The sequence below is a fragment of the Mycobacterium sp. KBS0706 genome (genome assembly GCF_005938675.2).
Taxonomy (GTDB): Bacteria; Pseudomonadota; Alphaproteobacteria; order DSM-16000; family Inquilinaceae; genus Inquilinus.
The window spans coordinates 54,080-98,928 of the sequence record NZ_VCCH02000024.1 but is presented as its reverse complement, the minus strand read 5'-3'; the positions used below and the strand labels follow the sequence as shown (position 1 = coordinate 98,928).

The following is a 44,849-nucleotide window of genomic DNA, read 5'->3' as shown; positions in this document are numbered from 1 at the left end:
GCGGCTTCGAGCACGAAGGGCTCTTCGTCCGTCTTCTTGCGGCGACCGCCGCGACGGCCACGGCGACGCTTGGCGTCGTCCTCGGCCGGCGGCGCCTCGGGTGCCGCGGCTTCGGCGGGGGCCGGCTCGGCCGGTTCGACGACGGCGGGGGCGGCCTCCTCGACCGGCTCGGCGTGGCTGGCGGCATCGGCAGCCTCGAGCGTGAACGGCTCGGCCGCCTGGTCTGCGCCGTCCTCGGCTTCGTCGCGCGGGTCGTAGCCGAAGCTGCCATCGGCGGCGACCTGCGCGGGCTGGTCCGGATGATGCCCGTCCTCGCCGCGCCGCCGGCCGCGCCGACGCCGGCGGCGACGGCCGCGGCCCTCGCCATCGGCCTGCTGGCCACCGCCGTGATGCTGCGGCTGCTGCGCCGGGCGCTGCTGCTGCGGCTGACGCGCCGGCTCCCGGGCCTCGGCGGCCTCCTCGACCTCTTCCGCCTCGTCCTCGACCTCGTCCGCCTCGTGCTCCAGCGCGGCGTCGGTCTCGGCCATGATCCGGGCGGTGTTGTCGACCGGCGCCGTCGGGGCCGGCAGCTCGGCGCCGCGGGCGCGGGTGCGCTCGATCCGGTGCGCCGGCGGGATCAGGCTGTCATCGGCCTCGATCATCACCCGCACGCCGTAGCGCCGCTCGATATCGGCCAGGGCGTCGCGCTTCTGGTTGAACAGGTACAGCGCCAGGGCGGTGGCGACATGCACGGTGACCTCGGAGGCGCGCTTGCGGATGCCCTCCTCCTCGATCGCGCGCAGCACCGACAGCGCCGCCGAGCCGGTGGTCCGGGTCATGCCCAGCCCGCCGCAATGGGCGCAGGTCTCGAAATGCGTCTCCATCAGGCTCGGGCGCAGCCGCTGGCGCGACAGCTCGAGCAGGCCGAAGGCGCTGATCCGGCCGATCTGGATGCGGGCGCGGTCCTGCCGCATCGCCTCCTTCAGCCGGTGCTCGACCGCCTTGTTGTGGCGGTCGTCCTCCATGTCGATGAAGTCGATGACGATCAGCCCGGCCAGGTCGCGCAGGCGCAGCTGGCGGGCGACCTCGTCGGCGGCCTCCAGATTGGTCTTGTACGCCGTCTCCTCGATGTTCCGCTCGCGGGTCGAGCGGCCGGAGTTGACGTCGATCGAGACCAGCGCCTCGGTCGGGTTGATGACGATGTAGCCGCCGGAGCGCAGCTGCACCACCGGGCTGTGCATCGCATCGATCTGGCCTTCCACGTTGAAGCGGTGGAAGAGCGGGACGTCCTGGTCGAGATACGGCTGGACCTTCTTGGCATGGCTCGGCATGAGCATGCGCATGAAGTCCTTGGCGGTCCGGTAGCCCTCGTCGCCGGCGACCTGGACGTCCTCGATGTCCTTGGAATAGAGGTCGCGGATCGCCCGCTTGATCAGGTCCGCTTCCTCATGGATGGCGCAGGGGGCGGTCGACTGCAGCGTCGTCTGCCGGATCGAATCCCACAGCCGCAGCAGGTAGTCGAGGTCGCGCCGGATCTCCAGCTTGGTCCGCTCCAGACCCGCCGTCCGCAGGATGACCGCCATGCCGTCCGGCACGTCCAGGTCATCCATGATCGCCTTCATCTTCTTGCGATCCTTGGGATTGGCGATCTTCCGGCTGATGCCGCCGCCGCGCGGCGTGTTCGGCATCAAGACGCAGTAGCGGCCGGCCAGCGACAGGTAGGTGGTCAGCGCCGCACCCTTGTTGCCGCGCTCCTCCTTGGTCACCTGCACCAGCATGATCTGCCGGCGCTTGATGACCTCCTGGATCTTGTAGTTGCGGTAGTTCGGCAGCTTCGAGCGGCGGTCGCGGGCCTCCTCGGCTTCGTCGCCGCCCAGAACCTCGGGCTCGTGCTCGCCGCCGTCCTGGCCATTGCCGTTGCCGTTCTCGCCCTCGGCCGTGGCCGGGTCGTCGCCCCGCGGCGATTCGGGCGGGGCCAGCAGCGCGACCGGGCCGCTGTCGCCCTCGGTCGACAGGGTCTCGCCGAAGCTGTCCTCGACGATCGGCTCGCCGGCGATCACCTCGCCCGCCACCGCATCGCCGGCGGCCTCGACCGTCTCGCTCGGGCCGGCCTCGGTTTCGGCGCGGGCCGGGCGGCGGTCACGGCCGCGGCGCCGGCGGGACGCCGGCTCGGCCGGCTTCGCCTCGACGGCCTCGGCCTCGTCGGCCTCCGCGGCCTGGCGGGCCAGCAGCGCCTCGCGGTCGGCGATCGGGATCCGGTAGTAGTCGGGATGGATTTCCGAGAAGGCGAGGAAACCGTGCCGGTTCCCGCCATACTCGACGAAGGCGGCCTGGAGCGAGGGTTCGACCCGCGTCACCTTGGCCAGGTAGATGTTGCCCTTCAGCTGCTTCTTGGCCTCGGTCTCGAAGTCGAATTCCTCGAGCCGATTGCCGTCCAGTACCACCACCCGCGTTTCTTCCGCATGGGTGGCGTCCACCAGCATTCTTTTAGCCATATACAAACCCTGGCGACGCTGCCGTCACCCCGCGCGACCGACGGGGCTGCGGCGCGTCCTTGTCCTGCCGAAACCGCCGGGGGCGCGAACCGTGATCACCCGAGAACGGCGCTTTGCAGCAGGCCAGACGGGAGGGTCCGCGACCACCGGTCCGGCGCGGATGCGCCGGGGCACGGCCTCGAGTTGATCCTCAATGTCGCCCGACATCCGCAGCCGCGCATCGCGTGCCGGCCGTTCGACGTAAGACGTTTCCCGGCGGAAATCGATGTGCCGCCGCGCGATCGACCCGGACACCCGGGGAACCCGGAGATCCGATCGACCGATCGGGCAGACTGTCGCGCCGTCACGATACCGAGGCACCGCAGTCTCGACAATGGGAGATTTCGACAGTCACAGGCGCGCGGGGTCGCAGGGGCCTGACTCGCGGCCGGCGCTATGGTAACAGAGGCTGCCCTGCCCCAAGCGGTCATCAACGGAACACAATCGCGGCCTATCCGCTTTTGCGTCGAGGCCGGCCTCGCGGGCCGCCCATTCATTGCTCCCAAGGTCCGATGCGCCTGATCGGCTGGCTCCTGTCCTCCCTCATCCTCCTGCTCGTCATCGCGGCGGTCGGGGTCTTCGCGGCTGCGAGCTATTTCGGCCGCGACCTGCCGGACACGGCGCAGCTGGCCGAATACGCGCCGCCGATCACCACCCGGCTGCACGCGGCCGACGGCCGGCTGATGGCGGAGTATGCCAGCCAGAACCGGTTGTTCGTACCGTTCGGGGCGATTCCGCCCCTGGTGGCGCAGGCCTTCGTCTCGGCCGAGGACCAGCGCTTCTACGACCATCCGGGCGTCGACCTGCAGGGCATCGCCCGGGCCGGCCTCGCCGCGATCCAGAACTACGCCTCCGGCCGGCGGGTCGAGGGCGCGTCGACCATCACCCAGCAGGTGGCGCGCAACTTCTTCCTGACGCCGGACCGGGCGATCAGCCGCAAGATCCGCGAGGTGCTGCTGGCGCTGCGCATCGAGAGCGCCTTCACCAAGCAGCAGATCCTCGAGCTGTACCTGAACCAGATCTATCTCGGCCGCGGCGCCTATGGCGTGGCGGCGGCGTCGCTGGCCTATTTCAACAAGCCGCTGAAGGACCTGACGGTCTCCGAGGCCGCCTTCCTGGCCGGCCTGCCGAAGGCACCCAGCAGCTACGACCCGAAGACCCGGATGGACGCCGCCGTCAACCGCCGCAACTACGTCCTCGGCCGGTTGCTCGAGGACGGGGCGATCACCAAGGAGCAGGCCGACGCCGCCCGGGCCGAGCCGTTGGTGACCAAGGACCGGCGGCAGATCGAGTTCGTCAGCGCCAACTACTTCGCCGAGGAGGTGCGGCGCGAGCTGCAGCGCCTGTACGGCAACGACGCGCTCTACCAGGGCGGCATGTCGGTGCGCACCTCGCTGGACCCGCATCTGCAGGACCTGGCCGACCAGTCGCTGCGCAACGGCCTGCGCAGCTATGACCAGCGGCATGGCTGGCGCGGTCCGCTGAAGAAAATCGAGGGCTTCGACGACTGGGCCGGGCAGCTCGCCGCGATCGAGCGGCCGGCCGGCGCCGGCGACTGGCAGATGGCGGTCGTTCTCGACGTCGACGCCAAGGCCGCCGACATCGGCTTCTCGGACAAGAGCCGCGGCACCATCCCCTTCGCCGAGATGAAATGGGCCCGGCCGTGGCGGCCGAACCAGACCGTCGGCGCCGATCCCAGGAAGCCGGCCGACGTGCTGGCCAAGGGCGACGTCGTCCTGGTCGAGCCGACCGGCCCGGTGCCGGACGACAAGGCGGTGCCGCAGGAGTTCGGCCTGCGCCAGATCCCGGACGCCCAGGGCGCGCTGGTCGCGCTCGACCCCAACACCGGCCGGGTGCTGGCGATCAGCGGCGGCTACGACTACGCGATGAGCGAATTCGACCGCGGCACCCAGGCGGTGCGGCAGCCGGGGTCGACCTTCAAGCCCTTCGTCTATCTGACGGCGCTGGAGGCCGGCTACACCCCGACGACGATCATCGACGACGCCCCGATCACGATCGATGTCGGCACCACCGACTGGACGCCGGAGAATGACGACCACCGCTTCCTCGGCCCGATGCCGCTGCGTGTCGGCGTCGAGCGGTCGCGCAACCTGATGACGGTGCGGCTGATCCAGGCGGTCGGCCTCGACAAGGTCAAGGCGACGGCGGAGCTGTTCGGCGTCTACAAGGACATGCCGCTCCTGTACTCGATGGCGCTCGGCGCCGGCGCCACCACGCCGCTGCAGATGGCGACCGGCTTCGCCCAGATCGCCAATGGCGGCAAGAAGGTGCTGCCGACCTTCATCGACCGGATCCAGGACCGGACCGGCCGCACCATCTACCGGCACGATGAGCGGCCCTGCGACGGCTGCGGCCAGCCCTGGGCCGACCAGGCGACGCCGGCGATCCCGGACACGCGCGAGCAGATCGCCGACCCGGTCTCGGCCTATCAGATGACCTCGATCCTGCAGGGCGTGGTGCAGCGCGGCACCGCCTCGGCGCTGAACAAGCTGGGCTTCACCCTGGCCGGCAAGACCGGCACCACCAACGACGCCAAGGACGCCTGGTTCGTCGGCTTCTCGCCCGATCTGGTGGTGGCGATCTATGTCGGCTTCGACGACCCGAAGACGCTGGGCGCCCGCGAATGGGGGTCGACCGCGGCGCTGCCGATCTTCCGCGACTTCATGTCCGCGGCGCTGCAGGGCAAGGACGTGCCGCCCTTCCGCATCCCGCCGGGAGTGAATCTGGTGAAGGTCGACCGGCTGAGCGGCCAGCCCGCCTATGGCAGCGGCGACAACACGATCTGGGAGGCGTTCCGCCCCGGCACCGAGCCCGGCACCGGCTATGCCCTCGACCGGCTCGACGGCAGCGGCGGCGCGACCGACCAGGGCGACACCGGCTTCGGCGACAGCGTGCCCGACGCCACGACCGGGACCGGCGGGCTGTACTGAGCGCCGCCGCGGCCTAGATCAAGCGAAGCGATACGCTGAATCCAGGGAGGAACGCATGGCCCTTCGCAAATTCATCATCGAGCGCGACATTCCGGACGTCGGCACGCTGGAGCGCGAGCAGCTGCGCGGCGCCGCGGCCAAGTCGAACGACGCGCTGCGGCAGGTCGGCCCCGACATCCAGTGGGTCGAGAGCTACGTCGCCGACAACAAGACCTTCTGCGTCTACCTCGCCACGGACGAGGCGGCGATCCGCAAGCATGCCGAGATCAGCGGCTTCCCGGCAACCAGGATCACCGAGATCCGCAAGATGATCGACCCGACGACCGAACGGGCCGGCTGACGGGCCACCGGATGGATCTCTCGGGCTTCATCCGGCTGCTCGAAGCCTATCGCGACACCCGCTACCTGTTCGCCGCCGACGGCGCCGGGCATGAGGTGCGGATCGACCGCCGCAACCCGCAGGCCGAGGCCTGGCTGGCCGGCCGTGGTGTGGCCGGTGCCGGCTTCGTCAGCGCCGACAACCCGCGCAGCCGGCTGGCGCCGGCGGCCGAGAACGACGCGGCGAGGCAGCGCTTGGCCGAGGCGGTTCGGCGGCGCGGTTTCGATGCCGTGCCCCACACCGGCGCCGGCCTGGACGGCGCCTGGCCGCCGGAGCAGGGGCTGCTGGTGCTCGGGATGCCGACCGCGGATATCGTGGCCCTGGCCGAGGAGTTCGGCCAGAACGCCATCGTCTGCTTCGCCCCCGGCCGGCCTGCCCGGCTGGTGCCGACGCGGCTACTGGTCGAGGTGCTGAAAGCGGACTGAATCGAGACCGGTGCATTCGGGCCGCGGCGGACGGGATGTCGCGCATCCTCGCGCGATGTGGCCGACGGCAGGGCCCGGCGGGCATCGATGATCCGATCCAGTCGTCCACCTCGAGCAGACGATCGGTGATCTTGACCCGAGGCGGCGCCTCATAGGCGCTGTAAACGAGAGAGGCGGTGAACGAAGGGAAGCGGTCGCCTCCCGTTACGCAAGTCCGCATGCTCTTGCCACCGCCGACGACGGGCCTTTGCGGCGTCGCGATGATCGGGAGCTTTGACAATCCCCGGCGAGGAGTGGTCGATATCAAACGACCGCGGATTCGGGTATCATGAGGACAGTTCAGTTCCGCGATTGATGTCTTGGTCGGCCCTGTGCAAGGGGGCTGCCGTGGAAGAGCGGTTCGTTGCAATTACTGCGCGAGATGGGGTTCCCCGCCCCGCAGACGGCAAGTTTGCCGGCCGATATGGTTGTGCGACGAGGAGGGGACGGCGGCACTGCTTTTATATCGTCTACGCTCTGGCAGTGGCTTGCGCCACTCCGGCCCTCGGCCAATCACCGACAGAGAGCACGCCGCGGATCGGGCTACTGGTCTGGTCGTCCTGTGATGAGCGATCTGTGAAGGCCGAGTTCGGCCCGTTCTTGGACGGGCTTAGCGAGCTCGGATACACACCTGACGAGACTGTCGTTTACGAGTGCCGCAGCGCGCGAGAACACGATCGCGGCTTTGCGACGGCCGCTGCAGCGCTCGTGCAGGTTCCGGTGGATGTGATCGTCACGACCTCGCAGCCGGCAGGGACTGCCGCGCACGCGGTCACCGATACGATGCCGATCGTGACAGTCCTCAGCGGAGACCCGGTGGGTGCAGGTCTGGCACGCAGTCTTGCGAAGCCAGGTGGCAATCTGACCGGGGTCACTTACTACGCCACTGAGCTCTCCGCCAAGCGCCTGGAGTTGCTCAAAGAGACGATCCCGCAGCTCGCCACCGTGGGCGTGCTCGCAAACCCGGAGGTCTCCTACCTGCCGTTTGAGGAGGACACGAAGCGGGCGGCCGACCGGCTCGGCCTCGCAGTTCGGCTTCATCACGTCAGCGAACCCGCCGACATCGCGACCGCATTCGCCAGAATGGAGGCGGAGCATGAGCAAGCCGTTTTCGTGCTGCCGGACGTCATGCTCGCGCACCAAGCGCAGAGAATAGCCGATTTGGCGCTGCAACATCGTTTGCCCACGATGACCTGGGGCAGATGGTACGTCCCAGCCGGCTGCCTGATGGCGTATTCGGCCGATTATGACGCGATGACCCACCGGCTTGCCTACTATGTCGACCGGATCCTGAAAGGGGCGAAGCCTGGCGACCTGCCGATCGAGCAACCGGCGACATTCAAGCTGTTGATCAATCTGCGGACCGCTCAGGCGCTCGGCATCGAGGTGCCTCAGAGCGTACTCCTGTTGGCCGATGAGGTGATTGAATGAGATGGGCTCACGAGCGGCGGGCCCTGATCACCGCGGCATAGTCATGGCCCGCCGCTGGCTCGATCTGCGCCGGTCTCTGTTCCAGAAGTACTTCGCTGTGTCATTCATCGCTGTCGTGGTCCCTATGCTCGCCAGCGGCTTCGGCGATGCATGGTTCGGATATCGCGACCAGCGCGTCATGCTCGATCTTCTGCTGCGGACACAGGCGGCCTCGGCAGCGGCCGCAATCGAGGGCTTCTTTGACCGGATCGAAGACCAATTGGCTTCGACGCTGCAGCAGGACTGGTCGGCCAGCGCCGGGGAGCAGCATCGGCTCGATGCTCTGGGGGTTCTGCGCCGCGTGCCGGCGGTTGTCAGCATCACTCTTGTCGACGGCGACGGCATCGAACGGCTGTTTGTCTCCCGCATCGACCTGAACCGGACAGCAAGTGGCGTCGATCGATCTCGAGATCCCGCCGTCTCCGAAGCCAAGTTGACTGGAGCATCGTACGGTCCCGTCACCTACCGCCGCGACTCCGAGCCATTCATGACCATTGGGCTGGCCGGCAATCGCAAAGTCGCCGGGGTGGCCGTGGCCGAAATCAACCTGAAGCTCGTATGGGATGTCATCTCCGCCATCCGCATCGGAGAGACCGGCCATGCCTTTGCTCTGGATCAACTCGGCCGGATCATCGCCCATCCGGACATCAGCAGGGTGCTTCGCGGGATTGATTACGAGACGTCCTCGGCCATGAACAGGTTGCAGAAGATGATGGACACCGCCGCCGGATCTGCCGTCACCACGAGCAACCTCGAGGGCGAAGCGGTCATGCTCGCCGTGGCGCCCGTCCCGGGCGTGGATTGGACGGTGTTCGTCGAGCAGCCGCTTTCCGAAGCGTTCGCATCGATCCGTTTCGCACTTTGGCGCACGGCCGCGCTACTTCTGGCAGGCGCCATGTTTGCCGCGTCCTTGGCCTATTGGCTTGCCCGGCGGATGACAGGGCCAATCCGGCGGCTGGAAGAGGGTACCGAGCAGATCGGCGCCGGACACCTGGATCACCGGATTGACATCGCCACTGGGGATGAACTCGAGCGCCTGGCGGACCACTTCAACCAGATGGCAGAAGGGCTCAAAGTGTCTCAGGAGCGCTCGGAGAGAATTGCTCGATTGAAGCAGTTCCTCGCGCCCCAGGTCGCCGAACTCGTCGACAAGGCAGGGGACAAGAGCTTGCTTGCCGGCCAACGTGCCGAGGTCGTCGTCGTATTTTGTGATCTGCGCGGGTTTACTGCGTTTTCCGCCCGAGCCGAGCCGCAGGAGATCATGCGAGTATTGGGTGAATATTATGAGGCTCTTGGCTCGGTCATCACCCGATCCGAAGCGACACTGACGACCTTCGCTGGTGACGGGCTGATGGTGCTCATCAACGCGCCGGTACCGTGCGCCGATCCGGCGCTTCGTGCCGTGGACATGGCGGTCGAGATGCAGACCGTTGTTCAGCAGCTTGCAGGCGGCTGGCGGTCACACGGTCACGCCCTCGGCTTCGGTGTCGGTCTGGCCATGGGACCGGCGACGGTCGGTGGGATCGGATATGAGGGCCGCGTGGAGTATACCGCGATCGGCAATGTCGTGAATCTGGCCTCCAGGTTGTGCGCGCTGGCGGAGGACCGGCAGATCCTCGCAGATGCCGTGGTGGCGGAGGCGGTGCGCGGCAGGATTTCTCTGGTCGACCTTGGCGTACGTCAGATCAAAGGTTTTGATGAATCCGTGCCCGTCTATGGTCTCGAACGTCCGCACGGCCAGCGCAACGTCGCATCCTCATTCGATCCCCAGGCCGTCGATGCGATCCGATAGCCGGGCTGCCTCGGCAGACCTCTCGGTTTTCCACGCACCCCGAGGCTGAAGTATCGGAACTCTGAGGATGAGGGCGCAGTGGTGTGATTTGACCAAAAGCGCGGCGCTTTTCTGCCGCGAGGGCCCTGGGTGGTGATCAAACAGGCGTTGCGGCGAAGTCTGCTGCAGTCATCCCGGCCAGGCCGTTCATGGTCGCGTCCGCTTTCGAGAAGCACCGCAACGACTCATCTGCGCTGACGCGTCATGCAACGGGGTCGAACCAAGAGACCGGATTCCGCCCAACCCGGTCTCCCAGGCGGGCTGAGGGATGCCCGAGAGCGGCCATCGCGCCTCGCTCCTGAGAGCGGACATGACCGGATTCGACCCGTTGCGGACCTTCTCCACCAGGCTCATCATCATCCGATGAAGCTAATCTCGATCACTGCGAACCTGCACAGTTTCAAAGGAGAGTTGAACTGGACAGACCCGACCAGGGTTCGCCTCGTGTTTAGCGATGGGAAGTCGCTTCGCGTGCGTGTCGCCTCGGACGGTGAGAGTGTAATCCTCGACGACCTGCCCCTCGACGAACCGTTCGACATGGGAGAATACGGGCGCGTGGAGGTGCATGACTTTCACAACGGGGTTGACCCTCTACTTCTCAGCTCCGAAATCGCGACTTTGAACGCCATCCTTGATGGCGATGGACGAATGATTGGGCTGGCAGTCCAGAGAATTGAAGGCATCGCATTCTGTCTCTGGAATTATGGCGATGAATTGCACTATGGAGAATTCGGTGCATTGCTTGCATACGACTGGGAGCCGCAGGCGAAGCCGATGATTGGGCCGCCTATCATGTTGGAGTAAGTAACGGCCGCTTTCCGCCCCTTCCAGACGGCCGGACCGGCTGCGGGCTACCCGATAGCGGCCATCGCGCTCACCCCGGGTCTGCGGCGCAGCACGCAGTGATGCGCCGCAGACCCGGGATCTCTTCAAGCCTGCATCGAGATCCCATGTCTGCGCAGCAGCGCTTCGCGCCGCAGCGCGCACGGGATGACGGGTCGATGGTCCGCCCCCTCTCAAGCGGTCGCCGGCGCCGGTTCGAACAGCGGCACGAGTTCCATCTCCGGCACCAGCACCAGCCCCTTGTCGGTGATGCGGATCTCCGGGATCACCGACAGCGGGATCAGGTTGAAGCCCATATAGGGGATGGCGCAGCCCGCCTTCTCCCATTCGGCCTTCAGCGCCTTCACCTCCTCCGCCACCTCGGTCACGCGCTTGTCGGACAGCAGCCCCGCGATGGGCAGCGGCACCATCGCCGTCACCCGGCCGTCGCGCACGACGCAGACACCGCCCTGCGCCGCCTCGATCGCCTGCAGCGCCACCTGCATGTCGGCCTCGTTGGTGCCGGCGATGATGTTGTTGTGGCTGTCGTGCCCGACCGAGGAGGCGACGGCGCCCGACTTCAGCGTGAAGCCGGACAGGAGGCCGTGCGCCACGTTGCCGGCCGATTTGCCATGCCGCTCCACCACCGTGACGAAGCACAGGCCGTGCCGGTCGAAATGCGCCTGCCAGTCATTCGCCGGCTCGAGCTCCAGCGTGACATGGCCGAGCGTGATGCCGGGCAGGACCGTCCGGATCGCATGGGCGGTGACGGGGTCGACCGGAAGGTCGGGCGTCAGCTTGACCGCCGCCGGCAGCCGCACGGTGCGGTAGGCCGCCTCCGGATAGCGCCAGCGGGCGGACAGCGCCTGGTCCAGGACCGGGGTGATCCGGCCGCCCTCCACCACCAGCTCGCCGCCGTACCAGGTGTTGACCGGCTTGTGGCCGTCATCCAGCAGCACGAGATCGGCCCGGCGGCCGCCGCCGAAGCCGCCGATCTCGCCATCCTGGCCGAAGCGGGTGGCGCCGTGCAGCGACCCCATCGACCAGGCCTGTGCGGGCGACAGGCCGGCGCGCATCGCCTCGCGCACCACCCAGTCCAGGCCGAAATGCAGCAGGTCCTCGGCGTCGCGATCGTCGGTGCAGACGGCGACGCGCTTGTGCGAGGCGCCGAGCTCGGTGATCGTCTTGATCGCCTCGGGCAGGCTGTGCCAGGGCGTGGTCGGCGGGCCGCCGCGCAGGAACAGCCAGATGCCGGCTTCCAGCATGTCGTCGGCGATGTCGCGGTCGATCGCCTCATGCGTGTCGGTGACGCCGGCGGCGGCATAGGCGGCGACGAACTCCCGGCCATAGACATGGCCGGAGACCGGCCGGCCGCGCTCCAGCGCCGCGGCGAGAATGGCGTGGCTGCGCTCGTCGCCCATCGTCACCGGGACGAAGTCCATCTTCTCGCCCAGCGCCACGGCCTCCGGCCAGCGGTCGAACAGCCCCGCGATCTTCTCGGCCGTCAGGTCGCCGCCGGCGGTCTCGAGGCGCGGCGAGGTGGCCGGCACCGTGCTGGGCACGGTCAGGAAGATCGACAGCGGCGCAGCCCGGGCATCCTCCAGCATCGCCTCGACCCCGGCCACGTCCATGACGTTGCCGATCTCGTGGCTGTCGCAGAAGATCGTGGTGGTGCCGTTCAGCAGCGCCGCCTCGGCATAGGCGCAGGCCGTCACCATGCTGGATTCGATATGGATGTGCGGGTCGACCAGCCCGGGCGCGAGCATGGCGCCTTTCCCGTCATAGACGCGGGCCGATCCGTCGCGGCACGATCCCGCCGGCTTCACCGCGGCGATGCGCCCGCCGGCCACCCAGACCTCGCGGCCCGGCAGGATGCGCTCGGAATAGGTCGACAGCACCCGGACGTCGCGGATCACCAGGTCGGGCGCGGCGCGGCCGGAGGCGGCATCCGCCAGCCGCCGGGTCATGCGGGACAGGGGAGGAACGGAGAAGCGTGTGAGCCCGGACATCTGGTCGGTCTCTCGTTTGCCGCGGGAATCGGGTACCGGCAGCTTATACCAATGGCCTTTGAGATCGACTCTCCAGGCCTTCTTCGTCATGGCGAGGAGCGTAGCGACGTGGCCATCCAGGGGGCCGGTGCCGCTGGATGGCCACGCCCCTTCGGGGCTCGCCATGACGGGTCAATGTTCCGAGCCGCGGGCAGCTTACCAGGAGCGGAGGCCGTTGCAGCGACAGCCAAAGAAAAAGGGCCCCGGAGGGGCCCTTTCCAATTCAGCCTTGTGGCCGCTCGCGGTCAGGCGTGGCCGGCCGGTGCGCCGCGGGTGACGGCGGTCAGCTTGGCCTGGGCCAGCTTCAGCGCCCGCTCGGCCACCGCCTTGTCGCCGGGGGACTTGGCGTCGGCCACGTCCTCCTCGGCGTCGCGCAGCTCCTGCTCGACCTTGCCGCGGTCCAGCGAGGCCACCGGCACCACCTCCTCGGCCAGCACGGTGCAGCGCTCCGGCGTCACCTCGGCGAAGCCGCCGGTGACGAACAGCCGGCTGGAGACGGCGCTGCGCTGCTCATAGACGTCGATCACGCCCGGCTGGACGGTCGACAGCATCGACATGTGCCCCTTCAGCACGCCGAAATAGCCGTCGCCACCGGGGACGACCACCATCTCGACCTGCTGCGCCACGAGCAGCTTCTCGGGCGAGACCAGTTCGAAGGCGAATTTCTCGGCCATGGATGTCCCCGGCAGGATTGGGCGTCAATCGGATCAGGCGGCTTCGGCGAGCTTCTTCGCCTTGGCGATGGCCTGGTCGATCGAGCCGACCATGTAGAACGCCGCCTCCGGCAGGTGGTCGTAGTCGCCGTTGACGATGCCCTTGAAGCCGCGGACCGTCTCCTCGACCGGGACCAGCTCGCCCGGCGTGCCGGTGAACACCTCGGCAACGTGGAAGGGCTGGCTGAAGAAGCGCTGGATCTTCCGGGCGCGGGCCACGGTCAGCTTCTGCTCTTCGGTCAGCTCGTCCATGCCCAGGATGGCGATGATGTCCTGCAGCGCCTTGTATTCCTGCAGCGTGCGCTGCACGGCGCGGGCCACCTCGTAATGCTCCTGGCCGACCACGCGCGGGTCGAGGATGCGCGAGGTCGAGTCGAGCGGGTCCACCGCCGGGTAGATGCCCAGCTCGGAGATCGCGCGGCTCAGCACGGTCGTCGCGTCGAGATGCGAGAACGAGGTCGCCGGCGCCGGGTCGGTCAGGTCGTCGGCGGGCACGTAGATGGCCTGCACCGAGGTGATCGAGCCCTTGTTGGTCGAGGTGATGCGCTCCTGCAGCGCGCCCATGTCGGTCGACAGCGTCGGCTGGTAGCCCACCGCCGACGGGATGCGGCCGAGCAGCGCCGACACCTCGGCGCCCGCCTGGGTGAAGCGGAAGATGTTGTCGACGAAGAACAGCACGTCCTGGCCTTCGACGTCGCGGAAGTACTCGGCCACGGTCAGGCCCGACAGGCCGACGCGGGCGCGCGCACCCGGCGGCTCGTTCATCTGGCCGTAGACCAGCGCCACCTTCGAGTCGCCCTCGAAGTTGATGACCTTGGAGTCGATCATCTCGTGATACAGGTCGTTGCCCTCGCGGGTCCGCTCGCCCACGCCGGCGAAGACCGACACGCCGCCATGCGCCTTGGCGATGTTGTTGATCAGCTCCTGGATGGTCACCGTCTTGCCGACGCCGGCGCCGCCGAACAGGCCGATCTTGCCGCCCTTGGCGTAGGGGCTGATCAGGTCGACGACCTTGATGCCCGTCACCAGCATCTCCGCCTCGGTCGCCTGGTCGACGAAGTCCGGCGCCTGGCGGTGGATCGGCGAGTGCAGCTTGGCGTTGATCGGGCCGCGCTCGTCGATCGGCTCGCCGATCACGTTCATGATGCGGCCGAGCGTCTCCGGGCCGACCGGCACCTGGATGGCGTTGCCGCTGTCCTGGACCTTGTTGCCGCGGACCAGGCCGTCGGTCGAGTCCATGGCGATGCAGCGCACGGTGTTCTCGCCGAGGTGCTGCGCCACCTCGAGCACCAGCTTGCGATCGCCGATCTCGGTGGTCAGGGCGTTCAGAATGGCGGGCAGCTCGCCATCGAACTGGACGTCCACCACGGCGCCCAGAACCTGGCTGATGCGGCCGATGACGTTGCTTGCGGTCTGGGTCTCGACCATGGTGCTCACGCTCCTCGAACTGTCTTCAAGCGATCGGTGGATCAGGGCGCCTTAAACGGCTTCGGCGCCCGAGATGATCTCGATCAGCTCCTTGGTGATGTAGGCCTGGCGGGTCCGGTTGTAGACCAGCGTCAGCCGCTTGATCATGTCGCCGGCGTTGCGCGTCGCATTGTCCATCGCGGTCATCCGCGCGCCCTCCTCGGAGGCCGCGGATTCGAGCAGCGCCTTGTAGATCTGGATCCCCAGGTTGCGCGGCAGCAGCTCCGCCAGGATCTGCTCCTCGCTCGGCTCGAACTCGTAGACGATGTTCGAGGCCGTGTCCTCGGCCACGGCCGGCAGCGCCACGGGCACCAGCTGCTGCACCGTGATGATCTGGGCGATCGCCGACTTGAACTTGTTGTAGACGACCGAGCAGACGTCGAAATCGCCGGCCTCGAACATCGCCAGGATCCGGGTCGCGATCGCATCGGCTTTGGTGAAACCGAGCTTCGGCCGGCTGATGTCGGTCACGCTCTCGACGATCAGGTTGGCGTAATCGCGGCGCAGGCTGTCCCGGGCCTTGCGGCCGATGGTGAACAGCTTCACCGTCCGGCCCTTGCCCTGCAGCTCGCGGATCTGCTTGCGCGTCTCGCGCAGCACCGTGGCGTTGAACGCCCCGGCCAGGCCGCGGTCGGAGGTGATGACCAGCAGCAGGTGCACATCGGTCTTGCCGGTGCCGGCGATCAGCTTCGGGCCCTGGCCCGCGGTCTTGGCGACCGCGGCCAGGCCGGTCAGCATCCGCTCCATCCGGTCGGCATAGGGCCGGCCAGCCTCGGCCTGCTCCTGGGCGCGGCGCAGCTTCGACGCCGCGACCATCTTCATGGCCGCGGTGATCTTCTGCGTCGACTTGACGCTGGCGATCCGGTTCTTGAGGTCCTTCAACGACGGCATGGCGCCCCGCCTTCAATCGATGTGGTGGGAACGACCGCCGCTCAGACGAAGGTCTTGGCGTAGTTCGTGATGAAGCTGGTCAGCTTCTCCTCGTTCGCCGGCGAGATCTGCTTCTCGTTGCGGATGCCTTCGAGGATCGCCTTGCCGTCGTCGCGCAGCGCGTCGAGCAGGCCCTTCTCGAAATCCTGCACCCGGTTGGTCGGGACGGTGTCGAGATGGCCGCGGACGCCGGCGAAGATCGACGCCACCTGCTCCTCGATCGGCAGCGGGCTGAACTGCGGCTGCTTCAGCAGCTCGGTCAGGCGCGCGCCGCGGGCCAGCAGCTTCTGGGTCGAGGCGTCGAGGTCCGACGCGAACTGGGCGAAGGCCTCCATCTCGCGGTACTGCGCGAGCTCGAGCTTGATGCGGCCGGCGACCTGCTTCATCGCCTTGACCTGGGCGGCGGAGCCGACGCGGCTGACCGACAGGCCGACATTGATGGCCGGGCGGACGCCCTTATAGAACAGGCCGGTCTCGAGGAAGATCTGGCCGTCGGTGATCGAGATCACGTTGGTCGGGATGTAGGCCGACACGTCGCCGGCCTGGGTCTCGATGATCGGCAGCGCGGTCAGCGAGCCGTTGCCGTGCTCGTCGTTCATCTTGGCCGCGCGCTCCAGCAGGCGGCTGTGCAGGTAGAACACGTCGCCCGGATAGGCCTCGCGGCCCGGCGGGCGGCGCAGCAGCAGCGACATCTGGCGGTAGGCCACGGCCTGCTTGGACAGATCGTCATAGATGATCAGCCCGTGCATGCCGTTGTCGCGGAAGAACTCGCCCATCGCGGCGCCGGTGTAGGGCGCCAGGAACTGCAGCGGCGCCGGCTCGGACGCGGTGGCGGCGACGACGATGGTGTATTCCAGCGCGCCGTATTCCTCGAGCGTCTTGACGATCTGGGCGACCGTCGAGCGCTTCTGGCCGACCGCGACGTAGATGCAATAGAGCTTCTGGCTCTCGTCGCCGGACTTGTTGATCTCGCGCTGGTTCAGGATGGTGTCGATGGCGACGGCGGTCTTGCCGGTCTGGCGGTCGCCGATGATCAGCTCGCGCTGGCCGCGGCCGACCGGGGTCAGCGCGTCGATCGACTTCAGGCCGGTCTGCATCGGCTCATGCACCGACTTGCGCGGGATGATGCCCGGGGCCTTGACCTCGACGCGGCTCATCTTCGCGTCCTGGATCGGGCCCTTGCCGTCGATCGGGTTGCCCAGGGCGTCGACCACGCGGCCCAGCAGGCCGCGGCCGACCGGAACCTCGACGATGGCGCCGGTGCGCTTGACCGTGTCGCCTTCCTTGATGTCGCGGTCCTCGCCGAAGATCACGATACCGACATTGTCGGTCTCGAGGTTCAGCGCCATGCCCTTGATGCCGCCCGGGAACTCGACCATCTCGCCGGCCTGGACGTTGTCCAGCCCGTAGACGCGGGCGACGCCGTCACCGACCGACAGGACCTGGCCGACCTCGGCAACGTCGGCCTCGGTCCCGAAATTGGCGATCTGGTCCTTGATGATCGCAGAGATTTCGGCGGCACGGATGTCCATCAGACGGTCCCCTTCATCGCGAGCTGCAGCTTGGCCAGTTTCGTGCGCAGGGAGCTGTCGACCATGCGCGAGCCGACTTTGACGATCATCCCGCCGAGCAAAGCGGGATCGATTTTGACATTGACCTGGACCTTGGCGCCCATGGCCTTCTTGAGCTGGTCGACCAGCGCCTCGGTCTGCCGGTCGCTCAGCGCCGTGGCGGCGGTGACCTCGGCGGTGACCTCGCCGCGGCGGCGGGCCAGCTCGGCCAGGAACGCGTCGATCATGGCGTCGAGGGCGAACAGGCGGCGGTTGCGTGCCACCAGGCCGATGAAGCGCCGCACCAGGTCGGACACGCCGGCCTTCTCCAGCACCGCGGCCATCGCCTTGCCCTGCGCGTCGCGCGACAGGAGCGGGCTGCGGACCAGACGACGCAGATCCTCGCTTTCGGCCAGGGCGGTCTTCAGGCCGCGCAGGTCGTCCGCGGTCTGGTCGAGCGCCTTGCCCTCGTCGGCGAGTGCGTAGAGCGCCGTCGCGTAGCTGGATGCGAGGCCGGAAATCCCTGAGCCTGTGGCTGCCACCGATCGTCCCTCGATCGTTTGTTGTCGATCGTGGCAGGAGGCCACGACCGCCGACTGTTCGGGGGGCTCTATCGCACAACAGAGGGCTGTCCGAGGCCCACCCCTTACGCTCGGCGCGCCGTCATCTAACATAGCGGTAGGGGGTGCGCAACCGGCATCCGGGCGGGTTTTTTATGGCGCGGCGCCGGATATAGACTGGCGCGAGCGATTCGCATCCTCCGGAGGCCACAATGCCGCACGACCATCCGCGCGGGCCCGACGCCGGCCACGATCACGCGGCGCATGATCACGGGCCGGGCCATGCTCACCATCACGGTATGCCGGCAGGGGCGGATGGCGAGCGGCGGCTGCTGATCGCGCTGGCCATCACCGCCGGCTTCATGCTGGTCGAGGCGGCGGGCGGCTGGATCGCCAATTCCCTGGCCCTGCTGGCCGATGCCGGGCACATGCTGACCGATGCCGCGGCGCTGGCCCTGGCCTGGCTGGCGGCGCGGATGGCGCGGCGGCCGCGCGACGCTCGGCGCAGCTACGGCTACGGCCGGGTGCAGGTGCTGGCCGCCTTTGCCAACGGCATCGTGCTGCTGGCCGTGGTCGTCGCCATCGTGGTCGAGGCCGCCGGCCGGCTGGCCGCGCCGGCGCCGGTCGAAGGCGGGCTGATGATCGGCGTCGCCGCGGCCGGGCTGGTCGCCAACATCGTCGCCTTCCGGGTGCTGCAGGGCGGCGACCGCGGCAATCTGAACCTGCGCGGCGCCGCGCTGCACGTGATGGGCGACCTGCTCGGCTCGGTCGGCGCGCTGGCCGCCGGCGCCGTGATCCTCTTGACCGGCTGGACGCCGATCGACCCGATCCTGTCGGTCCTGGTGTCGCTGCTGGTGCTGCGCAGCGCCTGGGCGATCCTGCGCGAATCCGGCCATGTGCTGGTGGAAGGGTCGCCCGGCGGGATCGACGAGGCGGCGCTGAGCGCGGCGATCCTGGCCGAGGTGCATGAGGTCATCGACGTCCACCACGTCCACGCCTGGACCCTGACCCCGGACCGGCCGCTGGTGACCTTGCACGCCCGGCTGCGCGAGGGCGCCGATTCCGACCAGGCGATCGGCGCGGTGACCCGCCTGCTGCGCGATCGCTTCGGCGTCGACCATGCCACGGTGCAGGCCGAATTCGAGGTCTGCGCCGACGCCGAAACCGCCCCGCGACATTAAGCGAAACCCGTCGCGACGGAAAAACGCAATCGCCAGTTCACCTTTTTGCCGGGAAGCGGTAATTATTCGACATAATACCTGTGCATTTGATGTCGCCCATGGCCCGGATGTCCCGGGCGGCGGGCCCGGAAAGGTGACGATGGGGCATAATGGAGCTCTCGCCCGCGACGCGGACCCGATGTCGATCTGCCGCAACGTGACGGTTGCCGGACGACGCACCAGCGTCCGCATGGAGGTCGTGTTCTGGGACGGGCTGATGGAGATCTGCGCGCGCGAGCAGATCGGTCTGAACGAGATCTGTACCCGCATCGACGCCGCCCGCAAGGGCAGCGGCCTGACCGGGGCGCTGCGGGTCTTCGTCCTATGCTATTTTCGAGAGCTGACGCGCCGGCCGGCGCCGGTGCAGCCGCCGGTTCATGCCTCGGTCCAGACCCCGCCGGCGCTGCTGGTCGCGGCGCTGGAAGGCGTGATCGGGGCCCGCGCCTAGGAGCGAGCCGGGCGGCCGGGCTCTAGGCGAGGCCGTCCCAGTTCAGCCGCTCCACCGCGGCCACAGGCCGCAGCCGGTGCCGTTCGGCGGCGGCGGCCAGCTTGTGCGCATCCGGCTGGCCGCTGGCGCCGTGGCGCAGCTCGGCGCCATGGATGCCGCCGATCACGAACAGCCCGTCGATCCCGGCCGCCGCCGCGCCGGCCATGTCGGTGTGGAAGCTGTCGCCGACCGCCAGCACACGCGCCGGGTCGGGCCGGCCCAGCAGCTCGAAGCAGCGGCGATAGACCGGCGGGTGCGGCTTGCCGTGGTAGTACACTTGGCCGCCCAACGTCTCGTAGTGCTGGGCCAGGGCGCCGGCGCAGATCTGCATCCGGCCGCCGACGATGACGACGATGTCCGGGTTGGCGCAGATCATCGGCAGCCGGCGCGCCGCCGCGGCCTCCAGCAGCGGCGCATGGTCCTCGACCCGCTCCTCCGGATCGTCGATGCCGGTGTTCAGGACGAACTCGGCATCGGCCACATCGTCGACGCGGACGACGTCGTCGACGCCCTCATAGACGTCGGCGTCGCGGCTGGGGCCGAGATGCAGGAAGCGCTCGCCCAGCGCCTGGTGGAAGTCGTCGTCGCGCGCCGCCAGCGCCAGATGCGCCGCCTCGCCCGAGGACAGGATGGCGTCCCAGCATTCCTCCGGCACGCCGATCTGGGCCAGGCGCTGGGTCACTGACCCGACCCGGCGCGGCGCGTTCGACAGCAGGCACACCTGCTTGCCCTCGCCGCGCAGCCGCTGCAGGCAGTCGATCACGCCGGGATAGGGCGTGACCCCGTCATGCACTACGCCCCACAGGTCGACGATGAAGGCGTCGTAGCGGTCGCGGATCGCGGCGATGCCGTCGAGGATCGGAATGTTCTCGGTCATCCGTGCTGGCCTGTTCGTCCCATTCCGGTCTGGCCCGGGGCGGCGCCATCGGCACCGCCCCGGAAAGGCTTATGCCGTCTGCAGATCTTCGCCCTGACCCTTCAGCTTCGCCGCCAGCGAAGCCTCGAGGAACTGGTCGATGTCGCCGTCCAGCACCGCGGAGGAGGCGCTGGTCTCCACGCCGGTGCGCAGGTCCTTCACCATCTGGTAGGGCTGCAGCACATAGCTGCGGATCTGGTGGCCCCAGCCGATGTCAGTCTTCTCGGCGTTCAGCGCGTCGGCCTGGGCCTCGCGGATCTTCAGCTCGCGCTCGTACAGGCGGGCGCGCAGCATGTCCATCGCCATGGCCCGGTTGCGGTGCTGCGACCGGTCGTTCTGGCAGGCGACGATGACGCCGGTCGGGATGTGGGTGATCCGGATCGCCGAATCCGTCTTGTTCACATGCTGGCCGCCGGCGCCGGAGGCCCGGTAGGTGTCGACCTTCAGATCCTTGTCCAGGATCGTGATCTCGATCGTATCATCGACCACCGGCGACACCGAGGCCGAGGCGAAGCTGGTGTGCCGCCGCGCCGCGCTGTCATAGGGGCTGATCCGGACCAGGCGGTGCACGCCCGATTCGGTCTTCAGCCAGCCATAGGCGTTGTGGCCCTTGATCAGCACCGTCGCCGACTTGATCCCGGCCTCTTCGCCCGGGCTCTCCTCCAGCCATTCGACCTTGAAGCCGTGCTGCTCGGCCCAGCGCACATACATGCGCAGCAGCATCTGGCCCCAATCCTGGGCCTCGGTGCCGCCGGCGCCGGCATTGACCTCGAGATAGCAGTCATTGCCGTCGGCTTCGCCGGCCAGCAGGCTCTCCAGCTGCTTCTTCGCCACCCGCTGGGCCAGCTGGCCCAGCTGGGCCTCGGCGTCGGCCAGCACCTCGGCATCGTCCTCGGCCTCGGCCAGCTCGATCAGGCCGACGGTGTCGTCGAACTCGCCGGCCAGGGCCTTGTAGCCGCCGATGGCGTCATCGAGATGGGTGCGCTCGCGCAGCAGGGTCTGCGCCTTCTCCGGGCTGTCCCAGAGCTTCGGATCCTCGGCGAGGGCGTTCAGCTCGTCCAGTCGTCTGAGTGCGTTATCCCAGTCAAAGAGACCTCCTCAGCAGCGCGAGCGACTGCTTGATCTCTTGGGCCTTGGCTTCCGTCTCGGCGCGCATCGGTGCGCTCCTCTCCAATTCGGTCCGTCCACGGGGTTGCCGGCCGCGCGGCGGCCTGCAATGCGAACCGGGGATGTAGGATGGATCGGCGGTCAGGTAAAGGCCGCGAGCGGGGAAAACTCGCCCGCGGCCTGGGCCTCAAGCCTTGCGAGGCCGCAGCTGACTGACGTCGCGCACCGCGCCGCGGGCGGCGCTGGTGGTCAAGGCCGCGTACGCCTGCAGCGCCTGCGAGACCTTGCGGGCACGCGGCGCCGAGGGCTCCCAGCCGCCATCGGCGCGGGCGTTCATCGCCGCCCGGCGATGCGCCAGCTCCTCATCCGACACGGCGAGGTGGATCTTGCGGTGCGGGATATCGATCTCGATCGTGTCGCCCTCCTGCACCAGGGCGATGGCGCCGCCCTCGGCCGCCTCGGGCGAGACATGGCCGATCGACAGGCCGGAGGAGCCTCCGGAGAAGCGGCCGTCGGTGACCAGGGCGCAGACCTTGCCCAGGCTCTTCGACTTCAGATAGCTGGTCGGGTACAGCATCTCCTGCATGCCGGGGCCGCCCTTCGGGCCCTCGTAGCGGATCAGCACGACGTCGCCGGGCTTGATGGTGTCGCCCAGGATGGCCTCGACCGCCGCGTCCTGGCTCTCGAAGATCCGGGCGGGGCCGGAGAAGGTCAGGATGCTGGCATCGACGCCGGCGGTCTTCACCACGCAGCCATCCTCGGCGATGTTGCCGTACAGCACCGCCAGGCCGCCATCGGGGCTGAAGGCGTGCTCCAGGTCGCGGATGACCCCGCGCTTGCGGTCGGCGTCGACGCTGGGGTAGCGCGCATCCTGGCTGAAGGCGACCTGGGTCGGGATGCCGCCCGGCGCCGCGGCGTAGAATTTGTGCACGGATTCGCTGTCGGTGCGCTTGATGTCCCACTGGTCCAGCGCTGCCGCCAGGCTGTCGGCATGGACCGTGTGGGTCTCGCGGTTCAGCAGGCCGGCACGGTCCAGCTCGCCCAGGATGGCCATGATGCCGCCGGCGCGGTGGACGTCCTCCATATGCACGGTCGACAGCGCCGGCGCGACCTTGCACAGCACCGGCACCCGGCGCGACAGCCGGTCGATGTCGGCCATGGTGAAGTCGACCCCGCCCTCCTGTGCCGCGGCCAGCAGGTGCAGCACGGTGTTGGTCGACCCGCCCATGGCGATGTCGAGGGTCATGGCGTTCTCGAAGGCGGCGAAGCTGGCGATGCTGCGCGGCAGCACCGACGCGTCGTCCTGCTCGTAATGGCGCTTCGCCAGGTCGACGATCAGGTGCCCGGCCTCGACGAACAGGCGCTTGCGGTCGGCATGGGTGGCCAGGGTCGAGCCGTTGCCCGGCAGGGCCAGGCCCAGCGCCTCGGTCAGGCAGTTCATCGAATTGGCGGTAAACATGCCGGAGCAGGAGCCGCAGGTCGGGCAGGCCGACCGCTCGATCACCTTGACGTCCTCGTCGCTGATCCGGCTGTCCGCCGCGGCGACCATGGCGTCGATCAGGTCCAGCGCCTTGGTCTCGCCGCCGACCTTGACCTTGCCGGCCTCCATCGGCCCGCCGGACACGAACACCACCGGGATGTTCAGCCGCATCGCGGCCATCAGCATGCCGGGCGTGATCTTGTCGCAGTTCGAGATGCAGACCATGGCGTCGGCGCAATGCGCGTTGACCATGTACTCGACGCTGTCGGCGATGATCTCGCGCGACGGCAGGCTGTACAGCATGCCGTCATGGCCCATGGCGATGCCGTCATCGACGGCGATGGTGTTGAACTCCTTCGCGACCCCGCCCGCGGCCTCGATCTCCCGCGCCACCAGCTGGCCGAGGTCCTTGAGGTGGACATGGCCGGGCACGAACTGGGTGAAGGAGTTGACGACGGCGATGATCGGCTTGCCGAAATCCGCATCCGTCATGCCGGTCGCCCGCCAGAGCCCGCGGGCTCCGGCCATGTTGCGGCCGTGGGTGGTGGTGCGGGAACGATAGGCTGGCATTGATCGGGGTCCGTGCTGCTCGGGTCACTTTCGGTCGGTCGGATGGCTACGGCGATCAGAAAAGAACCGCGGCACCCGTCGGAAACACCCAGAAAGAACGCCATTCCCGCCCGCGGCGCAAGGGCGACGGACGCAACGCTCCCGCGCGCGGAGTGCCGCTTACCGGCTCGCCGCGGCGTCCCGAGGCTCAGCCGGGTCGTCGGCGGCGTAGGCGGGGGTGGCCAAGCGCAGGCAGCTGACCACCGTGGCGGCGGTTGCCAGCCCGGCCGCCGTCAGCAGGGCGGCCTGGGCGCCATGGTCGGGGAAATGCGCGAACAGCAGCGCCACCAGCGCGGCGCCGGTGGCCTGGCCCAGCAGGCGGGCGGTGCCCAGCATGCCGCTGGCGGCGCCGCTGCGGCTGCGCGGTGCCGACCCGATCATCACCCGGTTGTTGGGGGCCTGGAACAGGCCGAATCCGGCGCCGCACAGCGCCATGCGCCAGACGATGCTGAAGGGGGCGGGATCCGCCGGCAGGGTCGCCATCAGCACCAGGCCGATGGCGAGGAGGGCAAGGCCGATGCCGCCGAGCAGGCCGGGCGGGTGCCGGTCGGACAGGCGGCCGGCGAAGGGCGCGGTCACCGCCACCGCCAGCGGCCAGGGCATCATCAGCAGGCCGACCTGGGCCGGGGAGAAGCCGTAGCCGGTCTGCAGCAGGAAGGGCAGCGCCACGAAGGCCGCCATCTGCGCCATGAAGGAGCTGATCGAGGTGGCGACCGACAGCCCGACCACCGGAATGCGCAACAGGTCCAGCGGCAGCAGCGGCGTCGCCCGGGCCAACTGCCGCCGAACCAGCCACACCGCGGCGACAAGGCACAAGCCGAACTGCAATGCGATCAACGGCCAGTCGAGCGCATGGGCTATGCTGTCGATGCCGGTGATCAGGACGCCGAAGGTGGCGGCGGAGAGCAACGCGCTCAGCAGGTCGAAGCGGCGGTCGGCAAGGTCGCTTTCCGGCAGGTTGCGGCTGCCGATGATGATGGCGGCGATGCCGAGCGGCAGGTTGATGGCGAACAGCCAGGGCCAGGAGGCGATCGACAGCAGGGCGCCGGCGAAGCTGGGACCGACCGTCGAGGCGCTGGCCGCGATCATGGCGTTGACGCCCAGCACATGGCCCAGCCGGGCGCGCGGGAAGATATAGCGGATCAGCGCGGTGTTGACGCTCATGATCCCGGCGGCGCCGAAGCCCTGGGCGACGCGGGAGAGGGTCAGCGCCAGCAGCGAATCCGACAGGGCGCAGGCCAGCGAGGCGACGGTGAACAGGGCCAGGCCGCCGACATAGATCCGGCGATAGCCGACGATCTCGCCCAAGCCCGCCAGCGGCAGCAGCGAGACCACCACCGCCAGCTGATAGGCATTGACGATCCAGATCGACATCGACGGACTGGCCTGGAACTCGGCCGCGATCGTCGGCAGCGCCACATTGGCGACGGAACCGTCGAGCACGGCGAGCATGATGCCGAGCACCACGGTGGCGAAGGCCCATCTGCGGCGGGGCAGGGGCAGGCCGTCGGGCAGGGACACGAGACCTCGCTTTCGCGGCGGGCACACTTGGTGCCGCCGTCCATGGCATGATCCTGGAACCAGCCGTTGCAAATAGCTATGGCGATTTAGCTATAACAGAATAGCAAAATGATCGACCCGGACCAGACCCTCCCGATCGAGCGCGAGCAGCTCAGCGCCTTCCGGCTGCAGCTGATGGCGCTGCTGCGGCGGCTGCGGCGCGAATCCGACGGCGGCGATATCCCGCTGTCGCAGCTGATGCTGCTGGCCGCGCTGCTGCGCCTGGGCGGCACGGCCAGCCCGACCGAGCTCGCGGCGGTCGAGGGGCTGCGCTCGTCCAATGTCGCGGCGCTGCTGCGCGGGCTGGAGAAGGACGGGCTGGTGCGACGCGAGGCCGACGCCGGCGACCGGCGCCGGCTGCATGTGGTGCTCACCGACGCCGGCACCCGGGCGGTGCTGGAGAATCGCAGCCGGCGCGAGGCCTGGATGGCCGAGGCCGTGGCGGCCTGCCTGTCGCCGGAGGAGCGGGCGCAGCTGATCGCCGCCGGCGCCCTGCTGCAGCGGTTGGCGGAATATCAGGAGGGCGGATCGAGGCCGACAGTCCTTGTCCCCCCTCCCCTCGCGGGAGGGGGGTAGGGGGAGGGGGTTGTCGATCGAATAGCTCCGTCGTTGCGGCTTCCGAAACGACCGACTTCGAGAGCTTTGGGTGAACCTGACAATCGCTCTTGCGGGTCGAACCCCCTCCCCCTGCCCCCCTCCCGCAGGGGGAGGGGGATTCAATTGGGGAGCCCTACTCTCTACTCCGCCGCCTCGACCAGCGGGGCGGGGGTGTAGTTCAGGATCGGGCCCAGCCAGCGTTCGACCTCGGCGATCGGCATGCCCTTGCGGCGGCCGTAGTCCTCGACCTGGTCGCGCTCGACCTTGGCGACGCCGAAATAGTACGAGTCCGGATGCGCCAGATAGAGGCCGGAGACCGATGAGCCCGGCCACATGGCGTAGCTCTCGGTCAGGCGCACGCCGATCCGCTTCTCGGCGTCGAGCAGCCGGAACAGCGTCACCTTCTCGGTGTGGTCCGGCTGGGCCGGGTACCCGGGAGCAGGGCGGATGCCGCGATAGGGCTCGCCGATCAGCTCGTCCGGGGCGAAGGCCTCGTCCGGGGCATAGCCCCAGAACTCACGGCGCACGCGCTGGTGCATGGCCTCGGCGAAGGCCTCGGCGAAGCGGTCGGCCAGCGCCTTCACCAGGATCGAGGAATAGTCGTCATTGGCCCGGGCGAAGCGGTTGGCGATCGCCTCCTCCTCGATCCCGGCGGTGACGACGAAGCCGCCGACATAGTCGGCCTTGCCGCTGTCCACCGGCGCGACGAAGTCGGACATCGCCACGCGCGGCCGGCCGTCGCGCTTGGACAGCTGCTGCCGCAGGGTGAAGAAGGTCGCCAGCTCTCGGCCCCGTGCCTCGTCGGTGAACAGGCGGATGTCGTCGCCCACCGCGCCGGCCGGCCAGAAGCCGATCACCGCCTGCGGCTTGAACCAGCGCTCCTCGACGATGCGGGCCAGCATCGCCTGGGCGTCGTGGAACAGCTGCCGGGCGGCCTCGCCCTGCTTCTCGTCCTGCAGGATCGCCGGATAGCGGCCCTTTAGCTCCCAGGTCTGGAAGAACGGCGTCCAATCGATGTAGCGCGCCAGCTCCGCCAGGTCCCAGTCCTGGAACACGCGGGTGCCCAGGAAGGACGGCTTCGGCGGCTGGTAGCCGGCCCAGTCGACGGCGAAGGGCGTGGCCCGCGCGGCCGCCAGCGGCAGGCGCTGCTTCTCCGCCTCGGCCCTGGCATGGCTGTCGGCGACCTTGCGGTACTCGTCGCGCACGCCCTCGACATAGCCGCGCTTGGCCTCGGGCGACAGCAGGCTCGAGACCACGCCGACGGCGCGGCTGGCGTCGTTGACATAGACGGTCTGGCCGCGGGCGTAGCGCGGATGGATCTTCACCGCCGTGTGCACCCGGCTGGTGGTGGCGCCGCCGATCAAGAGCGGGATGTCGAAGCCGTCGCGCTCCATCTCCGCCGCCACATGCACCATCTCGTCCAAGGACGGAGTGATCAGCCCGGACAGGCCGATGATGTCGACCTTCTCGGCCTTCGCCGTCTCCAGGATCTTGGTGGCCGGGACCATGACGCCGAGATCGATGATCTCGTAGTTGTTGCAGGCCAGCACGACGCCGACGATGTTCTTGCCGATGTCGTGCACGTCGCCCTTGACGGTCGCCATCAGGATCTTGCCGGCGCTGCGCCGCTCCCCACCGCCGCCATTGGCGGCCTTCTCGGCCTCCATATAGGGCAGCAGATGGGCCACGGCCTGCTTCATGACGCGGGCCGACTTCACCACCTGGGGCAGGAACATCTTGCCGGCGCCGAACAGGTCGCCGACCACGTTCATCCCTGCCATCAGCGGGCCTTCGATGACGTGCAGCGGCCGCTCGGCCTCCAGTCGCGCCTCCTCGACATCGGCGTCGATGAACTCGGTGATGCCGTTGACCAGCGCATGCTCCAGCCGCTTGCCGACCGGCCGCTCGCGCCAGGTCAGGTCGCGCTCCTTGGCCTCGCGGCCGGCGGCGCCCTTGAAGCGCTCGGCCAGGGCCAGCAGCCGCTCGGTGGCGTCGTCGCGGCGGTTGAGGACCACGTCCTCGCAGGCCTCGCGCAGCTCCGGCTCGATCGATTCATAGACCGCCAGCTGTCCGGCGTTGACGATGCCCATGTCCATGCCGGCCTGGATGGCGTGGTACAGGAACACCGCGTGCATCGCCTCGCGCACCGGCTCGTTGCCGCGGAACGAGAAGGACAGGTTGGAGACGCCGCCGGAGATATGGGCGTGCGGCAGGGTCTGCCGGATCTGCCGGGTGGCCTCGATGAAGGCGACGCCGTAGCCGTTGTGCTCCTCGATGCCGGTCGCGACCGCGAAGACGTTGGGATCGAAGACGATGTCCTCGGGCGGGAAGCCGGCCTCTTCCGTCAGCAGCTTGTAGGCCCGGGTGCAGATCTCGACCTTGCGCTGCAACGTGTCGGCCTGGCCGGCCTCGTCGAAGGCCATGACCACGACCGCGGCGCCGTAGGACCGCACCAGCCGGGCGTGGTGCAGGAAGGCCTCCTCGCCCTCCTTCATCGAGATCGAGTTGACCAGGGGCTTGCCCTGGACGCATTTCAGCCCGGCCTCGATGATCGAGAACTTCGAGCTGTCGATCATCACCGGCACGCGGGCGATGTCGGGCTCGGCCGCGATCAGGTTCAGGAACTCGACCATGGCCCGCTCGGAATCGATCAGACCCTCATCCATGTTGATGTCGAGGATCTGGGCGCCATTGGCCACCTGGTCGCGCGCCACCTCCAGCGCCGCGGCATAGTCGCCGGCGGTGATCAGCTTGCGGAAGCGGGCCGAGCCGGTGACGTTGGTGCGCTCGCCGACATTGACGAAGGGGATGTCGCCGGTCAGCGTGAACGGCTCCAAGCCCGACAGCCGCATCAGCGGGGCCGCCGTGGGCACCTGGCGCGGCGGCAGGTCCGCCACGGCCTCGGCGATGGCGCGGATATGGTCGGGGGTCGACCCGCAGCAGCCGCCGACGATGTTGACCAGCCCCTCCTCGGCGAAGCCGCGGATCTGGGCGGCCATCGCCTCCGGCGTCTCGTCATACTGGCCGAACTCGTTCGGCAGGCCGGCATTCGGATAGGCGCAGACGAAGGTGTCGGCCGCCTCCGCGAGCTCGGCCAGATGCGCCCGCATGGCGTTGGCGCCCAGGGCGCAGTTCAGGCCGATGGTGAAGGGCCGGGCGTGCCGCACCGAATGCCAGAAGGCGGTCGGGGTCTGGCCCGACAGGGTGCGGCCGGACAGGTCGGTGATGGTGCCGGAGATCATCACCGGCAGGTGCACGCCCTTCTCGGCGAAGACCAGCTCGGTGCCGAAGATCGCCGCCTTGGCGTTCAGCGTGTCGAAGATGGTCTCGATCAGGATGATCTCGGCGCCGCCGTCGACCAGGCCGCGCACCTGCTCGGCATAGGCGTCGCGCAGCTGGTCGAAGGTGACGGCGCGGTAGCCGGGGTTGTTGACGTCCGGCGAGATCGAGGCGGTGCGGTTGGTCGGCCCCAGCGCGCCGGCGACGAAGCGGCGGCGGCCGTCCATCGCCCGGGCCTTGGCCGCGGCCCGGCGGGCCAGCCGCGCGCCGTGGAAGTTCAGGTCGTAAACCACCTTCTCCATGCCGTAATCGGCCTGGGCGATCGAGGTGGAGGAGAAGGTGTTGGTCTCGAGGATGTCGGCGCCGGCGATGGCGTAGCCGAAATGGATCGCCTCGATCGCATCCGGCTGGGTCAGGATCAGCAGGTCGTTGTTGCCCTGCAGGTGGCAGTCGCAGCCGGCGAAATGGGTGCCGCGGAAATGCTCCTCGCCGAAGCCGAGGCCCTGGATCTGGGTGCCCATGGCGCCGTCCAGGATCAGCACGCGCTCGCGCGTCGCCGCGGTCAGCGCGGCCAGAACCTCGGTGCCGTCGACCGGCTCCAGGGGGATGTCCAGGGAAGGCGTGGTCATGGCGAGCAGCCGGCGGTTCCGGATCGGGATGTACGTAATGACATAAAGATATCTTTATATCAACATCCGATGTCGCCAACTGAGCCACGGATGTCGCCGAGAGAGCGGCGGGCTCTCTCGGCGTGGCCCTGGCGCTACTTGCTCTCCGCGGTCGGCTCCAGTCCGGTCGCGGCGATGGCCGGGGCGGCGGCGGGGGATGCCAGGAAGTCGAGCAGCTTCTTCGCCGCTGCCGGGTCGTGCGAGCCGGCGACGATGCCGGCGGAATACGGCGTCACCTGCTGCAGCTCCGGCGGCAGCGGCCCGACCAGGTCGATGCCCTCGACCGGCTTCAGCTCGGCGATCTGCTGGAAGCCCAGCTCGGCCTCGCCCTTGGCCACGATCTCGCCGACCGGCGTGGCGGGGATCTTGCGCGCCTTGCCCGCCATCTGCTCGGCGATGCCGAGGCGCTGGAACATCCGGGTCGAGATGTAGACGCCGCTGGCGCTGTCGGAATAGGCGACCGACTTCGCCGCCAGCAGCGCCTGCTTCACCGCCTCGGCCGAGCTGATGTCCGGCTTCGGCGCGCCGGCCTTCACCGCGACGCCGATGCTGGAGCGGGCGAGGACGACCATGCTGTCGGGCAGCACCTTGCCCTGCTTGATCAGGTCGTCGAGGGCGGTGCCGACCATGATCACGACATCCAGCTTTTCACCGCGCGCCAGCCGGGCCGGCACCGCGTTCGGCGTGTCGCCCATCGACGGACCCCATTGGATCTTCAGCGTGTCGCCGCTGGCGCGCTCGTACTCCGGCGCCAGGGCGCGGTAGGCGGCGGCGAAACCGCCGGAGCTGACGACCTGCAGCTCGGCCGCAGCCACGGGCTGGACCACGAGCAGCAGTCCGGCGACGGCGAGGGCGGCACGGGAGACGATCGGCGGCAGCGTCATGGGGAAGGCCTCGGCTGAATCGGATCGGGATCCTGATCGTGGCCGGAAACACTGCGACCCGTGGCCCGTCGGTCCGTCGGGTCAGCCATGCCCGGACACCGTGCCGCAGCCGGCTTGTCCGGCCGAGATTTATGTCCGACGTACCCTCCAGGCGCGCTGCCGTCGCGGCGCGTCCGGAGTTCCCTGATGAGCCTCGCCCACGATCCCGATTTCCTGCGCCTCCTGGCCGGCAGCCACGCCCGGCTGGTCGGCGCGCCGCTGCTGCCGATGGAGGGCGACGCCGCCGAGCAGGCGCGCTGGCTCTATGGCGACGCGCCGTTCTGCGTTCTGGCGCACAACACCGATGCCGATCCGCGCTTCGTCTACGCCAACCGCTCGGCTCAGGCCCGCTTCGAGTATGGCTGGGACGAGTTCACGACGCTGCCGTCCCGCCTCTCCGCCGAGGCGCCGGACCGGGCCGAGCGGCAGCGCCTGCTCGACGCCGTGACCCGCGACGGCTTCATCGGCGATTATCGCGGCCTGCGCATCGCCAAGTCCGGCCGCCGCTTCTGGATCGAGAACGCCACCGTCTGGCAGCTGATCGACGAGGCCGGCACTCTGCGCGGCCAGGCGGCGACCTTCCGGGACTGGCGGGAGGTGTAGGACGGGGCCTGCCTCTGCCGATGCCTCGGAGCCATGCTAGGCTCCTCTCTGGGCGGGGAGGGACAGGCGCATGGGGCGGACGAAGGGACTTCTGGTTTATGGCTCGATTCTCGCGATCTTCCTGGTGATCATTCTCATGATCGAGGGCTATGGCCTCTGGGATGCGATCAAGGGCGTCGGGTCGACCTTCGTCCTCGTGCTGGTCATCATTGGGGCCCTGATGGCGATGGCGTCGAACTCCTGACGCGGTCACGAGCCCTGCCGTGTCCCCAACTGCTGCCAGTGCCCGGGGTTGAGCACCAGCCGGCCGGAGTCGAAGCGCAGGGTCAGCGGATAGCGCCCCGGCACCATGAAGTCGGTGGCCGAGACCGGCTTCAGCTCGGTCTTCTCCTCCTTGCCGATGGCGAAGGCGGCGCGCGCGCCGGTCGCCTGGGCGAACAAAGTGTCGCCCTCCGCCGTGACCTTCACGGTCACGAAGGGGCTGAAGACGTAGTCGCCGGCCAGCGCCGCCAGCTTGTCCGCCGGCAGGACCGGCTTGGCGGCGGACGTGGCCGGCTTCGGCTGGTCCGGTACGGAGGCGAGGATGGCGTCCCACATCACCTCGCCGCCGACCACGCCGAGATCGACCGTCGGCAGCATCGCCGCCTCGTCCTCCAGCTCGCCGGTCGAGACGGCGTACAGCACGTCGCCGTCGAACTCGGTGGCGAAGGGCTGCAGCGCCCGGCCCATCGAGCTGTGCACCTGGATCGCCAGGCGCTGCAGCTCCGCCGGCTTCAGCTTCTGGTTGGTGACGACCAGGCTGACCGTGGTGTTGCGGGCCGGGGCGTCGGCGTTCGGCGCGCCGGTCCAGCCCGGCTTGCGGCTGGCCGGATAGCCCGCCAGCAGCGCCGCGGTGGTCAGGTCCTTCGGCCAGCCCTCGTCGCCGTAGCAGGCGGCCACCTTGCCGTCGCGCGTGGTGACCACGCCCAGCGCGTTGACCACGACGAAGGCGGCGATCTTGACCTGCCCGATCTGGCGGAAGGCGCCGCCCTGGCCGGAGAAGGCGTTGCAGCCGAACAGCGACCCGGTGACCGCGAGCCGGCCGGCCCCCTGGGCGCCCAGCGGGAACACGCCGGGCCTGGCGGCGCGGAAGGCAGCCTGGGCCAGCCGCTTGTCGGGCACGATCTCGTTCAGCCGGCGGCCGCCGAGATCGTAGATGATGGCGCCGACCGACAGGGCGATGTTGTCCCAATGGCCGCCGCGAATCCCGTCCTCCTTCAGCGCCGAGGCGACGGCGGTGGTGGCCTCCAGCCCGTACCAGGAGCCGCCGGCGAACACCACGGCGTCCAGCTCCGGCGCATCGTAGCCCAGGCGGAGGTAGTCGGTGTTGACCGTGCCCGGCCCGCCGCCGCGGACATCGACCGCGGCCAGCGACCGTCGGTCGAAATGGACTACGGTGACGCCGGTCGGCCCCTCCTCGTACTCGCCGGTGCCGACCTGCACCGCCGGCCAGTCGAACTGCAGCAGCTTGTCGCCGGCGTTCAGCACCGGTGCCGGCGTGTCCTGGGCCGCGGCCGGCAACGCTGCCAGCAGCGCGGCGAGCAGACCAGTTGCCAAAGCTCCGCCGATCGATCTCGGGCCGTTCCGTCGATTCCGCATTCCATCCCCCTGTACGTGATTCACCGGCTGCCGGCGGACGGGAATGCTGTCCCAACCGCGCGGCATCCGGAAGGGGATAGTGGCGCCGCCGCTCTGCAATCCCATCTTGATGGGGGCGACAGCGCAGACGGAGGCAGGCGATGCCGCGTTCCCCGATCCTCTCCCGCCGCGCCCTGCTGGGCGCCCTGGCCGTGACCGGCGCCGCGCCGCTGCTGCCGGTCCCGGCGGCGACCGCCCAGGCGGCCCCGGCCACCCGGCCGATCCCCTCGACCGGTGAAGCGCTGCCGGTGGTCGGGCTCGGCAGCTGGATCACGTTCAATGTCGGCGACGACCCGCAGGCGCGCGACGACTGCGCCGAGGTGATGCGCGCCTTCTTCGCCGCGGGCGGGCGGCTGATCGATTCCTCGCCAATGTACGGCTCGTCCCAGCCGGTGATCGGCCATGGCCTGGCCAGGCTCGGATGGCCCGCCGGCTTGTTCGCGGCCGACAAGGTCTGGACCTCCGGCGACGGGCCGGGACAGATCGAGGACTCGCGCCGGCTTTGGGGCGTGCCCCGCTTCGACCTGCTGCAGGTCCACAACCTGCTGGCCTGGGAGACGCATCTCGACACGCTCTTCGCCATGAAGGCGGAGGGCCGGCTACGCTATGTCGGCATCACCACCTCGGAGGGGCGGCGGCATGGCGAGATCGAGCAGGTGATGCGCAGCCGGCCGATCGACTTCGTGCAGATCACCTACAACATTCTCGACCGCGAGGTGGAGGACCGCATCCTGCCGCTGGCGCAGGAGCGCGGCATCGCCGTCATCGTCAACCGGCCGTTCCGCCAGGGCGAGCTGATCGACGATGTCGACGGTGAGGCGCTGCCCGGCTGGGCCGGCGAGGTCGGCTGCGGCAGCTGGGCCCAGATCCTGCTGAAATTCGTGGTCTCGCACCCAGCCGTCACCTGCGCCATACCGGCCACCACCCGTGTCGACCATGTGCGGGAGAATCTCGGCGTCGCCCGCGGCCCGATGCCGGATGCGGCGATGCGCCGGCGGATGGCCGCCGATGTCGAGGCGCTGTGATGGCGGAGTGGTGGAGCTACCGCCTCTCCGACTTCCTGCTGTTCTCGCCCCGCACCTATCACCGGCTGTTCGAGCTGTACAACGCAGCGATCTGGCCGGCGCAGGCCGTCTCCGTCCTGCTCGGGCTGCTGATGCTGGTGCTGCTGCGCCGCGGCGGTCCGGTGGCGGGGCCCTCCGTCGGCGCCATCCTGGCCGCCTGCTGGGCCTGGGTGGCGATCGCCTTTCATCTCGACCGCTACGCCAGCATCAACTGGGGCGCGCCCTGGCTCGCCGCGGGCTTCCTGGCGCAGGCGGCGCTGCTGGTCTGGGCCGGGGCGATCGGCGGCCGGCTCTCCGTCCCTCCGCGGCTCGATGCCGCCGGCCGGGCGGGGATCGGGATTTTCCTGTTCGCGCTGCTGGCGCAGCCGGCGATCGGCCTGCTGCTCGGCCGGACCTGGCGCCAGGCCGAGATCTTCGGCGTCGCGCCCGATCCGACCGCGATCGGCACGCTCGGCCTGCTGCTGGCCCTGGCCGGGCCGGCGCGCTGGCTGCTGATGATCCTGCCGGTGCTGTGGTGCGCCGTCACCGGGGCGACGTTGTGGGCGATGTCGGCGCCGGAGGCCTGGATGCCGCCGACCGCGGCGCTGCTGGCGACCATGCTCGCGGCCCGGCAGGCGCTGGTGCGCCAGCTTTCGCCCTGATCCGGCCCTCAGGCCTTCTTGTTCCGCAGGGCCTCGGCCTGGGCGTAGAACTTCTTCTCCCACTCCTTGTGCGCGTCCTGCCCCTCGCGGATGAAGGGGGTGAAGACGGCCAGGTTCAGGAGCAGCCAGTTCACCAGCTTCGCCGGGAAGCGCAGCGGCTTGACGAAGTCGATGAACAGCACCACCCGGGTCTTGTCGGTGTGGTTCCAGGCCTCGTGCTCATAGGCATCGTCGAACACCAGGGCCTTGCCCTCGGTCCAGTGGCAGATCTGCTTGTCGACGCGGATCGCCAGCTTCTCGCGCGGCTCCGGCACCAGCAGCGGCAGATGCAGCCGCAGCACGCCGTTGTATGGGCCACGATGGGCGGCCAGGTGCTTGCCGGGCTCGAAGATCGAGAACATCGCGGTCTTCAGCCCGGGGATCTTCTGGACGATGCGCCAGGTCTCCGGGCACTGGGCGACGTTCTTCTCCGAGCTGACGCCGTAGCCGGCGAGGAAGAACGTCTTCCAGTGATTGTCCTTGCTGATCGTCTTCACGTCGGACGAGATGTCCTGGAAGCTCGGCAGCTCGTGCTGGCGCAGCAGCACACGATCCAGCTCGGCCCGGATCAGGGGCCATTCGCGCTCGATCTCGGCGACCCAGGGAAAGACGGCGGTATCGTAGACCGGCGGGTTGCCGACCTTGGTGTATTTCAGGTTGAGCCGCTCGGCCCAGGCGACGAAGCGCATGAAGAAGCGGGTCACCAGGCTCGGCCGCTCCAGGGTCGGGTCGATGCCTTCCGTGGCGAACACCTGCTTCGGGTTGACTGGGCCCGGATGCGTCGCGGTGCCTTGGTTTCCGACGCTTGCGTTCACGGTGTCACACTCCGACTGTGCTCTCGCTTCCGAACGGTCGCCGCGGCTTGGTTCGCCGCTGCGACGCAGGATTATATCGCAGAAAACGGCGGTTGGGATCTTGGTCCGCCATGGAATTCCTTCCCCTACACCAATGGCAGGGCAGTTGCCATCGCTCCATCTGCGAATCATTCCTAGCCGGATTTGTGACAAGGTCAAGACACTGCGGGGGCGGCGCGACATTGAGCCCATGACTGACGTCTGCCCCCGGCCGCGCTAAGGTGGCCTGCAAATTCCGCCGGAGCTCCGCCCATGCCGTCGCTCGCGCATCTGCTGCCCTTCTTCGTCGCCACGGTGCTGATCGCGATCATCCCGGGGCCGGCGATCCTCTACACCGTGGCGCAGACGCTGGCGCGCGGCCGGGCGGCGGGGTTCCGCGCCGCCACCGGCATCGCGGTCGGCGACCTGGTCCATGTCGTGGCCGCCGCGGCCGGGCTGTCTGCGGTGTTCCGCTGGTCGCCGACCCTGTTCCTGGTGGTGAAGATCTTCGGCGCCGCCTATCTGGTCTGGCTCGGCATCCGCATGCTGCGCCGCCGCGGGGCCGGCGACGCCTTGCCGCAGCTGGCGCAGAAGACGGCGCGCCGGGCCTTCTCCGAAAGCGTGACGGTCGAGCTCCTGAACCCGAAGACGGCGCTGTTCTTCATCGCCTTCCTGCCGCAATTCGTCGATCCGGCGGCCGGGCTGCCGGTATGGGCCCAGTTCCTGGTGCTGGGCATGATCGTCAACGCCGTGTTCTTCGCGGCCGACGTCGCCACCCTTTTGTGCATCGATCGGGCGATGGCCCGGCTGCGCCGCAGCGAGCGGGTGGCGCGCTGGCTGCGCCTGGCCAGCGGCTCGGCCCTGGTCGGACTCGGCGCCCATATGGCACTCAGCCGGAACTGAGCGGCAGCCGCCGGCACCCCTTACCGCGTATTCATGCGGCTTAATGTGCCGCGGCCGCCGCGCCGGCGTAGCCTCGCGCTGCGTGTCTGGATGGCCAGCCACGGACGCGAGATGGCGGCCGAGATGCGGGCGGTGGGACAGGCGGTGCAGGCCGGCCGCCGCGCCCTCGCGGCGCTGGCTGTGGTGGTCGGCGTCGCAGTGCTGCGCGAAGGGTCGGAGGTGGTGCTGTTCCTCTATGGCGTGATCACCGCGGGGGGCACCACCGCGGCCGGCGTCGCGGCCGGCGTGGGGCTCGGCATCGCCGCCGGCGCCCTGGTCAGCGGCCTGCTCTATTTCGGCCTGCTCGCCATCCCGGTGCGGCATTTCTTCAGGGCGACGACCGGGCTGATCACGCTGCTCGCCGCCGGCCTCGCCGCCCAGGCCGTCGCCTTCCTGGAACAGGGCGGCTATGCCGACGCCTGGTCGACTCCGCTGTGGAACAGCAGTGCCGTGCTGCCGGAGGACGGCATCCTCGGCCGGGTGCTGCACACCCTGGTCGGCTACACCGACCAGCCGACGGGGATGCAGCTCGCCGCCTATCTCGCCGTGGTGGCGGTGATCCTGCTGCTGATGCGGGCGGTGTCCGACGGGCAGCCGCGGCGCGCGGCGGCGGGCTAGGAAAGAATCGTGCGCGCCGCGTGACCGCGGCCGGCACCGCTCCTATACTCGCCTCCGTGACAGGAGGAATGCCGCCATGACCGCCTTCGACAAGCGGACCGCCGCCGATTGGGAGGCGCTGGCCCGGAAGGAGCTGCGTGACCGCCCGCTCGAGACCCTCACGGTCGAGACGGCGGAGGGCGTGACGGTCAGGCCGCTCTACACCGCGGCCGATGTGCCCGAGGGCGCAGCGGGCGAGCTGCCGGGCTTCGCTCCGTTCACCCGCGGGGTGCGCGGCACGATGTATGCCGGCCGGCCCTGGACAGTCCGGCAGTACGCCGGCTTCTCCACCGCCGAGGCGTCGAACGCCTTCTACCGCGCCAACCTCGCGGCCGGGCAGCAGGGCGTCTCGGTCGCCTTCGACCTGGCCACCCATCGCGGCTATGACAGCGACCATCCGCGCGTGGTCGGCGATGTCGGCAAGGCCGGGGTGGCGATCGATTCCGTCGAGGACATGAAGATCCTGTTCGACGGCATCCCGCTCGACCGCATGTCGGTGTCGATGACCATGAACGGGGCCGTGCTGCCTGTGCTGGCCGGCTACATCGTCGCGGCGGAAGAGCAGGGGGTGCCGGAGGCCAAGCTGTCCGGCACCATCCAGAACGACATCCTCAAGGAGTTTATGGTCCGGAACACCTACATCTACCCGCCCGGGCCCTCGATGCGGATCGTCGCCGACATCATCGCCTATACCGCCGGGCGGATGCCGAAGTTCAACTCGATCTCGATCTCCGGCTACCACATGCAGGAGGCCGGGGCGACGGCGGTGCAGGAACTGGCCTACACCCTGGCCGACGGGCTGGAATATGTCCGCGCCGCGATCTCCGGCGGGCTCGACGTCGACGCCTTCGCCGGCCGGCTGTCCTTCTTCTTCGCCATCGGCATGGACTTCTTCACCGAGGTGGCGAAGCTGCGCGCCGCCCGCCAGCTCTGGGCCGAGCTGATCCAGGCCGAATTCGCGCCGAAGAAGGCCGAGAGCTTGATGCTGCGCACCCATTGCCAGACCTCCGGCGTGTCGCTGACCGAGCAGGACCCCTACAACAACGTGGTGCGGACGACGGTCGAGGCGCTGGCCGCGGTGCTGGGCGGGACGCAGAGCCTGCACACCAACAGCTTCGACGAGGCGCTGGGGCTGCCCACCCCCTTCTCGGCCCGCATCGCCCGCAACACCCAGCTGATCATCGCCGAGGAGACGGGGGTAACCCGCACCGTCGACCCGCTCGGCGGCAGCTACTACATCGAGGCGCTGACGGCGGAGCTTGTGGCCAAGGCCCGGGTGCTGATCGACGAGGTCGAGGCCATGGGCGGCATGACCAAGGCGGTCGAGGCCGGGCTGCCGAAGCTGCGGATCGAGGAGAGCGCCACCCGCCGCCAGGCCCGGATCGACCGCGGCGAGCAGGTGATCGTCGGCGTCAACAAATACGCGCCGGACAAGCCGGACCATGTCGAGGTGCTGGCGATCGATAATTCGGCGGTGCGCGAGGCCCAGGTGGCGCGCCTCAAGAAGATCCGCGCCGAGCGCGACGAGGCTGCCTGCCGGGCAGCGCTTTCGGCGCTGACCGAGGCGGCGAAATCCGGCGAGGGCAACCTGCTGGATCTGGCGGTGAAGGCGACGCGGGCGCGGGCCACGGTCGGCGAGATCTCCGACGCGCTGGAGCAGGTGTTCACCCGCCACCGCGCCGTGATCCGCTCGGTCTCCGGCGTCTATGGCGGTGCCTTCGCCGGCGACGAGGGCTATGCCCGGATCCAGCAGGAGGTGGCCCGCTTCGCCGAGGCCGAGGGCCGGCGGCCGCGCATGCTGGTGGTGAAGATGGGCCAGGACGGCCACGACCGCGGCGCCAAGGTGATCGCCACGGCCTTCGCCGATATCGGCTTCGACGTCGACATCGGCCCGCTGTTCCAGACGCCGGAGGAGGCGGCGCGCCAGGCGATCGAGAACGACGTCCATGTCGTCGGCGTGTCGTCCCAGGCGGCCGGGCACCTGACCCTGGTGCCGCAGCTGATGGATGCGCTGAAGGCCGAGGGCGCCGGCGACATCCTGGTGGTGTGCGGCGGCGTGATCCCGCCGCAGGACTACGAGCCGCTGCTGGCCGCCGGCGTCAGCGCCGTCTACGGCCCCGGCACCAACATCCCGCAGGCCGCCGGCGAGATCCTGGCTCTGATCGGCAAGGCGCGCGCGGCGGCGGCGTAAGGTCTCCGGCGAGGCGGTCGTGCGGCTGTTCCATTTCAGCGACAATCCCGCGATCGAACGGTTCGAGCCGCGGCCGGTGCGCGTGCCGTCGGTCCGCGCGGCCGGTCAGGACTGGTTGAACGGGCCTCTGGTTTGGGCGATCGATGACGTCCATCAGATGCTTTACCTGTTTCCGCGAGACTGCCCCCGGATCCTGGCCTGGGCGACAGCGGAGACGTCGCCGGCGGATCGGGCGCTGTGGCTGGGGCCCGGCGACCCCCGCGTAGTCGCTTTCGTCGAGGCCGTGTGGATCGACCGGCTGCGCTCCGCCAAGATCCACCGCTACGAACTGCCGCCCGCGACCTTCCGCAGCCTCGAGGATGCCGGGATGTGGGTGTCCGAGGCGCCGGTCGTGCCGCTCGGCCGTGTTGCCCTGGCCGGGCTCGACGGCGAGCTGGCCCGGCGCGGCGTCGACCTCCGCATCGTCGACTCCTTGGCCCCGCTCGCCGCGCTGTGCGACAGCAGCCTGCAGGTGAGTGGGATCCGGCTCCGCAATTCGCTCACCTGGCCGCCCGCGCCGGCATAGGGGCGGGCCGTGGCGGCGTAACCTTCGGCCGCAGCCGGGCGAACCGGAGACATCCCGGTTTCCGACCGAATGGGAGTTACTGCCATGGCGCATGCTCCTCTGACTTCGTCTCGTCTTCGGCCCGGCCTTCGTATCGGTCTCCTCGTCGCCCTGCTCCTGGGGCTCGCCGCCGGCGAGTGCCACGGCCCCAATCGGATGCCGTCCGCGACCACCACAGGCGGCTCCAGTTCCGGCGGCAACGAGGGCGGCATGAACGGCGGAGGCGGCGGCTACTAGACAAGGGCCGATCAGCCCTCGCCGGTGATGTGGCGGATCTCCGGACTTTGCGCTAGGATCGTTCCATCTTTGTTCCGGAGGATCCGTGGCGAAACGGGCCGGCAGTGCCGATCTGCCCCTGCATCACGGCCGGGTGCCCGCCTGGCTCGGCCGGCGCATGGCCCGGCTGGGCGCGGTGATCGCCGAGGCGATCATCCACCATTACGGCCGCGAGGAGTTCCTGCGCCGCTTGGCGCACCCCTTCTGGTTCCAGTCCTTCGGCGCCGTGATGGGCATGGACTGGCATTCCTCCGGCATCACCACCAGCGTGATCGGCGCGCTAAAGCGCGGCCTGCAGCCGATGGCGGGCGAACTCGGCCTGCATGTCTGCGGCGGCCGCGGGTCGCATTCCCGGCAGACGCCGGCGGAGCTGGTGGCGATCGGCCAGCGCGTCGGCTTCGACGGCGGGGCGTTGGCCAAGGCCAGCCGGCTGGTCGCCAAGGTCGACAGCGCCGCGGTGCAGGACGGCTTCGACCTGTATCTGCACGGCTTCATCGTCGCCGATGACGCGCGCTGGGTGGTGGTGCAGCAGGGCATGAACGGCGACAGCCGCCTGGCCCGCCGCTACCACTGGTGCTCCGAGGACCTGAAGAGCTTCGTCGAGGCCCCGCACACGGCGATCGAGGGGCCCGGCCAGGGCGTGATCGTCAATTTGACCGACCGGCGGGCCGCGGCTTCGCGCCACCGCCAACTCGACCTGCTGCGCGATCTCGGCCCCGACCGCATCACCGGTGAGGTCGCGGCGCTGGGGGGCCGGGTCCCGCCGCCGAAGCAGCCGTCGCTGCCGCATCTGGTGATGCCGGCGCATCACGACGTCCGGCCCAAGGACGTGATCCTGCGCCGGCTGCACGGGGCGCTGAGCGCGGCGGCGGACCGGGCGCCGGAGGATTTCTCGGAGCTGCTGCTGGTGCCGGGCGTCGGCGCCCGCACCGTGCATTCGCTGGCCATGGTGGCGGAGGTGGTGCATGGCGCGCCCTGCCGCTTCGCCGATCCGGGGCGGTTCTCGCTGGCCCATGGCGGCAAGGATCGCCACCCCTATCCGGTGCCGACCCTGGTCTACGACAAGACCATCGCTGTGCTGAAAGCCGCCGTCGCCCAGGCGAAGCTGGGCAATGACGAGCGGCTGGACGCGATCCGACGCCTCGACGACCAGGCCCGGCGGGTCGAGCGCCACGCCACCGGCCCGACCCTGCCGGAGCACATCGCGATCGAGCGCCGGCGGTCGCACGACTATGGCGGCCGCAGCGTCTTCGGCTGGGAGCCGCCGCCGGCCGATATTCCAGGTCGTGCCACGAAAATGCCCTGATTGCCGACGGATCGAAGCAACCGGGTCGTGCGTTGTGAGGTCTGAGTTGGTGGGTCCGGCCCGATGGGCCGCCCGGCAGCAGAAGGATAGGACCGTATGATCTCGACTCGCCGCATCCTGGCTGGTGCACTGGCCGCCGTCGCGGTCACGCTGGCGGTGTCGACCCCAGCCTTCGCCGACAGCTGGAAGAAGCATCGCGGCTGGGGGCCGCCGTGGCGCGACCACGGCTACTACTACGACCGCCGCCCGGACGTGGTGGTAGTGCAGCCGCGCCCGCGGTACTACTACGAGCGGCCTCGGGTCTACTATGAGCGGCCGCCGGTCTACTACGAGCGCCCGCCGGTCTATGTCGAGCGGCCGCCGGCCTACTACGCGCCGCCGCCCCCGGTCTATGTGGCGCCGACCCCGGGCATCTCGGTCAACATCCCGCTGCGCTTCGACTGAGGCCCGGCATGAAACAGTCCCTGGCGCGCCTGTCGCTCCTGGCGCTGCTCGCTTTGACCGCCGCCGCCCCGACCCTGCTGCTGCACCCGGCGGCGGCGCTGGCGGATGACGACGATGATGACGACGACGGCGGCCACTGGCGCGAGCATCGCCACCGGTATTGGCGGGAAGGGCCGCCGCCTTACTACTACTACCGGCCGCAACGCGACCGGGTGGTGATCTATGACGACCCGCCGGCCTACTATGTGCGGCGCCCGCAGCCGGTCTATGTCGCGCCGCCTTCCCCGGTCTATGTGGCGCCGAACCCGGGGATCACCATCAACATCCCGCTGCGCTTCGATTGAGCGCTTCAGCCGGCTGCGGCCCCGTGCCGCGGCCGGCTTTTGCCATCTCTGGCAATTCCGCTTGCATTCGTCCGGCAAAGCTCTATCTTGAGATTGCGAATGATTTGCAGTCGCTGTTCGAGATTGCGATCGTTCATGAGATCACGGATCGGGCGGGCTGGACGACCTAGCCGACGCCATCGTGAAAGCCGTCGATCCGTCGACGATCGGGCCGGTCCCTGGCTGGCGTTCCTCCGGCCCGATCTACACTTGAAGCCTCCGGAGCCTCGCTCCGGAGGCTTCTTTTATGGTGCGCGACGGGCCAGGATGATGCCGGCCAGGGCCAGCGCGCCCAGCACCGCCATGCCGATGCCGGTCCATTGCATGCCGTCGGTGACGACGAACTGGTTGGACCGGAACCACTCCACGCCGCCGCGATTGCCCAGCACGGCCGCCAGCTGCAGCGCGGTCCAGGCGATCCCGACCCGCAGCGGCCCGGCACCGCGTCCGAGGATGGCGGCGAAGCCGGCCAGCATGGCCAGGGCATAGGCAGGATCGCTGCTGACACCCCAGGCCAGCGACACCGGCACCCGGACGTCGAGGCCATAGAGGGTCCACAGCACGATGGCCGCGGCCAGCGGGCCGGCAACCGGCAGGCCGAGTCCCGTATGAAGCGCCGCCGCCATCAGCACCACGGCGACCGCCAGATAGCCGATCAGCGAGACCTGGCCGATCAGGTCGGACACCGACCCGCCGGCCACGGTGGCGACATGGACCAGGAGCGGCAAGCGGATGGCGTTCAGCCAGACGATCGGTGCCAGCAGCAGCACCAGCCCCAGCGCCGCAGCAGCGACCGCGGCCGGCGCGGCATGGGTCGAGGCTGCCGGTGCCGCGGCGGTCGTGCTGCGCCAGGTGACGAAGGCCAGGGCGGCGGCCATCGCTGCCCAGAACAGGTAGGGGCCGAGCGGGATCGCCAGCGCTCCGGTGGCCGGCGTCAGCACCACCGCGACGGCGTTGCCCAGGATCGGTCCGAACAGCGTCGCCGCCGCGACCGCGATCACGGTGATGCGGCCGCCCGACCCGGCGCCCAGCCGGATCAGATGCAGATGGTTGCCGACCACCAGCCCAGCGGCGCCGGCCACCGCGGCGATCCACAGCAGGCTGGGAAGCAGGATGGGATCGCCGGGCTCCAGCGGCCGGCTCAGCAGGGCCAGGAACCCGGCCAGCGCAGCAGCCACCAGCACGCCGCCGGCGATGATCGGCGGGCGCTCGCCGCCGCGCCGGGCGAGGGCGGCCCAGCCGAGGAAGGGCAGCAGTGCCAGCAGCGACTCGGCTGTCACCAGCCCGGAGGCGCCGGCCTGGGCCTGCAGCGCCGGCCCGATCGCCGGAAGTACTCCGGCATGCAGCAGCGGCAGGGTGCTGGCGCCGAGCGCGAGGCCCAGCACCGGCCGCACCAGCAGGGCGGAGGAAGGTCTGTTGCCGCGAACCGCCATGCCGGTTCCTTTCCGAATCGCCGGGACGAGTTGCCGCCCGGTCTACGGCAAAGCCTTCCTCACTGAAAGACGGTCAGAGGTCGATGCGCCAGCGCAGCGATTCGGCGCCGCCATAAGCCTCGGCCTTGCGGAAGCGTTCGACCAGCCGGCCGCCATTGGCCAGGATCACCCGCTGCGAAGCGAGGTTGTCGGGATCGGTGGTCAGCTCGACATGGGCCAGGCCCTGCGCCCGCACCTCGGGCAGCAGCAGCGCCAGGCCGCGGGTGGCGTAGCCGCGGCTCTGCTTCCACGGCACGACGCTGTAGCCGATATGGCCCAGCACATGCGGCGGCAGGGCGGCGGTGCCAGGCTGCCAGCGGAAGCCGAAGCTGCCGCAGAATTCGCCGTCCCACAGCCAGCGGTAAAAGCCGGGCAGCCGCGGCACGGTGCTGCCGTCCGGCAGCGGGATCGGGCCGCCGCGGGCCTCGGGGTCGTCCAGCCCGGCGACGAAGCCGGCCGGGTCCTGTGCGATCCGCTCCAGCTGCTCGCGCGCCGCCGCCTCCTTGCGGACAGTGTCGGGCGACCAGCCGCGGCGCAGCGCGTCGGCAAATCCGGGCAGGCGGTCCAGGGACGGGGCGATCAGGGCGACGGTCATCCATTCCTGGTAGCGGAAAGCCCGCCCGCGGCGCAATGCCACGGGCGGGCTCCCGGTCAGGCCGCGGTCAGCGCTTGAGCGAGGCGGCCGCATCCTCGAGCGCCTTGGCGACCACCGCGGGGTGGGCGACGAACGCGGTATGGCTGCCGGTCACCGACACCGCATGGGCGCCGATGCGCTCGGCCTCCCAGCGCTGCAGGTCCGGGTTGATCACCCGGTCCGCGGTCGACACCAGGAACCAGGAGGGCAGCGTCTTCCAGGCCGCGGTGGTGACCTTCTCACCGAAGGCCGCGGCGGCGATCGGGCCCTGGGTGGCGGCCATCACCGCCGCCTGCGCCGGGGTGGAATCGGCGGCAAAGGAGCTGTGGAAGCGGTCGGCCGGGATGGTGGCGAAGCCGTCCGGGCCCGGCTGGATGGCGTCGGCCTCGACCGCCGCCGGCTTGTTCTTGAACACATCGGCCGCGGATTCGCCGACATCCGGCGCCAGGGCGGCGACATAGACCAGCCCGGCCACCTTCGGGTCCTCGACCTGGGTGATGACCACCCCGCCCCAGGAATGGCCGACCAGCAGCGTCGGG

General features: G+C 69.4%; 38 protein-coding genes (1 of these 38 cut by a window edge). 20 read left to right on the top strand and 18 right to left on the bottom strand.

Annotated elements, in window-relative coordinates:
- The coding region (locus FFK22_RS15565) for a ribonuclease E/G (protein ID WP_221938622.1) at positions 1 to 2,462 on the bottom strand (2,462 nt) is incomplete at its 3' end.
- Between the two features lie 563 nt (positions 2,463 to 3,025).
- On the opposite strand from FFK22_RS15565, the gene FFK22_RS15560 reads away from it, so the two are divergent.
- The 6 genes from FFK22_RS15560 (at position 3,026) to FFK22_RS15535 (ending at position 10,412) form a co-directional block, all read left to right on the top strand.
- Positions 3,026 to 5,464, top strand: coding sequence for a penicillin-binding protein 1A (locus FFK22_RS15560; RefSeq protein WP_138885684.1), 2,439 nt, complete (start codon positions 3,026 to 3,028; stop codon positions 5,462 to 5,464).
- Between the two features lie 55 nt (positions 5,465 to 5,519).
- Positions 5,520 to 5,804, top strand: a complete 285-nt coding sequence (locus FFK22_RS15555) for a DUF4242 domain-containing protein (protein ID WP_138885683.1) — start codon at positions 5,520 to 5,522, stop codon at positions 5,802 to 5,804.
- 11 nt (positions 5,805 to 5,815) lie between these two features.
- Positions 5,816 to 6,268 carry a DUF3293 domain-containing protein gene (locus tag FFK22_RS15550; protein ID WP_138885682.1) on the top strand — a complete coding sequence of 151 codons (453 nt, stop codon included), beginning with the start codon at positions 5,816 to 5,818 and terminating at the stop codon, positions 6,266 to 6,268.
- 615 nt (positions 6,269 to 6,883) lie between these two features.
- Positions 6,884 to 7,738 (top strand): ABC transporter substrate-binding protein, encoded by an 855-nt coding sequence (locus FFK22_RS15545; RefSeq protein WP_221938621.1) that lies wholly within the window; start codon positions 6,884 to 6,886, stop codon positions 7,736 to 7,738.
- Between the two features lie 43 nt (positions 7,739 to 7,781).
- A complete protein-coding gene (locus FFK22_RS15540) occupies positions 7,782 to 9,569 on the top strand; it encodes a cache domain-containing protein (RefSeq protein WP_138885680.1) in 1,788 nt (595 codons plus the stop codon).
- Between the two features lie 402 nt (positions 9,570 to 9,971).
- Positions 9,972 to 10,412 carry a hypothetical protein gene (locus tag FFK22_RS15535; protein WP_143956822.1) on the top strand — a complete coding sequence of 147 codons (441 nt, stop codon included), beginning with the start codon at positions 9,972 to 9,974 and terminating at the stop codon, positions 10,410 to 10,412.
- A 212-nt stretch (positions 10,413 to 10,624) separates the two neighbouring features.
- Here FFK22_RS15535 and FFK22_RS15530 read toward each other — a convergent pair whose 3' ends face one another.
- From FFK22_RS15530 to FFK22_RS15505, 6 genes are all read right to left on the bottom strand, one after another.
- Entirely contained in the window at positions 10,625 to 12,439 is a 1,815-nt protein-coding gene (locus tag FFK22_RS15530) for an adenine deaminase (protein WP_138885678.1), read from the bottom strand.
- A gap of 284 nt (positions 12,440 to 12,723) precedes the next feature.
- Positions 12,724 to 13,152, bottom strand: a complete 429-nt coding sequence (locus FFK22_RS15525) for a F0F1 ATP synthase subunit epsilon (RefSeq protein WP_138885677.1) — start codon at positions 13,150 to 13,152, stop codon at positions 12,724 to 12,726.
- A gap of 33 nt (positions 13,153 to 13,185) precedes the next feature.
- Positions 13,186 to 14,619, bottom strand: a complete 1,434-nt coding sequence (gene atpD / locus FFK22_RS15520; RefSeq protein ID WP_138885676.1) for a F0F1 ATP synthase subunit beta — start codon at positions 14,617 to 14,619, stop codon at positions 13,186 to 13,188.
- A gap of 51 nt (positions 14,620 to 14,670) precedes the next feature.
- The gene (locus tag FFK22_RS15515; RefSeq protein WP_138885675.1) at positions 14,671 to 15,549 is read right to left on the bottom strand and encodes a F0F1 ATP synthase subunit gamma; all 879 of its coding nucleotides are present in this window, start codon (positions 15,547 to 15,549) and stop codon (positions 14,671 to 14,673) included.
- A 41-nt stretch (positions 15,550 to 15,590) separates the two neighbouring features.
- Complete coding sequence (atpA, locus tag FFK22_RS15510; RefSeq protein ID WP_138885674.1) at positions 15,591 to 17,120, bottom strand: F0F1 ATP synthase subunit alpha; 1,530 nt, start codon at positions 17,118 to 17,120, stop codon at positions 15,591 to 15,593.
- Positions 17,120 to 17,680: a F0F1 ATP synthase subunit delta gene (locus FFK22_RS15505; RefSeq protein ID WP_138885673.1), complete on the bottom strand. Its 561-nt coding sequence runs from the start codon at positions 17,678 to 17,680 to the stop codon at positions 17,120 to 17,122. The genes atpA and FFK22_RS15505 overlap by 1 nt, the downstream gene beginning before the upstream one ends.
- Before the next feature lie 230 nt (positions 17,681 to 17,910).
- Here FFK22_RS15505 and FFK22_RS15500 point away from each other — a divergent pair, with 230 nt between their 5' ends.
- Both FFK22_RS15500 and FFK22_RS42970 read left to right on the top strand, forming a co-directional pair.
- Positions 17,911 to 18,879: a cation diffusion facilitator family transporter gene (locus FFK22_RS15500; protein ID WP_221938620.1), complete on the top strand. Its 969-nt coding sequence runs from the start codon at positions 17,911 to 17,913 to the stop codon at positions 18,877 to 18,879.
- 139 nt (positions 18,880 to 19,018) lie between these two features.
- Positions 19,019 to 19,366 carry a ribbon-helix-helix domain-containing protein gene (locus FFK22_RS42970; RefSeq protein ID WP_186002480.1) on the top strand — a complete coding sequence of 116 codons (348 nt, stop codon included), beginning with the start codon at positions 19,019 to 19,021 and terminating at the stop codon, positions 19,364 to 19,366.
- Positions 19,367 to 19,388: 22 nt separating this feature from the next.
- On the opposite strand, the gene FFK22_RS15490 is transcribed toward FFK22_RS42970, so the two are convergent.
- The 4 genes from FFK22_RS15490 to FFK22_RS15475 form a co-directional block, all read right to left on the bottom strand.
- On the bottom strand, positions 19,389 to 20,282 hold the full coding sequence (locus FFK22_RS15490; RefSeq protein ID WP_138885671.1) for a TIGR01459 family HAD-type hydrolase: 894 nt from the start codon (positions 20,280 to 20,282) through the stop codon (positions 19,389 to 19,391).
- Positions 20,283 to 20,351: 69 nt separating this feature from the next.
- Positions 20,352 to 21,477 (bottom strand): peptide chain release factor 2 gene (gene prfB / locus FFK22_RS15485; RefSeq protein ID WP_138885670.1). Its coding sequence is split into 2 segments (ribosomal slippage): positions 20,352 to 21,407 and positions 21,409 to 21,477, totalling 1,125 coding nucleotides; the frame shifts between segments, so codons are not numbered across the junction.
- Between the two features lie 138 nt (positions 21,478 to 21,615).
- Positions 21,616 to 23,478, bottom strand: coding sequence for a dihydroxy-acid dehydratase (gene ilvD / locus FFK22_RS15480; RefSeq protein WP_138885669.1), 1,863 nt, complete (start codon positions 23,476 to 23,478; stop codon positions 21,616 to 21,618).
- A gap of 159 nt (positions 23,479 to 23,637) precedes the next feature.
- Positions 23,638 to 25,038 (bottom strand): MFS transporter, encoded by a 1,401-nt coding sequence (locus FFK22_RS15475; protein WP_306770114.1) that lies wholly within the window; start codon positions 25,036 to 25,038, stop codon positions 23,638 to 23,640.
- 108 nt (positions 25,039 to 25,146) lie between these two features.
- On the opposite strand from FFK22_RS15475, the gene FFK22_RS15470 reads away from it, so the two are divergent.
- A complete protein-coding gene (locus tag FFK22_RS15470) occupies positions 25,147 to 25,653 on the top strand; it encodes a MarR family winged helix-turn-helix transcriptional regulator (RefSeq protein ID WP_138885668.1) in 507 nt (168 codons plus the stop codon).
- Positions 25,654 to 25,814: 161 nt separating this feature from the next.
- Here the strand turns inward: FFK22_RS15470 and metH are convergent, their stop codons facing one another.
- Together metH and FFK22_RS15460 are read right to left on the bottom strand one after the other, a co-directional pair.
- Positions 25,815 to 29,582, bottom strand: coding sequence for a methionine synthase (gene metH / locus FFK22_RS15465; protein ID WP_138885667.1), 3,768 nt, complete (start codon positions 29,580 to 29,582; stop codon positions 25,815 to 25,817).
- A gap of 134 nt (positions 29,583 to 29,716) precedes the next feature.
- Positions 29,717 to 30,505 carry an extracellular solute-binding protein gene (locus FFK22_RS15460; protein WP_138885666.1) on the bottom strand — a complete coding sequence of 263 codons (789 nt, stop codon included), beginning with the start codon at positions 30,503 to 30,505 and terminating at the stop codon, positions 29,717 to 29,719.
- A 186-nt stretch (positions 30,506 to 30,691) separates the two neighbouring features.
- Here FFK22_RS15460 and FFK22_RS15455 point away from each other — a divergent pair, with 186 nt between their 5' ends.
- Together FFK22_RS15455 and FFK22_RS42965 are read left to right on the top strand one after the other, a co-directional pair.
- Positions 30,692 to 31,147 (top strand): MEKHLA domain-containing protein, encoded by a 456-nt coding sequence (locus FFK22_RS15455; protein ID WP_138885665.1) that lies wholly within the window; start codon positions 30,692 to 30,694, stop codon positions 31,145 to 31,147.
- Between the two features lie 70 nt (positions 31,148 to 31,217).
- On the top strand, positions 31,218 to 31,391 hold the full coding sequence (locus FFK22_RS42965; RefSeq protein WP_186002479.1) for a hypothetical protein: 174 nt from the start codon (positions 31,218 to 31,220) through the stop codon (positions 31,389 to 31,391).
- A 5-nt stretch (positions 31,392 to 31,396) separates the two neighbouring features.
- On the opposite strand, the gene FFK22_RS15450 is transcribed toward FFK22_RS42965, so the two are convergent.
- Complete coding sequence (locus tag FFK22_RS15450) at positions 31,397 to 32,743, bottom strand: P1 family peptidase (RefSeq protein ID WP_221938619.1); 1,347 nt, start codon at positions 32,741 to 32,743, stop codon at positions 31,397 to 31,399.
- A gap of 182 nt (positions 32,744 to 32,925) precedes the next feature.
- Between FFK22_RS15450 and FFK22_RS15445 the strand changes: the two genes are divergently transcribed.
- Positions 32,926 to 33,849 (top strand): aldo/keto reductase, encoded by a 924-nt coding sequence (locus tag FFK22_RS15445; protein ID WP_138885663.1) that lies wholly within the window; start codon positions 32,926 to 32,928, stop codon positions 33,847 to 33,849.
- The gene (locus FFK22_RS15440) at positions 33,849 to 34,529 is read left to right on the top strand and encodes a DUF6064 family protein (protein ID WP_138885662.1); all 681 of its coding nucleotides are present in this window, start codon (positions 33,849 to 33,851) and stop codon (positions 34,527 to 34,529) included. The genes FFK22_RS15445 and FFK22_RS15440 overlap by 1 nt, the downstream gene beginning before the upstream one ends.
- An 8-nt stretch (positions 34,530 to 34,537) precedes the next feature.
- On the opposite strand, the gene FFK22_RS15435 is transcribed toward FFK22_RS15440, so the two are convergent.
- Positions 34,538 to 35,383 (bottom strand): aspartyl/asparaginyl beta-hydroxylase domain-containing protein, encoded by an 846-nt coding sequence (locus FFK22_RS15435; protein ID WP_138885661.1) that lies wholly within the window; start codon positions 35,381 to 35,383, stop codon positions 34,538 to 34,540.
- 291 nt (positions 35,384 to 35,674) lie between these two features.
- Between FFK22_RS15435 and FFK22_RS15430 the strand changes: the two genes are divergently transcribed.
- The 7 genes from FFK22_RS15430 to FFK22_RS15400 all read left to right on the top strand — a co-directional run bounded on the left by FFK22_RS15430 (position 35,675) and on the right by FFK22_RS15400 (position 42,165).
- Positions 35,675 to 36,304, top strand: a complete 630-nt coding sequence (locus tag FFK22_RS15430) for a LysE family translocator (RefSeq protein WP_138885660.1) — start codon at positions 35,675 to 35,677, stop codon at positions 36,302 to 36,304.
- Between the two features lie 90 nt (positions 36,305 to 36,394).
- On the top strand, positions 36,395 to 36,961 hold the full coding sequence (locus FFK22_RS15425) for an FTR1 family protein (protein ID WP_221938618.1): 567 nt from the start codon (positions 36,395 to 36,397) through the stop codon (positions 36,959 to 36,961).
- A 76-nt stretch (positions 36,962 to 37,037) separates the two neighbouring features.
- Positions 37,038 to 39,191 carry a methylmalonyl-CoA mutase gene (scpA, locus tag FFK22_RS15420; RefSeq protein WP_138885658.1) on the top strand — a complete coding sequence of 718 codons (2,154 nt, stop codon included), beginning with the start codon at positions 37,038 to 37,040 and terminating at the stop codon, positions 39,189 to 39,191.
- A gap of 19 nt (positions 39,192 to 39,210) precedes the next feature.
- Entirely contained in the window at positions 39,211 to 39,756 is a 546-nt protein-coding gene (locus tag FFK22_RS15415) for a DUF6886 family protein (RefSeq protein ID WP_138885657.1), read from the top strand.
- 361 nt (positions 39,757 to 40,117) lie between these two features.
- Positions 40,118 to 41,377: a DUF763 domain-containing protein gene (locus FFK22_RS15410; RefSeq protein WP_138885656.1), complete on the top strand. Its 1,260-nt coding sequence runs from the start codon at positions 40,118 to 40,120 to the stop codon at positions 41,375 to 41,377.
- A gap of 96 nt (positions 41,378 to 41,473) precedes the next feature.
- Positions 41,474 to 41,821 (top strand): hypothetical protein, encoded by a 348-nt coding sequence (locus tag FFK22_RS15405; RefSeq protein WP_138885655.1) that lies wholly within the window; start codon positions 41,474 to 41,476, stop codon positions 41,819 to 41,821.
- A gap of 8 nt (positions 41,822 to 41,829) precedes the next feature.
- Positions 41,830 to 42,165: a hypothetical protein gene (locus tag FFK22_RS15400; protein WP_138885654.1), complete on the top strand. Its 336-nt coding sequence runs from the start codon at positions 41,830 to 41,832 to the stop codon at positions 42,163 to 42,165.
- Between the two features lie 284 nt (positions 42,166 to 42,449).
- Here FFK22_RS15400 and FFK22_RS15395 read toward each other — a convergent pair whose 3' ends face one another.
- From FFK22_RS15395 to FFK22_RS15385, 3 genes are all read right to left on the bottom strand, one after another.
- Positions 42,450 to 43,637, bottom strand: coding sequence for a hypothetical protein (locus FFK22_RS15395; RefSeq protein WP_138885653.1), 1,188 nt, complete (start codon positions 43,635 to 43,637; stop codon positions 42,450 to 42,452).
- Positions 43,638 to 43,710: 73 nt separating this feature from the next.
- A complete protein-coding gene (locus FFK22_RS15390; RefSeq protein WP_221938617.1) occupies positions 43,711 to 44,313 on the bottom strand; it encodes a GNAT family N-acetyltransferase in 603 nt (200 codons plus the stop codon).
- Between the two features lie 25 nt (positions 44,314 to 44,338).
- A protein-coding gene (locus FFK22_RS15385) for an alpha/beta fold hydrolase (RefSeq protein WP_138885652.1) crosses the window boundary here: on the bottom strand, positions 44,339 to 44,849 show its 3' portion. 260 nt of this gene lie beyond the right edge of the window; the window shows 511 of its 771 coding nt (coding positions 261–771); its start codon lies beyond the right edge, outside the window; it ends in the stop codon at positions 44,339 to 44,341.

Excerpts from the sequence above, each read along its gene's own strand:
- FFK22_RS15560 (WP_138885684.1), top strand. The coding sequence starts at position 3,026 with ATGCGCCTGATCGGCTGGCTCCTGTCCTCCCTCATCCTCCTGCTCGTC.
- FFK22_RS15555 (WP_138885683.1), top strand. The coding sequence starts at position 5,520 with ATGGCCCTTCGCAAATTCATCATCGAGCGCGACATTCCGGACGTCGGC.
- FFK22_RS15550 (WP_138885682.1), top strand. The coding sequence starts at position 5,816 with ATGGATCTCTCGGGCTTCATCCGGCTGCTCGAAGCCTATCGCGACACC.
- FFK22_RS15540 (WP_138885680.1), top strand. The coding sequence starts at position 7,782 with ATGGCCCGCCGCTGGCTCGATCTGCGCCGGTCTCTGTTCCAGAAGTAC.
- FFK22_RS15535 (WP_143956822.1), top strand. The coding sequence starts at position 9,972 with ATGAAGCTAATCTCGATCACTGCGAACCTGCACAGTTTCAAAGGAGAG.
- FFK22_RS15530 (WP_138885678.1), bottom strand. The coding sequence starts at position 12,439 with ATGTCCGGGCTCACACGCTTCTCCGTTCCTCCCCTGTCCCGCATGACC.
- FFK22_RS15525 (WP_138885677.1), bottom strand. The coding sequence starts at position 13,152 with ATGGCCGAGAAATTCGCCTTCGAACTGGTCTCGCCCGAGAAGCTGCTC.
- atpD (WP_138885676.1), bottom strand. The coding sequence starts at position 14,619 with ATGGTCGAGACCCAGACCGCAAGCAACGTCATCGGCCGCATCAGCCAG.
- FFK22_RS15515 (WP_138885675.1), bottom strand. The coding sequence starts at position 15,549 with ATGCCGTCGTTGAAGGACCTCAAGAACCGGATCGCCAGCGTCAAGTCG.
- atpA (WP_138885674.1), bottom strand. The coding sequence starts at position 17,120 with ATGGACATCCGTGCCGCCGAAATCTCTGCGATCATCAAGGACCAGATC.
- FFK22_RS15500 (WP_221938620.1), top strand. The coding sequence starts at position 17,911 with ATGCCGCACGACCATCCGCGCGGGCCCGACGCCGGCCACGATCACGCG.
- FFK22_RS42970 (WP_186002480.1), top strand. The coding sequence starts at position 19,019 with ATGGGGCATAATGGAGCTCTCGCCCGCGACGCGGACCCGATGTCGATC.
- FFK22_RS15490 (WP_138885671.1), bottom strand. The coding sequence starts at position 20,282 with ATGACCGAGAACATTCCGATCCTCGACGGCATCGCCGCGATCCGCGAC.
- ilvD (WP_138885669.1), bottom strand. The coding sequence starts at position 23,478 with ATGCCAGCCTATCGTTCCCGCACCACCACCCACGGCCGCAACATGGCC.
- FFK22_RS15470 (WP_138885668.1), top strand. The coding sequence starts at position 25,147 with ATGATCGACCCGGACCAGACCCTCCCGATCGAGCGCGAGCAGCTCAGC.
- metH (WP_138885667.1), bottom strand. The coding sequence starts at position 29,582 with ATGACCACGCCTTCCCTGGACATCCCCCTGGAGCCGGTCGACGGCACC.
- FFK22_RS15460 (WP_138885666.1), bottom strand. The coding sequence starts at position 30,505 with ATGACGCTGCCGCCGATCGTCTCCCGTGCCGCCCTCGCCGTCGCCGGA.
- FFK22_RS15455 (WP_138885665.1), top strand. The coding sequence starts at position 30,692 with ATGAGCCTCGCCCACGATCCCGATTTCCTGCGCCTCCTGGCCGGCAGC.
- FFK22_RS42965 (WP_186002479.1), top strand. The coding sequence starts at position 31,218 with ATGGGGCGGACGAAGGGACTTCTGGTTTATGGCTCGATTCTCGCGATC.
- FFK22_RS15445 (WP_138885663.1), top strand. The coding sequence starts at position 32,926 with ATGCCGCGTTCCCCGATCCTCTCCCGCCGCGCCCTGCTGGGCGCCCTG.
- FFK22_RS15440 (WP_138885662.1), top strand. The coding sequence starts at position 33,849 with ATGGCGGAGTGGTGGAGCTACCGCCTCTCCGACTTCCTGCTGTTCTCG.
- FFK22_RS15430 (WP_138885660.1), top strand. The coding sequence starts at position 35,675 with ATGCCGTCGCTCGCGCATCTGCTGCCCTTCTTCGTCGCCACGGTGCTG.
- FFK22_RS15425 (WP_221938618.1), top strand. The coding sequence starts at position 36,395 with ATGGCCAGCCACGGACGCGAGATGGCGGCCGAGATGCGGGCGGTGGGA.
- scpA (WP_138885658.1), top strand. The coding sequence starts at position 37,038 with ATGACCGCCTTCGACAAGCGGACCGCCGCCGATTGGGAGGCGCTGGCC.
- FFK22_RS15405 (WP_138885655.1), top strand. The coding sequence starts at position 41,474 with ATGATCTCGACTCGCCGCATCCTGGCTGGTGCACTGGCCGCCGTCGCG.
- FFK22_RS15400 (WP_138885654.1), top strand. The coding sequence starts at position 41,830 with ATGAAACAGTCCCTGGCGCGCCTGTCGCTCCTGGCGCTGCTCGCTTTG.
- FFK22_RS15395 (WP_138885653.1), bottom strand. The coding sequence starts at position 43,637 with ATGGCGGTTCGCGGCAACAGACCTTCCTCCGCCCTGCTGGTGCGGCCG.